Here is a 56,736-nt window from a genome sequence, read left to right as displayed (position 1 = left end):
CTCCGTGCGCACGCGCGCCATGACGGCGCGGCCATCGATGCGCGTTTCACCTGCATGAACGCCAAAGCCGCTCGCCAGCGCCAGCATGTGGGCCGCCTCGCCGGCTGCGATCAGCAGCTTGCTCGGCATGCAGCCGACGCGCGCGCAGGTGGTGCCGTAGGGGCCGCTCTCGATGACGACCGCGGTTTTCCCCTGCGCGCGCGCGGCGCGGTACGCGGCCAGGCCGGCGGTGCCGGTCCCGATTACCGCGACATCGACTGTAAGCTTGTTCATTAAATAATCCCCGTTGGTTGTTCCGTGCGTCGATTCTATATGGGTATCCAGATAGCCGCTGGCAAGCCGACCCAGGGTCAAAATACTTCAGATGTCGAGGGGGTCGACTTCGAGGGACCACTTGACGCGGCTTTTGATGTCGCGCAGCGTGCTCAGCCATTCTTTGAGGAAGGCTTGCAGCGCGGGCCGCGATGCGCTCTCGACCAGCAACTGCGCGCGGTCGACATTGTGCACGCGCGTCATCGTCATCGGAATCGGGTCGTTGATGGTGATGACGTCGTTGGCGATGCAGTCGCGCGCCGCTTCCAGAAAGGCGATTGCGGTGGCAAGCTCGGGGGCTTCGGCGCGCAGCAATGCCTGGTACATATACGGCGGCAGCGCGGCCTGGCGCCGCTCTTCGAGCAAGCTGCTGGCGAAACGGTCGTAGTCGTGGTTGACCACCGCCGAATATAAGGGGTGCGCCACGTAGCGGCTCTGGATCAGCACTTCGCTCACGCTGCCGCCTTCGGCCCGCGCGGCCCGCCCGGCGCGCCCGGCCACCTGCATCAGCTGCGCGAACAGCCGCTCGCTGGCGCGGTAGTCCTGCGAGAACAGCGCGGTGTCGGGATTTAAAATCCCCACCAGCGTGAGCTTCTTGAAGTCGTGCCCCTTGGCGACCATCTGTGTGCCGATCAGGATATCGACTTCGCCCCGGTGCACGGTGTCGAACGCGGCTTGCGCACTGCCTTTCTTGCGCGTGGAGTCGGCATCGATGCGCAGGATGCGCGCCTCGGGGAACATGGCCTGCAACCCTTCTTCCACGCGCTGGGTGCCGCGCCCGAGCGGCTGCAAGTCGACATTGCCGCAGGTGGGGCAGTGGCGCGGGATGCGCAGCTCCAGGCTGCAGTGGTGGCAGCGCAGCCGGTGCTCGGGTTTGTGCAGCACCATGAACGAGGTGCAGCGCGTGCAGTTGCTGATCCAGCCGCACGATTCGCACGTGATCACGGGCGCATACCCGCGCCGGTTCAAAAACAGCAGCGACTGTTCGCCGCGCTCAAGCCTCTGGCGCAGCGCGGCCACCAGGTGCGAGGTCAGCCCGTCCTTGGGCTTGTCGCGCTCCATGTCGAGCAGTTTCACGCGCGGCAGCACGGCGTCCTTGACGGCGCGCTCGCGCAGCTCGAGCTTGCGGTAGCGCCCCGATCCCGCGTGGTGCCAGCTCTCGAGCGAGGGCGTGGCCGAACCCAATACGATGGGAATGGCAAGCTGGCGCGCGCGCCACACCGCCAGGTCGCGCGCCGAGTAGCGCAGCCCCTCCTGCTGCTTGTATGAGGGGTCGTGCTCCTCGTCGATGACGATCAGCTTCAGGTGCGGCAGCGAAGCGAGGATCGCCAGGCGGGTGCCGAGCACGATGCGCGCCTGGCCCTGGTGCGCCGCCAGCCAGTGCAGCATGCGCTCGCCCTCGGACAGGCTGCTGTGCAGCGTGGCCAGCATCACGCCGGGAAAGCGCGCGCGGATGTTCCCTTCAAGCTGCGGCGTGAGGTTGATCTCGGGGACCAGGATCAGGATCTGGCCATCCGCTTCGCGCGCGAGCACCTGGGCGCAAGCCTGCAAATAGACTTCGGTCTTGCCGCTGCCGGTTACGCCGTACAGCAAAATCGGCGTGAACCCTTGCGCGCCCCCGATCGCGTCGGCCGCTTCCTGCTGCGGGCCGTTCAAAACGGGCATGTCGAACGGAGTATGGTCGTGCGCGTCCGTATGCTTGGCCAGTTTTTTCAGGGCGCGGTCGAGGTTGACGGTGGTCAGCACGCGCAGGTTCCTGGGCACGCCGGGTAGCGCTACCTCGCCCAGCGGACGCTGGTAATAGTCGGCGGCAAAGGCGGCCAGCGCCAGCCAGGCCGCAGACAGGGGCGCGAGCTGGCTGCGCACGGCCAGGGCATCCTTGAGCTTGTCGGCAGGAACCTCGGTGTCGTGCTTGACCTCGACAATGAGTCCGACTACCTCGCGGCGCCCGAAACTGACCATTGCCAGCTGCCCGGCCTGCGGCTCCTCGCCCGGCGCGCATGGCCAGCGGTAGTCGAAGCAGCTGTTAAGCGGCGTATCGAGCGCAAGACTGAGGATGCAATACGACATCAGGGGCCGGTTCGCTTCAAGATTAGTGGCGCAAGGGGCGCCGTCGGGTGCCATTTTGTTGCCTGGCGTTTAGGGCAGGCCAGGGTGTGGACAACTTTGTGGACAAACAAATTCTTTCGGATCAAAACGTTTGTCACAAAACAATACGGGTCGCGGATTACCGAAAACGCGAAAAAAATAATCGTTTAAAATCATGTACTTGAAAATTTTATGCCCGTGGGGAGTCAAAAATTGTTTGACTTGCTCGGCTGTGCATAAGTGCCGCTTCGCTTGTGCAGTTTGTAGTCGATTTAGCCTGCCCGATGACGGGTTTTCCAGCCCGCCAGTGCGCTCCAGGGATGCCGCCGAGATATTTGCGGCCAAGGCTGACAAAACAATGCTGCCGTGATATCAAAATATCATGCAATGCAGCATAAACTTAAAGTGAAACCTTCGCTAATCGCCTAACTCACGGTAAACGAAGCACTTTTCGATTTTATCCACAGAGGCTGTTGATAACTTTGTGGACAAGCTGGGAAAAACCTGCTTTTCCCTCTGTCAACCGGCACGATCGACATCGTCAAAACAGCTGAGCGAAAAATATTTACTCTATTAGAATCAATAACTTACAAAAGTTCAATTTTGTTTTTCAAAATTTTGGAAACCCGGCAGGCAGTTTCCAAAAATTGTGAATAAGTGTGATTTTGAAGCATCGCGCGCAAGGTGGAAAGCGGCCCTGAAGCCGCGTGAAGGATCACGCGGCTGTACCCAGACTACACGGATGCGCGCTGCTTGCGGCTGAAGCTATGCACAGCCTCGACCATGGCAGTGACGGACTCGGGCGGCGTGAATTGTGAAATCCCGTGACCCAGATTGAATACATGCCCGGAACCGGCGGCCGGCTCGCCGTAGGCGGTAAGCGTGCGCTCGACTTCGGCGCGGATCTGTTCCGGGCTGGCGAACAGGATCGCCGGGTCCAGGTTGCCCTGCAGCGCAACCTTGTGGCCGACCAGGGCGCGCGCGCGCGCCAGGTCCACGGTCCAGTCCAGGCCCACCGCGTCGGCACCGATGTCGGCGATCTGGTCCAGCCACTGCCCGCCGCCCTTGGTAAACACCACGGCCGGAATGCGCACGCCGTCCTTCTCGCGCTTGAGCTGGCCGAGCACCTGCTGCATGTACTGCAGCGAGAACGTCTGGTAGGCGCCGTCGGCCAGCGCGCCGCCCCAGGAGTCGAAGATCATGACGGCCTGGGCGCCAGCGTCGATCTGGGCGTTCAGGTAATGGGCAACGGCGCTGGCATTGGTGGCCAGGATGTGGTGCATCAGGTCCGGGCGGCTGTACAGCATCTTTTTGATGGTGTGGAACTCCTTGGAGCCGCCGCCTTCGACCATGTAGCAGGCCAGCGTCCACGGACTGCCCGAAAAACCGATCAGCGGCACGCGGCCATTCAACTCGGTGCGGATCTGGGTCACGGCATTGAATACGTAGTCGAGCGATCCCAGGTCGGGCGCGCGCAGGGCCATGACGTCAGCTTCGGTGCGCAGCGGACGCTCGAACTTGGGACCTTCGCCGTCGACGAAATACAGGCCCAGGCCCATCGCGTCGGGCACGGTCAGGATGTCCGAGAACAGGATGGCGGCGTCAAGCGGAAAACGCTCCAGCGGCTGCAGCGTGACTTCGGTGGCGTAGTCCGGATTTTTGGCCAGGCCCAGGAACGAGCCCGCGCGTTCGCGCGTGGCGCGGTATTCAGGCAGGTAGCGGCCAGCCTGGCGCATCAGCCACACGGGGGTGTAATCGGTACTCTCGCGCAGCAGGGCGCGCAGGAAGGTGTCGTTCTGAAGGGGGGCGAATTGTGGCATGGTCGACAATCGAGGGCTAAAATAGAGGCACTATTATCGCATCCCCGGCCGGGCCGGCGCGCATGGTGCGCACGCGGCCCGATTGCACGGGCGGGCGCTATTAACTATCATGCACTACCTCCCTCGTTCTGATCGGCGTTTCCCATGACAGCTATAAGCACTGAAACAGCTTCAAGCAGCGCAGCTTCAAGCAGCGCAGCTTCGTACGGCATCTGGCCTTCCCCGATCAGTGCATCCGTGGTCGCCGCCGGCGCCTCGCCCCTGTCCCAGCCGCAGGTCGATGGCGATGATATCTACTGGCTGGCCGGGCGCGCCAGCGAAGGTGGACGCAATACGCTGCTGCGCCAGCGCGCCGGCCACATCACCGAAATGACGCCGGCGCCCTTCAACGTGCGCACCCGCGTGCATGAATACGGGGGCGGGGCCTGCCTGGTGGCAGGCGGCACGGTATGGTTTTCCAACTTCGCCGACAACCGCATCTATGTCTTGCAAGGCGGCGCCGCCCCGGCAGCCCTCACCGGCGAGGGCGCGCAGCGGCATGCCGACTTTGTTCTCGACAGCTCCCGCCGGCGCCTGGTCTCGGTGCGCGAAGACCATGCGGCGGGCAGCGCGCAGCCTGTCAATACGATTTGCGCCATTGACGCTGACGGCACCGAAACGGTGCTGGTCTCGGGCAGCGACTTTTACGCCGCCCCGCGCGTTTCGCCGGACGGGCGCGCGCTGGCCTGGCTGTGCTGGGACCACCCGCGCATGCCGTGGCAGGGCACCGAACTGTGGCTGGCCGAACTGCGCGCCGACGGCACCCTGGGCGAAGCGCGCCTGGTCGCAGGCGGAGTCGACGAAGCCATCTGCCAGCCCGAATGGTCGCCCGCAAGCGTGCTGCACTTCGTCTCCGACCGCAGCGGCTGGTGGAACCTGTACCGGCTGAACGGCGACAAGGTCGATAAGCTGTGCCCGCGCGCGGCAGAATTTGGCGCGCCGCACTGGTCGTTCGGCGGGTCGATGTACGGCTTTCGCGCCGATGAGGAAATCGTCTGCACCTATATCGAGAATGGCGTGAGCCGTCTGGCCCAGCTGTCCACCGCCAGCGGCGAGATGCGCGCGATTCCCAACGATTACGAAGAAATCCGCGAACTGCGCGTGACCGAAGGCAGCGTGGTGCTGCTGGGCGGCGCCCCGACCGTCGCGCTGGAACTGGCGCGCATCGACCTGGCCACGGGTGCGCGCGCGGCGCTGGCGCATTCGATTGCCGAGCTGCCCGCCAAGGGCTACCTGTCCGTCCCCGAGAGCATCAGCTACCCCACCACGGGCAACCGCATCGCCCACGCTTTCCACTACCCGCCCGTCAACGCCGACATGGCGCCGAAAGCCGGCAGCAAGCCGCCGCTAATGGTGATCAGCCATGGCGGGCCGACCGGCATGGCCACCAATACGCTCAAGCTGGCCACCCAGTTCTGGACCAGCCGCGGTTTTGCGGTGCTGGACGTGAACTACGGCGGCAGCAGCGGCTTTGGGCGCGCCTACCGCGACGCCCTCAAGGGCCAGTGGGGCGTGATCGACGTTGACGACTGCGTGGCCGGCGCGCGCTACCTGGCCAAGATGGGCGCGGTCGACCCGGAACGGCTGTTGATCCGGGGCGGCAGCGCGGGCGGGCTGACCACGCTGTGCGCGCTGACCTTCCATGATGTCTTCAAGGCGGGCGCGAGCTACTACGGCGTGTCCGACCTGGCCGGCCTGGACGCCGACTCGCACAAGTTCGAGTCGCACTACAATGAATATCTGATCGCGCCCAAGAGCGAATCGGCCCCGCTGTACCTGGAACGCTCGCCGATCAACCATGCCGACAAACTCAAGCGCCCAATGATCTTTTTCCAGGGGCTGGACGACAAGGTGGTGCCGCCGCCCCAGTCCGAAGTGATGGTCGAAGCGCTGCGCAAGAGCGGCGTGCCGGTCGCCTACATGACCCTCGAAGGTGAAGGGCACGGCTTCCGCAAGGCCGACAGCATCGTGCGCACGCTCGAAGCAGAGCTGTATTTTTACCTGCGCATCTTCGGCCTGACCGCGCCCGATGCGGTGGCGCCGGTGGCCATCGACAATTTACCTGGAACCGCATGACCGCAATCGATTTGGCAACCCAGTTCGAGTCCCTGAATTTTCATGAAAAGATGACCGTCGCGCTGCTCGCGATCGCGGGCGAGCCGATGGGACGCACCCGCATCAACGAGCACCTGGCGGCAGCCGACATTCGCGACGACGACGACCTGCTGGCGCACGACCTGGCCAAGCTGCAGACCATCGGCATGGTCGGGCAAACCGTCGGGCGCGGCTGGAACGTCACGCCGGACCTCAGCTGGCCGGCGCTCAAGGCGGCGCTGGACGCCGGTGCCTTCGACGATCTGGCGGCGGCCTACGTCAACCTGACGCCAATGCGCCGCAACTGGGAAGGCCACGCCATTTTGCGCAGCTACCGCCAGGGCATTGCGCTGTTGCGCATCGCGCTGATCGGCGGGGGTGGCCCGACCGACGCCAGTCCGCTGCTGGCGGCCTGCATGAACTGCCACGAGGCCGCTTACCTGCACCCGCTGGTGGACATTTGCGCGCGCCCGTTCGAGCCGCAGCTGTTTGCCCGCATCCACCCGCAGATGCGCGACGAAGTGCTCACGGTGCTGATCGAGAACGTGCAGCGCGAGCCGGCCAGCGCCCCGCTGCTGCGCACCTACGCCGAGAAGCACCTGGCGCAGGCTGCGTCGTCGATGGCGCTGCGCACCGTCATGACCGAGCACATGATCCTGTGCGGCCGGCTGGACGACGCCGCCACCTTGACGACCGCGCTGGACGACTCGCTGGCACTGTTCTACAGCAGCGTCATCAAGCTGCTGCGCGACGACTTGGGCGAAGCACTGGCAGGCTTCGAGCTGGCGCTCAAAACGCTGCGCCGCGAGACCGGCAAGCGCAAAATGTGCTTTCCCGGCATTGGCGGCCACCTGTACGTGCTGGCGCTGTTGCGTAGCACCGACCCCAAACACCACAAGGCGGCCGAGGCTTACCTGGACATTGCCACGCGCGCGGTGCAAAACCACGATACCGCCGTCTACCAGCAATTGTCGATGCTGCGCCAGATCCGCGGCGGCACCGTGGACGCGGCCGTGCTGCCGACGCGTAACTGGGAAACCGCCACGCAGCCATTCATGTTCCGCGCGCTGTTGCACTACTGGCTCGCGCAGCCGCAGCTGGGCGACAAGCGCAAGGCGCTCGAAGAGATGCTGGCGCTGTCCGAGCAAGCCGGCTTTGACTTGATCAGCGCACAGCTGGCGTCCCTATTGGGGCGTTTGAACTATGTCAGCTTCGACCAGCGCGCCATCGCGCTGCGCCAACAGCACCGCTTCACCGATTTTTCCGGCTGGTTCGAGCGCGAAGAACCTTGGCAGCGCCAGCTCAATGCGCTGATCAACCTGCAGCCGGCCGTGAACGTGGAAACAGTGCGCGAAACGCGGCTGGTATGGGGCATCCGGTTCGATCCGAACTACGGCGTGCAGGAACTGGAACCGCGCGAACAAAAGCGCGACGCGCAGGGCGGCTGGAGCCGCGGGCGCGCCGTTGGCCTCAAGCGCTTGTCGGACGAGGCGGCCGGCCTGGACTACCTGACGGCGCAAGACCTGAACGTGATCGCCACCATGAAGGCCTTCAAGTACTACAGCAGCAGCGGCGCGCGCTATGAGTTCGATGTTGAAAAATCGGTCGCGGCGCTGATCGGCCACCCTTTGCTGTTCTGGATCGATTCGCCCGGCACCCGGGTGGAGCTGCTGCCGGGCGAGCCGGAGCTATCGATCAAGGCCGACGCGATAAACGTCACCATTACCATGCGCCCGCCGGTGCTGGACGACACCGACGACGTGTGCGTGGCGCGCGAAACGCCAACCCGCCTGCGCGTGGTGCGCATCAGCGACGAGCATCGGCGCATCGGCGCCATCATCGGGACCGGCCTGGTGGTGCCGCTGCACGCTGAAAAGCAGGTACTCAAAGCGATCGGCGCGATTTCATCGATCGTCACGGTGCAGTCGGACATTGGCGGCAGCGCCGCCGACATCGCCCAGGTGGCGGCTGACAGCCGCCTGCACGTGCACCTGCTGCCCTACCAGCAGGGCTTGAAGATGCAGATCCTGGTGCGCCCGCTGCCGGATGCGGGCGCCTATTACGCACCCGGTTCGGGCCACGAAAGCGTGATCGCCGACGTCAACGGCGCGCGGGTGGAAGCGCGGCGCGACCTGAACGCGGAACGTGAGGCCGAGCGCCAGCTGATCGCCGCCTGCCACGCGCTGGAAGAAGCCGAGCCCGATCATGGCGAATGGCTGCTCGGCCAGCCGATCGCCTGCCTTGAACTACTGGCCGAACTGCAGGAACTGGACCCGGCCAAGGTGCTGATGGCGTGGCCCGAGGGCGAGTCCTTCCGCGTTACCAAAAAGGCGGACTCCAAGTCCGTGCGCCTGACCATCAAGCGCGACAAGGACTGGTTTGCCGCGAATGGCGAAGTGCAGATCGACGAGACTCGCGTGATGGACCTGCGCACGCTGTTAGAGTCGCTGCGCGAGGGCAAAGGGCGCTTCGTGGCGCTGGGCGACAACCAGTTTTTGGCATTGACGTCCGAACTGCACCGGCGCTTGATGGAGTTGTCTGCCTTTGGCACCGACCATGGCGACGGCGTGCGCGTGCACCCGCTGGCCAGCTTTGCGCTGGAAGAACTGGCCGGCAGCGCCGGCAGCGTCACGGCCGACAAGGCCTGGGGCGAGCATCTGGCGCGCATGGCAAGCAGCGCAGCCTTTACGCCGCAGCTGCCCAGCACCTTGCAGGCGGAGCTGCGCGACTACCAGGTTGACGGTTTTGAATGGCTGGCGCGCCTGGCCCACTGGGGCGTGGGCGCCTGCCTGGCCGACGACATGGGCCTTGGCAAAACGCTGCAGGCGCTGGCGCTGCTGCTCTCGCGCGCCTCGCAGGGCCCGGCGCTGGTGGTCGCGCCCACGTCGGTGTGCATGAACTGGATCAGCGAGACGGCGCGCTTTGCGCCTACGCTGAACATCAAGCTGTTTGGCCCGGGCGACCGGGCCGCCATGCTGCGTGACGCCGGCCCGTTCGACCTGGTTGTGGCCAGCTACGGGCTGCTGCAACTGGAGGCGCCGCTGTTTGCCAAACCGCGCTGGAGCAGCATCGTGCTCGACGAAGCGCAGGCAATCAAGAACACGGCGACCAAGCGTTCGCAGGCAGTGATGGCGTTGCAGGGCGACTTTCGCATGGTGGCCACCGGCACGCCGCTGGAAAACCACTTGGGCGAACTGTGGAATCTGTTCCGCTTTATAAATCCCGGCCTGCTGGGCACCAGCGACCAGTTCAACCTGCGCTTTGCGGGGCCGATTGAAAAAGCCCAGGACAAGCGCGCCGAGGCGGGAGCGCGGATACGCCTGCGGCGCCTGATCCAGCCGTTCATTTTGCGCCGCACCAAGGCGCAGGTGCTATCCGAACTGCCGCCGCGCACCGAGATCTTGCTGCCAGTCGAACTGACGCAGGAAGAAACGGCGCTCTACGAATCGCTGCGCCGCGATGCGCTCGACAAGCTGGCCGCGCTGGAGGCGCCGGAGAGCCAGAAGTCGATCCAGATCCTGGCCGAGATGATGCGCTTGCGGCGCGCCTGCTGCAATCCGAACCTGGTGGCGCCGGAGCTCAAGCTACAAAGCAGCAAGCTGACCGTGTTCGCGCGGCTGCTTGACGACCTGCTTGAGAACAAGCACAAGGTGCTGGTGTTCAGCCAGTTTGTCGACCACCTGACTTTGATTCGCGAGCACCTTGATGCGCGTGGGATCGGGTACCAGTACCTGGATGGCTCGACGCCGATGCAGGAGCGCAAAAAACGGGTGGATGCGTTCCAGGGCGGGACCGGCGACGTGTTTCTGATCAGCCTCAAGGCAGGCGGCGTGGGCATCAACCTGACGGCGGCCGATTATGTGATTCATATGGATCCGTGGTGGAATCCGGCGGTTGAGGACCAGGCCTCGGACCGCGCGCACCGCATGGGGCAGCTGCGGCCGGTGACCATTTACCGGCTGGTGGCGCGGCATACCATTGAAGAAGGCATCGTCGACCTGCACAAGCACAAGCGCGACCTGGCGGACAGCTTGCTGGAGGGGAGCGACATGTCGGCGCGGATGTCGCCGGGGGATATGCTCAGGATGCTGCAGGAGGGGTTTGATACGACGGCGCTGCCGCTGGTGTGAACGTGCTGCAGAGCGTAGGCCTGACGCTTATCCGACCTACCGTGTACGCCGTCCCGACGGCATCCCGCAACCGCCCCCACGCCCGCAACCCCGGTTACAATCTCGAACACCTAACCACCCAAGGCAGATCCGATGGACGAAGATAACGCATCAAGCAGCGGCCCCAACGCCCACGTCGTCGGCGTCAAGTCCTGGATCGCCTACCTCGGCGTGTTTGCCCTGGCCGCCGTGCTGTTCGGTGCAATCCTTCCGCTGACCTTTACCTATGCGAACGAGATCGCCGCCGCCATCGTGATGGCTGTTTCGGTCGGCATTGTGGGCTACCGCATCCTGGAGCTGCGCAGCGTGCAGCTGTATTACGACGACGTGGGCGTGTGGGTATTTTCCGGCGTGCTGCCCTGGAAAAAAGGCCTGGCCGGCGTCAAGTGGCGCGACATGGATGAAGCCACTTTCGAACAGGGTTTCTGGAGCTGGATCTCGCGCTCGTATACGATCCGCATCGGCCACCGGTTTACCAAGGCAAGTGAAATCCGCCTGACCAACATCGCAGGCGGCAAGGATGCCGTGGGCACGCTGAACGCCAAACAGCAGGCCATGATCAGGGCCGGCGACGGCGACTGACGCAATCGGCGCATTGCACAACGCGCCGCCATGCTGGTCCCTGTTACAAATGCGCTCAAACAGCCTGATTGATGCTACTCTGGCGCGCGCTACAACGCTGCGGCATCAGTATTTTTTGCCCATCTTTTAAGAGGCTTTCACACAATGATCAAAACCAAAATCGCCCTTGCTGTCCTGTTGACGACATTCGCGCTGGCGCCTGCGGGCGCCGCCAAGTCCAAGAAGGCAGGCAAGGCTACCATCAGCAAATCGGTCAAGCCGGGCAAGGCCGGCAAGGCGGTCAAAGCGCCCAGGGCCAAGCCGGGCAAGGGCAAAAGCCACGCAGCCGCTGCCCCGGTGCGCGAACGCGCGCAGAGCGTACCCGTCGCCGCGCCATACGAAGCGCCGGCCAGTTCGGAAGGCTCGGTCGACAAACGCTTCAATACCGTCAGCATGCAGTTCCTGACAGCGCTGTGGCGCATGGACCCGGAAAGCGCAATCTACGTGGGCAAGTACGACAGCGCCGCCAGCGTCACCATCCCAAGCCCTGAGACGCGGGCAAAGCAGCTTGCCTTCATCGACGAGTGGCTGCAAAAGTTTGCCAAGATTGATACGGCAAAGCTGTCCGACAAGCGCCGCACGGACCATGCGCTGGTGATCAACAAGCTTAATTCAGACCGCTGGTACCTGACCACGTTGCGCGAATTCGAATGGAATCCGGCGTCCCACAATATTGCCGCGCCGCTCGACCTGATTCTCGGTTCCGAATACGCGGCCAAGCCGCAGCGCTTGCGCACGCTGTCCAAGCGTCTTGAGGCGGCGCCGGCGTTTTACCGCGCGGCCCAGGCCAGCATCGTCAACCCGACCCACGAACACACCGAGCTCGCCATCGAGCAGGCGCCCGGCACCCTGGTGGTGCTGGCCGACCTGGGCAAGGCGGCGCAAGAGTCGATTCTCACGTCCGCTGAGAAAGCGCAGTTCGCGCAGCGCATCGCCGCTGCCGGCAGCGCGGTGCTGGGCTATGTCGACTTCTTGAGCGCGCTCGACAAAAAACAGCAGGCCGCGAATAACGCGCGCTCCTTCCGCATCGGAAAGGCGCTGTACGAACAAAAATTTGGCCATGATATCCAGGCCGGCGTGAGCGCCGAGCAAATGTACCAGAAGGCGCTTGCCGCGCGCGAGCAGCTGCTGCAGCGCATGGACACCCTGGCCGACGAATTGTGGACCAAGGTCATGGGCGCTACGGCCAAGCCGGCCGAGCGCACCAAAAAAATCGGCATGGTGATCGAGCGCCTGTCGGGCAACCACGTGGCGCCGAAAGACTTTGTCGCTGAAGTCAAGCGCCAGATTCCGGAACTGTCGGACTGGGTCGTGAAGAACAACCTGCTCACGCTGGACGCCAGCAAGCCGCTGGTGGTGCGCGAGACGCCGATGTACCAGCGCGGCGTGGCCATGGCCAGCATCGACGCGCCGGGACCGTACCGGCCGCAGGACCGCACCTATTACAACGTCTCGCCGCTGGACGGCATGACGCCGGCGCAGGCGGACAGCCAGCTGCGCGAGTACAACCAGTGGATCCTGCCGATCCTGAACATCCACGAAGCCATTCCCGGCCACTACGCGCAGCTGGTGTATGCGAACAAGTCGCCGTCGCTGATCAAGTCCTTGTTCGGCAACGGCGCCATGGTCGAGGGCTGGGCGGTGTACGGCGAGCGCATGATGCTCGAGTCGGGCTACGGCGGCAACACGCCCGAGATGTGGCTGATGTACTCCAAGTGGAACCTGCGCACCGTGTCCAACACCATCCTCGACTACAGCGTGCACGTGCTGGGCATGACCGAAGCGCAGGCCATGGACCTGCTCGAGCGCCAGGCCTTCCAGTCGCACACCGAAGCGGTCGGCAAATGGCGCCGGGTGCAACTGAGTTCGGTGCAGCTGACCAGCTACTTCAGCGGCTACAGCGAGATCATGGACCTGCGCGAGCAGCGCAAGCAGGCACTCGGAGCGCGCTTCGATCTGAAGCAGTTCCATGAGCAGTTCCTCGGCTACGGCAGCGCGCCGGTCAAGATGATCAAGGAACTGATGCAATGATGCGCACCGCGGCCGGGATCCTGATCACCGCCGCAGTGCTGTATGCGTTCGCCTGCCTGGTGCTGTTCCTCAGCCAGCGTTCGCTGATTTTCTTTCCCCAGCCGCGCCGCTCCGGCAGCGAGGCCGGGATCATGAAACTGCGGGTGGACGATGGTGAGCTCAATGTCACCACGCGCGCGCTCACGGTCCCGGACGCGGTGCTCTACTTTGGCGGCAATGCGGAGGACGTGTCGGGCAGCTTGCCGGACCTGGCTGCCGCGTTTTCGCAGCAGGCGCTGTACCTGATGCACTATCGCGGCTACGGCGGCAGCGCGGGCAAGCCAAGCCAGGCAGCGCTGTTTGCCGACGCGCTGGCGTTGTTCGATCAGGTTCAGGCGCGGCATCCCCACGTCACCGTGATCGGTCGCAGCCTCGGCTCCGGCGTGGCGCTGTACCTGGCCAGCGCGCGGCCGGTGGCGCGCCTGGTGCTGGTCACGCCCTACGACAGCATGGTGGAATTGGCCGCCGGGCAGTTCCCGCTCATGCCGGTGCGCTATCTGATGACCGACAAGTTCGAATCCTGGCGCTACGCGCCGCTGGTGAAGGTGCCCACCACGCTGGTGACGGCCGAAAACGACGCCGTCATCCCGCGCGCGAGCACCGACTTGCTGCTCACGCGCTTCCAGCCGGGCATCGCGCGCCAGGTCGTCATTGCAGGGACCGGCCACAATACCGTGTCGGGCAGCCCGCTATACGCGCTGGCGCTGGCCGCTACTGCTCGTTAGGAATCCAGGCCAGCAAGTCCGTCATGCCCAGATCGATGCCCGCCTGCGAGAGCAAGGTGCTGGCCTGGCCGCGGTGATGGGTCTGGTGATTGAAAAAGTGCAGCACCAGGCTTGAAAAGCGCTTTTGCGCCGGCACGCCTTTGGTGTTTTTATACTGCAGCACATGCTGCAGGTCGGCGTCGGCCAGCCCGGCCACCCATTGCCTGATGATCGCGTCGAGCTTGCCGCGCTGCACGGACAAGGTCGCCAGGTCGCGACTGTAAATGGCCGTCAAGCCGGCCGGCGCCGCCATTGCCAGCACTGGCTGCAGCGCCGCAAAGCGGGCCGGGTGGCCGGCAAAACGCTGCAGCCAGATGGTGTCGCCGGCTACGATATGGTTCATGGTGCCGCTCAGCGAGCCGAAAAAAGCCCCCCTGTCCTCATTCAATTGCTCGGCTGACAGCTGCCCCGCAGCCTGGTAGAGCTTGGTGTTCATCGCCTCGTTGTATTCGGCTAACAAGCCAAATAGTGCGCGTTCTGACATCTGATTTCCTTCCGGTGAGAGAGCAGTCTTGCCCGTTCCCGTGCAATTTCGCACACAGGGCGTGCCGATACCCCCCGTCAATCTTAGCATCCAGAAATTATTAACTGCGTAGAATAATTTCGATCGGTTGACGCTGCGGGCACCAATGCGCGCCGCGACGGTCGTACCACAAGAGCGAAAAGCCACCTCACAATCAGAAAATAATGGAGACTATCAATGGTAAATACAACACACGCCGTTCTGCGGCGGGCCGCTGCATCGCTGCTTATCCTGTTGCCCCTGCTTCCCCAGTCCGCCCAGGCGCAAGTGGCAGCGGGCCCCGGTACGTGGAGCGCCAACCAGACCTGGGCGGCGGACAGCATCAACGGCGGCAACCTGACCGGCTACTTCTACTGGCCCGCAAGCGCACCTACCCTGGGCGGCAAGCGTGCACTGGTACTGGTACTGCATGGCTGCGCGCAAACGGCGGCCGGCGATATTATTGACTCGACAGCGGACAAAGGGTTCAACTGGAAGGCGGCGGCGGACCAGTACGGCGCCGTGGTGCTGGCACCAAATGCGACCGGCAATGTGTACGGCAGCCACTGCTGGGATTACACCAGCACCAACCACAATCGCACATCGGGGCACGACGCCGTCCTGCTCAATCTGATCAACCGTTTCGTCACCAATCCCCAATACGCGATCGATCCCAAGCAAGTCTACGTCACCGGCCTGTCGTCGGGCGGTGGCCAGACGATGGCGCTGGCCTGCATGGCGCCGGACATTTTTGCCGGCGCCGGCATCAACGCCGGGCCGCCGCCGGGCACCACCACCGGCCAGATCGGCTTCGTGCCATCCGGCTACACGGCAGCGACGGCAACCACCAATTGCAGGAACCTGGGGGGCGCCAACGCAACGAATTTTTCAACGCAAATAGCCAGCGTGGTCTGGGGCACGGGCGACTACACCGTGGCCCAGGCCTACGGCCCTATGGATGCGGCGGCCATGCGCGGCGTGTACGGGGGCGCTTTCACCAAGGCAGCGGCGGTGACGGTGCCGACCGGCGGCAGCAATATCGCCTATACCGACAGCAACGGCAAATTGCGCACGTCTGAAATCACCGTGACCGGCATGGCACACGCGTGGCCCGCCGGCCCTGGCGGACAGAACGCCAACTATGTGGATGCAACCAAAGTCAACTATCCCGGCTTCGTGATGGATTTCTGGTTCAAGAACAACTTGCGCGTGAGCGCCGTCGCGGCGCCTGTGATGACGGCATGTAATGCCGCGGTCTCGGGCAATGCCGCCACGGTGACCGGGTCGGCCAGCGGCACCATCGGCAGCTATCGCGTGGTGCTGAACGGTACGACCGGCGTGCATGACCCGGCTGCCGGCAGCGGCGCCAGCTTCAGTATCGGCTACGCGCTTGCCAACGGCTACTACAGCGGCAGCGTGACGGCAACCGACAGCGTCACCGGACAGACCTCGGCGCCATGTGCCATCGGCCAGTTCCTGGTCGGTCCCGTGCCGGCGGTTCAGCCACCTGCCGGTTTGGCCGTCACTGGCAACAGCGCCAGCTCGATCGCCCTGGCGTGGAGTGCCGCCAGCGGCGCCACCGGCTACAACGTCTACCGCAATGGCGCCAAAGTCACACCGGCCCCGCTGACGGGCACCACGTTCAACAACACGGGTCTGGCGGCCAGCACCAGCTACAACTTCCAGGCGTCGTCGGTCAACGGCAGCGGCACGGAAAGCGCATTGTCGGGCGTGGTGACGGGAACGACGACGTCGGGCTTTGTCTGCACGGCGACGAGCGCGACCAACTATGCGCATGTGCAGGCCGGGCGCGCGCATGACAGCGGCGGCTATGCACTGGCGAACGGCTCGAACCAGAACATGGGGCTGGACAATACGTTCTACACCAAGACGCTGGCGCAGACGTCCGCCGGGTTCTACATCATCGGAAATTGTCCCTAGCATGAAGGACTAGGCTGACGAGCGCCTGCGACGAACGCTTACTGACGTCGCAGGCTGCACTGGCTATGATGACTGTTGACCCTACAAGGAGAAACAGCTATGTTTTCTTTGAGTAAACTCAGTCCGTCGATTACCGACATGATCCGCTTCGACCATTCGCATGTGCTGGTCACGTTTCACCAATACACCGGCACGGCAAAAACCAGCGTCAAGAAGGCACTTGCAGAGACTATTTGCGATGCACTGGAGATACATGCCACGCTGGAGGAAGAAATTTTTTATCCCGTCATGCGCCGCCTTGACGACAGCCCCGTGTTGCAAAAAAGCGAGCCGGAGCATATGGAGATGCGCCGCTTTATCGACGAATTGCGTCAGACCAAGGCGAGTGACGCCCGCCATGACGAGCTGATGCATGAATTGATGCGCGACGTGATGCACCACGTCGCCGATGAGGAAACGGTGCTGCTGCCGCAGGCGGAGCGCTTGCTGGGAAAGGACCGGCTGAGCGAACTGGGCGCGCAGATGACGAGCCGCCGCATTGAGCTGCTCAAGCCCAAGGCGGGCAAGATCGCCAGGAACACGGCGGTGGGTTTTTCAGGCAGTACGACGGCGATTGTGGTTGGCTTGGCCGGCGCCTTGATGGCGGCGCGTTTTGTGTCCAGGCATACGCCTGAGCTTAGCAGCCGGCACTGAGGGGCGCGTGCGCTTGTTGCTTACGCTGGCGCCGTGATCGGCGCGGAAAACGTCAGCAGGTTGCCATCCACATCGAGAATTGAAAATTCCCGCAATCCCCATGGCTTGTCGCTGAGGGGATCGTCGGGATGAATAATGTCGAGCAGCTGGAATTCGGCGTACAGCTTGTCGATGCCGTCCACGTTGACGCGGCAACCCGTCAATTTGGGGATCGCGGGATCGGTCGTCAGCCAGAAATGGATGTCGACGCTGTCGCGCGTGACCATGGCGGCCGTGGGATAGACGGCGGTGCGGGTAAAGCCGAGCTGCTCGAAGAACCTCACGCTGCGCTCGATGTCGAGCGACGCCAGTTTGGGAATGGCGATTTTCAACCACGCATGCATAAACGGCTCCTCAGCTTGGATCTTCAGGGGCTTGGGTCGCTTTTACGAAAACGGGCGCCAGCAGCAGGCCCAGTTCATACAGCAGGCACATCGGGATAGCGAGCGCCAGCTGGCTGACGATATCGGGCGGCGTCACGATCGCGGCGATCACGAACGATCCCACGATAGCGTAACGGCGCACTTCCTTGAGCTTGGCCACGGTGACAATACCCATGCGCACCAGAATCACCACCACCACCGGCACTTCGAAAGTGGCGCCAAAGGCCAGGCACATGGACATGACGAAATCGAGATAATTTTCGATGTCCGGCATCATGTGAATGGAGTCGGGCGAGAATGACGAAATAAATTTGAAAACGCGTCCGAACACGAAAAAGTAGCAGAAAGCGACGCCGCCGATGAACAGCAGCGAGGACGACAGCACCAGCGGCAGCACCAGGCGCTTTTCATGCTGGTACAGCCCGGGCGCGACGAAGGCCCACATCTGATAAAACACCCACGGCAGCGAGATGATAAACGCGAGCACCAGCGTGACCTTCATCGGCACCAGGAAAGGCGAAATGACGCCGGTGGCAATCATCATCGACTTGGGGCCGAGCGAGGCGACCATTGGACTGGCGATGAAGTCATAAATTTCGCGCGCGCCGGGCCAGGCAAACAGAGCGGCGCACACGACAGCAACGCCGATCAGCGCCTTGACGATACGGTTGCGCAGTTCAATCAGGTGCGATACGAAAGTCTCTTCGACGGGGGCGTGGTCTGTCATTTAAAAGAACGAAGAGGTGGAGGAAGCGCGCGGACGGAACTTCTTGACGCGGGCCGCGCCGGACATGATGTGCGACTTGCCACCGTGACGCTGTTTGTACCAGCCAGGAACGGCCGAGTTGCGCACCAGTTTCTTGCGCCGGAAGTCGCGCGCCTTGCGCTCGAGGTCCGACATGCTCGCGGTCGCCACGGTCGGGGCCGTGGACGAGGGCAGGTCGCGCCAGGCGGACTCGACGTCGTCAATACTTTCCTTGATCGACGATTCGACATCGGAGCGGATGGTGTTGGCCGACTCCTCGAATTCTTTTTTGAGGTTACGCAGCTCGTCGAGTTCGATCTCGCGGCTGACTTCGGATTTAACTTCGTGCAGGTAGCGTTGCATGCGGCCATACAAACTGCCGGCCATGCGCGCTACTTTCGGCAGCTTTTCAGGGCCGATGACAACCAGCGCGACAACGCCGATGATGGCGAGTTTCGAGAGTCCAAGATCGATCATGCGTGTTCAAGTCAGCGAGGCGCGTGGCGGACACGCGCGCTCATCAAAACTTGTTTTTCTCTTTCGCTTCAACGTCGATCGTCGTCTTGTCCGCAACTTGCGACGGAGGGACAACGACGGTTGGCTTTTCCTCTTCGCCCTTGACGCCATCCTTGAAGCCTTTGACAGCCTTGCCGATGTCGCCACCCATATTGCCCAGCTTTTTGGTGCCGAACACCAGTACCACGACCAGCAGCACGATTACCCAGTGCCAAATACTCAATCCACCCATCATTTTCTCCTTGCCAGGCGAACACGCCTGAAATCGTCAAGCCTAAGCGGGTATTTTACGCGATGCATGCCCTGCGTGCCCTAACGCCCACCCGCGCGAACAAATATTGTTCCGTGAAAATAATATCCGCGATCTCCACCGGGGTCTGAAGTGCGCTGTGAAGGGATTAGCGCTGGCCTTTCCACGGGTGGGCGCCGCCAATCAGGTGCACGTGCAGATGGTACACCTCTTGCCCGCCGTCAGGACCACTGTTGATCAATGTCTTGTAGCCACCGCCCGGCGTGCCGTCGGCGTCGAAGGTGACGGCGCAGCCGTGCTCGGCGGCCAGCCTGGGCGCCAGCGACAGCATCTTGCCCAACAGTGGGGTATGGGTGCCGTTGCAGTCGGACAGGGTGGCTATGTGCTGCTTGGGAATGATGAGCAGGTGCACCGGCGCCGCAGGGTGAATATCCTTGAATGCCAGCAACTCGTCATCTTCAAAGACGATGGTCGAGGGAATCTGTTTTGAGGCGATTTTGCAAAAGAGGCAGTTGTCCACGAATGCTCCGGATTAGTGTTTGTCAGTCTCGAGGGCGTCGCGCAATTCGTCCTTGCGGGCAGCTTTTTCTTCGATGCCGGACACGCCTTCGCGCCGCGCCAGTTCATCCAATACTTGCTGGGGCGTCAGGTTGAAGTTGGCCAGCATCACCAGCGAGTGGAACCACAGGTCGGCGCATTCGTAGAGCACCTTGCTGGTGTCACCGTCCACCCGCGCATCCTTGGCGGCCATGACCAGCTCGGTCGCTTCTTCGCCAATCTTTTTCAGGATGGCGTCGTCGCCCTTGGCAAACAGGCGCGACACGTACGATGCGGCCGGGTCGCCGCCGTTTTCAATTTTGCGCGACTCGATGACCGCGGCCAGCCGGGAAAGTGTAATGCTCATGGTTATTTCTTCGGTGTGGTGTAAATGGTCGCGGGGTCTTGCAGCACCGGGTCGGTCACTTGCCAGTCGCCGCTCTTGGCGTCGCCATCGAATTTTTGATAGAAGCACGAGTGGCGCCCCGTGTGGCAAGCAATGCCGCCCTTTTGCTCGATTTTCAGCAGCACCACGTCTTCGTCGCAATCGAGCCTAATTTCCAGCACTTTTTGCGTGTGGCCCGACTCTTCACCCTTGTGCCAGAGTTTCTTGCGCGAACGGCTCCAGTACACCGCTTCACCCAACTCGACTGTTTTTGACAAGGCGTCGCGGTTCATCCAGGCAAACATCAGCACGTCGTTCGATCCTGCTTCCTGCGCGATCACCGGCACCAGGCCGTTCTCATCCCACTTGACCTTCTTGAGCCACTTCGCATTCGCGGCACTTGCAATCGTTCCATTAGGCATAATTGCTCCTCGCATCGCCCTCGCGCACGCGGGGGGCCATATTAATCTAGCCTCATGGGAATACCTTGCGCGGCCATGAAGCGCTTCGCTTCCTGGACCGTATGCTTCCCGAAGTGGAAAATGCTCGCCGCCAGCACCGCATCGGCACGGCCAATCTTGATGCCGTCGGCCAAATCCTGCAGGCCGCCCACGCCGCCCGAGGCGATCACGGGAATCCCCACCGCGTTCGACACGCCGCTCGTCAAACCAAGGTCGAAGCCGATCTTGGTGCCGTCGCGGTCCATGCTGGTGAGCAGGATTTCGCCGGCGCCCAGGCTTTCCATCTTCATGGCCCAGGCGATCGCGTCCAGCCCCGTGGCTTTGCGCCCGCCGTGGGTGAAGACTTCCCACTTGCCGGGCGCTACCTGCTTGGCATCAATGGCCACGACGATGCATTGCGAGCCATGCTTTTGGGAGGCGTCAAACACCAGTTCGGGATTGGTCACCGCCGACGTATTCATGCTGACCTTGTCGGCGCCGGCATTTAACAGCCGGCGCACGTCTTCCACCTTGCGCACGCCGCCGCCGACGGTCAGCGGGATGAACACTTTCGAGGCCACCGCTTCAATGATGTGCAAAATCAGGTCGCGGTTGTCGGAGGTGGCCGTGATGTCGAGGAAGGTGATTTCGTCGGCGCCCTGCTCGTCGTAGCCGCGCGCGATTTCCACCGGGTCGCCCGCATCGCGCAACTCGGTGAAATTGACGCCCTTGACGACGCGGCCATCGGTCACGTCCAGGCACGGAATGATTCGTTTTGCAAGCATAAGATTTTCTTAGCCTTTAGGCCAAATCGCCTTCACTCAGTTCGTCGGCGCGCGCTTGCGCTTGGGCCAGGTTGATGGTGCCTTCGTAGATCGAACGCCCGCAGATCACCCCTTCGATGCCTTCTTCCTGCACCGCGCACAGCGCTTCGACGTCGCCGATATTGTGCAGCCCGCCCGAGGCGATGATGGGAATGCGCACGGCCTGCGCCAGCTTGACGGTCGCCTCGATATTAATGCCGCCCATCATGCCGTCGCGGCCGATGTCGGTATAGATGATCGATTCCACGCCATAGGCTTCAAACTTCTTGGCCAGATCGATCACTTCGTGGCCGGACATCTTGCTCCAGCCATCGGTGGCAACCTTGCCGTCCTTGGCGTCCAGACCGACAATGATGCTGCCCGGGAAGGCGCCGCAGGCGTCGTGCAAGAACCCGGGATTTTTCACCGCCGCCGTGCCCACGATGATGTAGGTGATGCCGTCGTCCAGATAGCGCTCGATGGTGTCGAGGTCGCGGATGCCGCCGCCCAACTGCACGGGAATTTCATCGATGTCGTTCTCGAGCGCGAACGCCTGCACCACTTGCAAGATGGATTTGACGGCCGGCTCGTTCTTCGGCTTGCCGGCAAAGGCGCCGTTCAGGTCCACCAGATGCAGGCGGCGCGCGCCTTGCTTGAGCCAGTGCAGCGCCATCTCGGCAGGGTCTTCGGAAAAGACGGTGGCAAGTTCCATGTCGCCCTGTTTGAGGCGCACGCAGTGACCGTCTTTGAGGTCGATGGCAGGAATAAGCAGCATGATCGTTTGTCTTAAAGGTTAGGTTGGAAATCAAGGATTCCAGTGAACGAAGTTCTTGTACATCTGTAGTCCCGCCGCGGCGCTTTTCTCCGGGTGAAACTGGGTCGCAAAAATATTGTCGCGCGCCACGGCGCAGCAAAACGGCTGCCCGTAGTCGGTTTCGCCGGCAACCAGTGCTGCATCGGCCGGCTGCACATAGTAGCTGTGCACAAAATAGAAATACGCGTCGTCGGCAACGCCTTCCCACATCGGGTGTGACCGCACTTGCTTGACGCGGTTCCAGCCCATCTGCGGAACCTTGAAGCGCGAACCATCGGCCTGCAGCTTGCCGTCCAGCTGAAAACGCACGACCTTGCCAGGCATCAGGCCCAGGCCCGGCTCATCGCCTTCGTCGCTGATGTCAAACAGCATTTGCTCGCCCACACACACGCCCATCAAGGGCCGGGTGGCGGCGGCGCGCCGCAGCGCCGGTTCCAGGCCCGCCGCGCGCAGCGTGGCCATGCAGTCGCGCATGGCGCCCTGGCCCGGCAGCACCACGCGGTCGGCGCTGTCGATATCGGCCGGGTTGCTCGATACAATCACATTCGCTTCCGGTGCGACGGCGCGCAGCGCTTGCGCCACCGAGCGCAAATTGCCCATGCCGTCGACCACAACAATTTTATTCATAGATTTTCAATCCGGCGCGACGACGCTCAGAGGCTGCCCTTGGTGGAAGGAATCGTGCCGGCCGAGCGTGCATCGAGTTCGGCCGCCATGCGCAGCGCGCGCCCAAAGGCCTTGAACACGGTTTCGCACTGGTGGTGGGCATTCTCGCCGCGCAAGTTGTCGATGTGCAGGGACACCAGCGCGTGGTTGACGAAGCCCTGGAAAAACTCATGCGCCAGGTCGACGTCGAAGGCGCCGATCATCGAGCGCTTCCAGGGCACGTGCATTTCAAGGCCGGGACGGCCGGAAAAGTCGATCACCACGCGCGAGAGCGCTTCGTCCAGCGGCACATAGGCGTGGCCATAGCGGCGGATGCCTTTCTTGTCGCCGATCGCCTTGGCGACCGCCATGCCGAGCGTGATGCCGGTGTCTTCGACGGTATGGTGGGCGTCGATGTGCAGGTCGCCCACGCATTCGATGTCCAGGTCGATCAGGCCGTGGCGCGCGATCTGGTCGAGCATATGGTCAAGAAAGGGCACGCCCGTATTGAGCTTTTGAATGCCGGTGCCGTCAAGGTTGATGGCGACGCGGATTTGCGTCTCGTTGGTATTGCGCGTAATTTCTGCGGTGCGGGTCATGGACGTTTGCTCGATTGTTGGTAAGCTGAAGATTGGTAAGCTTAAGATTGGGGCATCAGCGATGCCTTGAAGGCATCCAGGAAGGCGGCATTTTCTTCGGGCGTACTCACGGTCACACGGATGCAGTTGGCAAGCGTCTCGTGCATTTTACTCACATTTTTGACAAGGACCTTGTCCGCATTGAGTTGCGTGATCGTCGCCCCCGCGTCGGGCACGCGCACCAGGAGAAAATTGGCCGAGGACGGGTACACCGTCACGCCGGGAAGTGCACTCAGCTCGGCGGCCAGCGCGCCGCGCGCCGCCACGATCAGGGCGGCCTGCTCGTTGAGCAGGTCGATATGGTCGAGCGCAAACTCCGCCGCCAGCTGGGTCAGCACATTGATGTTGTAGGGCGGGCGCACTTTTTCAAACTGCGCCAGCAGCGCGGGCGCCGCCGACATGTAGCCGAGCCGGATGCCGGCCAGGCCCAGCTTGGACACGGTGCGCATGACAATCATGTTCTCGAACTCGGGCAGGCGCGCCATGAAGCTCGAGCGCGCAAACGGCGCGTACGCTTCGTCGAGGATGGCAATGCCCCGCTCGCCCAGCTCTTGGATGATCTCGACGATGTCGTTTTCATCGAACAGGTTGCCGGTCGGGTTGTTCGGGTAGGCGAGAAACACGGCGGCCGGGCGGTGCTCCCGGATGGCGGCCAGCATGGCGTCCTTGTCAAGCGTGAAGTCTTCGCGCAAGGGGACGCCGACAAATTCGCAACCGGCCAGCATGGCGGTGCGCGCGAACATCACGAACGCCGGCACCGGCGCCATGATCACGGGCCGGCGCTGGCCGCCGGTAATCGCGGTGGCGATCATGGAAATCAATTCGTCCGACCCATTGCCCAAGATCACGTCGTACCCGTGCGGCACGCCCATGCGGGCGCACAGCTTGTGCTTGAGGCTTGCATAGCTTGGCACCGGATAGCGGTTCAGCACCGCGTCGGCCAGGCGCCGGCCCAGTTCGGCACGCATGTGCAGCGGCAGCGCGTACGGGTTTTCCATCGCGTCGAGCTTGATGAAGCCGGTGGAATCGGGCACGTGGTACGACTCGTCGTTGCGCACGACGTCGCGGATGGTATTGGCAATCAGTTTGTCGAGAAAAGGCATGTCAGCTCTCCATCAGCGGCAGTTCGAGGTTCAGGTTTTCCGGGTCCGGCTTGGAGGCTGGTTTGCGGGCTGGCTTGGTTTTCGCCGGCTTGGGCGCCTGGTCTTGCGGCGCGGCCAGGCGGTTGCGGATCACCTCGCAGTAATCGGGGTTCAGTTCAAAGCCGACAAAATCGCGCCCGCAGTTCTTGGCCGCCATCGCCGTGGTGCCGCTGCCCAGGAACAGGTCGAGCACCACGCCGCCCTGCGGACACGATGCCTTGACCATGCGCTCGATGATTTCCAGCGGCTTTTGGGTCGGATGGTCTTCGCGCTCGGGATGCTCCTTGTGCAGACGCGAGACGCTCCACAAATCCTTCGGGTTGTAGCCCTGCTCGAGCCACTTGGCGCCGACGAAAATGGAGCGCGAGCGCGCCTTTTTTGTCTCGGCGTCGTATGGAATGCGCACCGCGTCCAGGTCGAAATAATAGTCCTTGCGCTTGACGAAAAAGCCGATCGTGTCGTGCACCGACGTAAAGCTGCGCACGCTGCCGCCCATCGAGGGTACGCGCCGGTCCCAGATGATCTCGTTCATCATCGTCATGCGCTGCTTGAGCATCACGAAAATCTCGGGCGAAAAGCGCCACGTCAAAAAGATATACAGGCTGCCGTTCGGTTTGAGCTTGGGCAGCGCCTTGGTGATCCAGTCCTCGGTCCAGGCCAGGTAGGCGGCCACGCTTTGCTGGTCCGAGTCGTTGCCGTAGTCCTTGCCCAGGTTGTAGGGCGGATCGGTCAGGATCAGATCGATGGCGCCGTCGGGAATGCGCGCCAGGCCTTCCAGCGCATCCTCGCAAAACACCTGGTTGATCCAGGGCGCGCTCATGGCAGGCGCGTCAGACGCAGTTCGGCGCTGCGGGCGTGCGCCTGCAAGCCTTCGCCGTAGGCCAGTTCGGCGGCAACTTTGCCCAAGGTTTGCGCCCCCGCTTCGCTGACAAAAATGATCGATGAACGCTTCTGGAAGTCGTACACGCCCAGCGGCGACGAAAAGCGCGCCGTGCGCGACGTGGGCAGCACGTGGTTCGGGCCGCAGCAATAGTCGCCCAGCGATTCGGACGAAAAACGGCCCAGGAATATGGCGCCCGCGTGGCGGATCTGGTCGGCCCACTGCTGCGGATTGTCGGCCGAAATTTCCAGGTGTTCGGCGGCGATCGCGTTGGCGATCTCGCACGCTTCAGTCATGTCGCGCACCTTGATCAGCGCGCCGCGGTCGGTCAGGGAGGTGCGGATGGTGTCACTGCGCGGCATGCTCGGCAGCAGCTTGTGGATGCTCGCTTCGACCCTGGCAATGTAGGCTTCGTCGGGGCACAGCATGATCGCCTGCGCCAGCTCATCGTGCTCGGCCTGCGAAAACAGGTCCATGGCCACCCAGTCCGGGTCGGTGGTGCCGTCGCACAGCACCAGGATTTCGGACGGACCGGCAATCATGTCGATGCCCACGGTGCCAAACACGCGCCGCTTGGCCGCGGCCACATAGGCGTTGCCGGGGCCGACGATCTTGTCGACCGGGGCGATGCTGGCCGTGCCGTAGGCGAGAGCGGCCACCGCTTGCGCGCCGCCGATGGTGATCACGCGCGTCACGCCCGCAATAGCGGCCGCGGCGAGCACCATCTGGTTCTTGATGCCGTCGGGCGTAGGCACCACCATGATGATTTCCTGCACGCCCGCCACGTGCGCGGGAATGGCGTTCATCAGCACCGACGACGGGTAGGCCGCCTTGCCGCCCGGGACGTAAATGCCGACCCGGTCGAGCGGGGTGATTTTCTGGCCCAGCACGGTGCCGTCAGGCTCGGTATAGGTAAAACCGCCGAGCTCCTGCTTCTGGCGCTCGTGGAACACGCGGATACGTTCGGCCGCCGTCTGCAGGGCGGCGCGCTGGGCCAGCGGCAGCGACGCGAGCGCGGCGTCGAGTTCAGCCTGGCCAACGTCGAAGTGGGCCATGCTTTGGGCGCCGCCAGGGATGCGGTCGAAGCGGTTGGTGTACTCGAGGACAGCGGCGTCGCCGCGGGTTTTCACATCATGCAAAATGGCCGCTACGGCTTGTTCGAGCGCTTCATCGGCGTGCGCTTCAAAAGCGAGCAGCGTCGCCAAGCGTTGTTTGAAGTCCGGCTGGGCCGAATCGAGTTTGCGGATCTGTAGCGACATAAGCTTGACTTGAGTTCTTCAGTTTAGTTTTTCAACTTCGCGGCGCGTTCGAACGCCTCGAGGATGGGTTGCAAACGCTCGCGCTTGAGCTTGAGCGCGGCCTGGTTGACGACCAGGCGCGACGAGATGTCCATGATTTCTTCGACTTCCACCAAATTGTTGGCGCGCAGCGTGCTGCCGGTCGAGACCACGTCGACGATGGCGTCCGACAGGCCGACAATGGGCGCGAGCTCCATCGAGCCATACAGCTTGATCAAGTCCACGTGCACGCCCTTGGAGGCAAAATGCTGGCGCGCCGTTTCGACGAACTTGGTGGCCACGCGCAAGCGCGCGCCGGTGCGCACGGCCTTTTCGTAGTCAAAGCCCGCGTTCACCGCGACCGACATGCGGCACTTGGCGATATTTAAGTCAATCGGCTGGTACAGGCCTTCGCCGCCGTGTTCGAGCAGCACGTCCTTGCCGGCCACGCCAAAGTCGGCCGCGCCGTGCTGCACGTAGGTGGGCACGTCGGAGGCGCGCACGATGATCACGCGCACGTTCGGGTCGTTGGTCGCCAAAATCAGTTTGCGCGACGTTTCCGGATTTTCCAGCACGGTGATGCCGGCCGAGGCCAGCAGCGGCAGCGTGTCCTCGAAAATGCGGCCCTTCGACAGCGCAAGAATGAGCTGCGAACTGGCCGGGATGGTGCTAAATGGGTTCATCGCTCTCGCTCTACGTAATATCGGTTATTTGACGCGCACGATATCGGCGCCCACCGCCGACAGCTTCACTTCCATGCGGTCGTAGCCGCGGTCGAGGTGATAGATGCGGTCGATGATGGTTTCGCCACGGGCGGCCATGGCGGCGATCACCAGCGAGGCCGAGGCGCGCAGGTCGGTCGCCATGACGGGCGCGCCGATCAGGTGGTCGACGCCCTTGATGAAGGCGGTGTTGCCTTCGGTCGAGATCGACGCGCCCAGGCGCACCATTTCCTGCACGTGCATGAAGCGGTTTTCGAAAATGGTCTCGGTCACGCGGCTGGTGCCGGCGGCGATCACGTTGACGGCCATGAACTGCGCCTGCATGTCGGTTGGGAAGCCCGGGTATTCAGTGGTGCGAAACGACACCGGCTTGGGACGGCCGCTCATTTGCGCGCGGATCCAGTCCGGGCCGGACGTCATTACCACGCCAATGTCGCGCAGCTTGTCGAGCGCCACGTCAAAAATGTCGGTGCGAGTGTTTTTGAGCAGGATGTCGCCGCCGGTGGCCGCCACGGCGCACAAAAACGTGCCCGCTTCAATCCGGTCCGAGATCACGGCGTGGCTGGCGCCATGCAGTTCGGGCACGCCCTGGATCACCAGGCGGTCGGTGCCGATGCCTTCGATTTTGGCGCCCATTTTCACCAGCAGGTTGGCCAGGTCCGTCACTTCCGGCTCGCGCGCGGCGTTTTCCAGAATCGTCTCGCCTTCGGCCAGGGTGGCGGCCATCAGCAGGTTCTCGGTGCCGGTCACGGTGATCATGTCGGTGTGGATGCGCGCGCCCTTGAGCTTTTTGCACTTGGCGTAGATGTAGCCGCCTTCGATGGTGATCTCGGCGCCCAGCGCCTGCAAGCCCTTGATGTGCTGGTCCACGGGGCGCGAGCCGATCGCGCAGCCGCCCGGCAGCGACACCTTCGCTTCGCCAAAGCGCGCCAGCAGGGGGCCGAGCACCAGGATCGAGGCGCGCATGGTTTTCACCAGTTCGTAGGGCGCTTCGAGCGTGTCGATGGCGCTGCCGTTCAAGGTCACCTGTTCGTCGGCGACCTGGTCCACCTTCAGGCCGGTCTTGGCCAGCAGTTTCAACATGGTCTTGACGTCGTGCAGGCGCGGCACGTTGGTCAGCACCAGGTCGCCGGCCGTCAACAGGCCCGCGCACAGGATAGGCAGCGCCGCGTTCTTCGCGCCCGAAATGCTGATTTCCCCATCAAGGCGCTTGCCGCCGACGATCTTGAGCTGGTCCATGTCTTATCCTTGGTATTCGTCGGGGGTGAGTGTCTTCATCGACAGGGCGTGGATCTCTTCGCGCATGCGCTCGCCCAGCGCGGCGTAGACCAGCTGGTGGCGCTGGATCGGGCGCTTGCCGGCAAATGCGGGCGAGACGATCAGGGCGTTGAAGTGCTGGCCGTCGCCGTCCACTTCAAGGTGGGTGCATTCGAGGCCGGCCTGGATGTAGCCGTGAATCAGTTCGGGAGTGGTGGTCACGAGGTTTCCTTGTCTTGGCTGATGTTAGTGGCGCAGATTGTAGCCGCGCTTGAGCAGATTGATGGCGATCCCCGCGAGTAGCGCGAAGAACACCGACACGATGGCCAGGCTGGTCCACGGCGAAATGTCGGACTGGCCGAAGAACCCGTGGCGAAAACCGTCGATCATGTAGAAGAAGGGATTGAAGTGCGACACCGCCTGCCAGAACGGCGGCAGCGACTTGATCGAATAGAACACGCCCGACAAAAACGTCGCCGGCATGATCAGGAAGTTCTGAAAAGCGGCCAGCTGGTCGAATTTTTCGGCCCAGATGCCGGCGATCAGGCCCATGGTGCCCAGGATGGCCGCGCCCAGCAGCGCGAACACGATGATCCACACCGGCGCCGCAAAGCTCATGCTGGTGAACCAGATGGTGACGATGAACACGCCCAGCCCCACCGCCAGGCCGCGCACGACGGAGGCGAGCACGTAGGCGGAAATGATCTCCCAGTGCGACAGCGGCGGCAGCAAAATGAACACCAGGTTGCCGGTGATCTTGGACTGGATCAGCGAGGACGAGGAGTTGGCGAACGCATTTTGCAGCACGCTCATCATCACCAGGCCGGGAATCAGGAAGGCGGTGTAGCTCACCCCGGGCAGCATGTTGACGCGCCCCTCGAGCACATGGCCGAAGATCAGCAGGTAGAGCATGGCGGTGAGGACCGGCGCGGCCACGGTTTGCGTGGCCACCTTCCAAAAGCGCAGCGTCTCTTTGTACAGCAAGGTCTGGAAACCGACGGAGAACACACTCATACCGCCCCCTTGTCCATGATCTGCAAGAAGATGTCTTCCAGGTCCGCTTGCTGCAATTGCATTTCATCGATCACGGCGCCGCTTTGGCGCAGGCGCGCAAGAATCGGCTCGACTTCCGCGTATTCATTCACGCGCAAGCTGTATTTGTTCGCCTGCCCACTATCTTGCTCGTCGTGCGCGACCAGATGGCGCAGGTCGTCGGGCAGTTGGCCGCCCGCCAGGTGCACGATCAGCTGCGAACCGGAGATGCGGCGAATCAGCGCGCTCATGGTGTCGAGTGCCACCACGGTGCCGTTCTTGAGCATGGCCACGCGCTGGCACATGGCTTGCGCCTCTTCCAGGTAATGGGTGGTCAGGACCACGGTGTGGCCTTCGCGGTTCAGGCGCGAGATGAACTTCCACAGCGTCTGGCGCAGCTCCACGTCGACCCCGGCGGTCGGCTCGTCGAGCACGATCACGGGCGGTTTGTGCACCAGTGCCTGGGCCACCAGCACGCGCCGCTTCATGCCGCCGGACAGGGCGCGCATATTCACGTCGGCCTTGTTGGTCAGGTCCAGGTTGTCCATGACCTCGTCGATCCACTTGTCGTTGTTCTTCAGACCGAAATAGCCCGACTGCAGGCGCAGCGTTTCGCGCACCGTGAAGAAGGGATCGAACACCAGTTCCTGCGGCACCACGCCAAGCTTGCCGCGCGCGGCGCGAAAGTCGGTGATGACGTCGTGGCCATGGATCTTGACGCTGCCCGCGTCGGGCCGGATCAGGCCTGCGATAGTCGAGATGAGCGTGGTCTTGCCGGCGCCGTTGGGCCCGAGCAGTCCGAAGAATTCGCCTTCTTCAATCGTCAGGGTAACGCCGGCCAAGGCCTTGAGGGACTTGTAGCTTTTTTCGACGCTGTTAATCTGAATCGCTGTCATGCTTTAAGTAGTAGTTGTTGTATATACAGCATGCCACTGTATAAGGAGGTGCGCGACGAGGTGAGCCGTCAATTATAGGTGATATCGGGGGGTAATGAAGTGAGCCAGCAATAACAGCTCGTATAGACATGTCCCGAACCAGGCACCGTTGCGGCACATGGTTCGGTACATAAAAGGCAGGATCAATGGTGCTGCAAATTGGCGGGCGTATCCACCAGCAAGGCATCGACACCGTACAGCGCCGACAGGCTGATCAAGCTGGCCGGCAAATTAACATACGACAGCGCAACGCCCGACTTGCGGGCAGCGCGTTTCCACGCCAACAGCACCGCGACTGCGGACGAGTCGGCCGTTTTCACGGAACCGAAGTCGAACACGGTCTGGCCGCCCTTGATGGCAGCGAGACCCTGGCCCAGCGCCGCGGTGGCGTTTATGACGGTCAGGGTTTCGATGCTTTCCAGCTTGTTGGTCTGAGACATGGCTTGCCGACTTTACTTTGGCGACTTCAGCGGCTTGTCGGCCAGCTTCTTGTTACGCTCGGCCAGGGCCTTGATCAAGCCATCGATACCGGACTTGCCAATTTCAGTGGCGAACGTACCCTTGTAGGTCTCGACCAGCCATGCGCCAAGCACATTGATGTCAAAGATTTTCCAGCCTTGCGGACCCTTGGCCAGGCGATAGTTCAGCGTCACAGGCTCGCCACGGGCAACATTGACCGACGAACGCACTTCCACTTCCTGGTCGGCCGGGTCGGCGCGCAGCGGCTTGAACTCGACGGTTTCATTCTTGATCTGCGACAGCGCGCCCGAGTACGTAAAGATCAGCAGGGTGCGGAACTCGTTGGACAGCTGCTTTTGCTGCTCAGGCGTAGCGGTGCGCCAGTGGCGGCCGGCTGCCAGCGAAGTCATGCGCTGGAAATCGACGTGCGGCAAGATCTTGCTCTCGACCAGGTCCATGACTTTCTTTTGATTGCCGGCCTGGATATCCTTGTCGTTCTTGGCCGTGTCGATGACGTCGGCGCTGATGCGCTTGACGAGCGCGTCCGGTGCTTCGGCAGGAGCGGCAATGGCGTTGGTGGCTAGCGCGACAGTGGCGACGGCGATAAGTTGTTTGATCAGTTTCATAAGCTCTTTTCTGAATAGTTGCAATTTAGGAAGGCCGCAACCCGATGAGGCGGGTTCAGTTCCCCTGTTAACTACTTGGTGACAGTTTCGGATGACACAGGCTTGCCGTTTTCCTTCGCAGCATTCTTGTCAACGCCTTTCGGTGCAACCTTGACGCCATCCTTGGGCGCTGGTTGCGGGTCTTCGTCGTCGGCGTAGGCCGCGGCGATCGCCTTGGCATCAGGCACGGCATCCGAATCTTCCTTGCGCGCTTCTTTCGCTTCGGCGCGCGAGCCTTCGCCATCGAATGCCTTACTCTTACGCTGCTGCAGATAGCCGTCACGGATAAATTCGTAGCGGTCCAAGGCAGCGCCTTCCAGAATATTACTCGCGTCCAGTAACACGGCACGCTGATCAACTACCCTGACCAGCGTACCGATGTTGCGTGCGCGAGAGGATATACCATAACCCCAGGGATCCCCCGCAATGTCGAGCGGCAACGCGGCGGTATCGCGCAGCGTGGACGGCCCGAGCAGCGGCAGCATCACGTAAGGACCGGGCGGTACGCCCCAATAACCGAGGGTCTGGCCGAAGTCTTCCGTATGGCGCTGCAGGCCTGCGTCAGACGCGATATCGATCAGGCCACCCAGGCCGAAAGTGGAATTGATGATCACCCGGGTGAAGTCGGACAGGCCGCGTTCGCCCTTGCCCTGCATCAGGTTATTGGCGCTGCTCCAGACGTCGGACAGGTTGAAAAAAAAGTTGTTGACGCCCGTTTGCACGAACGACGGCAACACCTTTTTGTAAGCAGTTGCGGCCGGCTTGAGCGCGTTACGGTCGATCGCATCGTTGAACGTAAATACCGAACGATTAAACTTTTCGTACGGGTCTTTTTCGCCCATTGATGCACAACCCGTCAGGGACAGGGCCAGCGCCGCCAGGGCGCCCAGTTTAGCTAAAGTCATTTTGCGCTCTTTTCTTCTTTGCCGTCGGCGGCCTTGCTGTAGATGAACTGATTGATCAGGTCTTCCAGTACCGTGGCCGACTGGGTGCGGGAAATCTTGTCACCATTGGCCAGGTTGACCGTGTCGCCGCCCGCTTCAATACCGATGTACTGCTCGCCCAACAGGCCGGCAGTGAGAATTTTCAAGGAGCTATCTTTTGGAAATTTATAGCCCGCTTCCAGTTCCAAGGTTACCAGCGCCTGGAAAGTCTTGTCATCAAACTTGATGTCGCCGACGCGCCCCACAACAACACCTGCGCTCTTGACGGGCGCCTGCGGCTTGAGGCCGCCGATGTTGTCGAACTTGCCGGTGATGGCGTAGGTATTGGCAAAGGATAGGGTGCTCATATTGCCCGCCTTGAGTGCGAGAAACAACAGTGCGGCCAGTCCCAGCAGGACAAACATTCCAACCCAGACGTCGACAGATTTACGATGCATTTTTATTTCCTAACACTTGTTATTCGGTGCGGCAGCCGCGCCGGATTCAGGTTTGTTTGATTATGTGCTTATTTGTTAAACATGATTGCGGTCATCACGAAGTCCAAACCCCAGACCATCAGCGACGCAATCACCACGGTACGCGTGGTGGCGCGCGAAACGTCTTCCGGTGTCGGCTGGGCGTGGTAACCCTGGAACAGTGCGGTAAACGTCACCGCAATGCCGAACACAAAACTCTTGACTACGCCGTTCATCACATCGGCCTGGACATCCACATTGGCTTGCATCTGCGACCAGAAGGCGCCTTCGTCCACGCCGATCAGTTGCACGCCGACCAGATAGCCGCCGAGCACGCCAACCGCGCTGAAAATCGTTGCCAGGATCGGCATGGCGATCACGCCGGCCCAGAAACGGGGCGCCAGCACGCGCTGCACAGGATTAATGGCCATCATTTCCATCGCTGACAATTGCTCGCCGGCTTTCATCAAGCCGATCTGCGCGGTCAGCGAGGTACCGGCGCGGCCGGCAAACAGCAGTGCCGTGACGACCGGACCCAATTCGCGCACCAATGCCAATGCGACCACCTGGCCAAGCTTTTGTTCCGCCCCGTAGGGCGTGAGCGTGATGTAACCCTGCAGGCCCAGCACCATGCCGACGAACAAGCCGGAGACAATGATGATAACGAGCGAGTAGTTGCCGATGAAGTGAGTCTGCTCGGAAATCAGGCCCGGACGGCGGAACGCGCCGGGCGACACGCCCAGCAGGTTCAGGAAGAAGCGGGTGGCAAAGCCCACGCTTTCCACGCCCTCGCGCAGGTAGCGGCCGATGGCGGCAATCCAGTCGAGAACGATCATGCCGGCGCTCCCAAACCCAGGTCGTCGGCCAGCGACTTGCCGGGATAGTGGAAGGGCACGGGTCCGTCGGGCTGGGCATTGACGAATTGCTTCACGTACGGGTCGTCGGAGACGCGCAGGTCAGCTGGCGTACCTTGGGCAACAATTTTTCCAGCAGACATAAAGTAGACATAATCAGCGATCGCAAAGCACTCATGCACGTCGTGCGAGACCAGGATCGAGGTGGAACCGAGCGCTTCGTTGAGGCGCTTGATCAGGTTGGCGGTGACGCCCATCGAGATCGGGTCGAGGCCGGCGAACGGTTCGTCATACATCACCAATTCCGGGTCGAGCGCGACGGCGCGGGCCACGGCCACGCGGCGCGCCATGCCGCCCGAAATCTCGGCCGGTTTGAGCATCGCGGCATTGCGCAGGCCCACGGCGTTGAGCTTCATCAGCACCAGGTCGCGAATCAGTTCGTCAGGCAGGTTGGTATGCTCGCGCAGCGGGAAGGCGACGTTTTCAAACACCGACAGGTCGGTAAACAGCGCGCCGAACTGGAACAGCATGCCCATCTTGCGGCGCAGCCGGTACAGGCCGTCGGTATCGAGTTCGTGCACGACTTCGCCGGCGACCTTGACCTCGCCTTTTTGCGGGCGGATCTGGCCGCCGATCAGGCGCAGCACCGTGGTCTTGCCGCAGCCGGAACCGCCCATCACGGCGATCACTTTCCCGCGCGGGAAGTCCATGTTCAGGTTCGACAGGATCGAACGGTCACCATAGGCAAAGTGGAGATTGCGGATTTCGACAAGATTAGGCACGGCACTGTTCATTTTTCGAGAATGCCGTATTGTAGTGCAGAAAGGTCAATCTCTGCTTGTGAGGGGGCCGTTTGTCCGGGCCGAAAAGGGTAAGAATACAACACTAATGAACAGCGGGTCAGATATTTCCGCGCGCAAGTGCTTGTTTCATTTGGGGAAATTTTAGCCATTCTCACGGAGCGCCGTGATTTTGTTGTCACCCGGGAATCTTGTGCATATAAAAACATCTGACAAAAAGTGTCGTCTGATGAGCCCTGCGGTATCGCCTCAAGGTACCTGACATAAGTTGTTACAAAGCCGCTGACCCCTTCCGTGCGCGCCCTGCGTTTCACAGGTATTGGCCCCGCATGTGCGCTGCCACCTCACGGAGAAGAAAATGAACCCCTTGCGCCACCCCGCCTTGATCGCTGCCATGATGCTGGCCGGCTTTGCCGGCATGCCCGCCCAGGCTGCCCAGCCCCATTTGTCGCAAAACGCGCCCAACGGGCAACAAGCGGCACGGCGCGCGACCATCGAACTGCTGTTTGTGCTGGACACGACCGGCTCGATGGGCGGCATGCTGGAAGGCGCGAAGGCCAGGATCTGGTGCATTGTCAACGATGTTCTGCAACAGCAAGGCAATGGCGGCGCCACCATCCGGGTGGGACTGGTGGCCTACCGCGACCGGGGCGACGCCTACGTGACGCGCATCACCCCGCTGACCGACAATCTTGACGCGGTGTATGCACAGTTGATGCGCTTTCGCGCGCAGGGCGGCGGCGACGGGCCGGAAGATGTGCGCAGCGCCATGGCCGAGGCGGTACGGGTCGGTGGCTGGTCGGCCCCGGGGCCGCGCACATCGCAGGTCCTGTTTTTGGTGGGCGATGCGCCGCCGCACAACGATTATCGGAATCTGCCGCCCACCGATACCAGTGCGCGCAATGCGGCCACCCGGGGCATCATCGTCAATACCATCCAGTGCGGGGATGACGCCGACACGACCCGGGCCTGGCGCACTATTGCCCAGTATGGCGGCGGGGAATACTTCGCCATCGCGCAGGACGGCGGAGTCGATGTGGTGGTCACGCCTTATGACGAGCCGTTGGCCCGGCTGGGCGAGCAGATCGGCGGCACCTACCTGGCGTACGGCGCCAGCGACAAGCGGGTGGCGCGCCAGTCGGCGCAGGTGGCGATGGAGACGAGCGTGGTGGCGGCCGCCCCGCCGGCGGCCAAGGCCGAGCGCGCACTGAACAAGGCGCTCAACGACAAGGCGTATGACGACAGCGACCTGGTGCAACAGGCCGAGTCGGGCAAGCTGGCGTTGCCGCAGATCGCCGAAGCCGAGTTGCCCGATTCCCTGCGCAAGCTGGCGCCGGCGCAGCGCCAGGCCGCGCTCGACAAAGCCGTGGCGCAGCGCAAAGCGTTGCGCGAGCAAATCGTGGCGCTGTCGAAGCAGCGCGAAAAGTATCTGGCCGAACAGCGCGGGAAAGGTGGCAGCAAAGGTGGTTTCGACGCGGCGGTGTCGCATGCGCTGGCGCGCCAGATCAAATAGGCCAGCGCCGCCTGCCAGAGCCGCGGGGTCTGGCCCCGGCCGCTGATCGCCGACGTTGTGGCCCGCCCCAGGATAATGCCGAGCGGCCAATAGGGCGGCGCCTCGCGCAGTCAACGGGCGTGGCGCAAGTTGTGCCATTTGGGTTGCGAGGGCAACTGCTGCCGCAGACGTGCCGATCGGGACAATTGCGTATCGTTGGTACGGCTGGCCTCATGAGCGTTCAACTAGTTTTGTATTTCACGTTACGTGAACGACGAATTAAGTTGAACGCCCGCGTGTTTTCGGTCACTATAGAAAAGTGTTCACGTTTCGTGAAAAGGAAATAGATATGAACAAGCGAACAAATGCCGGGTTGATGCTCGAAGCGCAGCTAATCGGCGAGGCCTTGAATAGCTTGAAAGAAACGACAGGAATTTCGAGCGAGCTGCTGGCTGGCGATGAAGACCAAGCAGGCAGCGTATCCCTGCTAGTGGCTGGAACACGACTGGACTATGTTTGCGAAGTAAGGCGCAATGTCGACAGAATCGCCATCCTGAACGATATGAAAGCGCGCTGCGCCGCCGGAAAAAAACGGCTCCTTGTCTCCAGTCTATTGACGAACGCGATGGCAACGCGATGCCGGGAACTGGACATTGAATTCATAGACACGGCTGGGAACGCCTTGATCACCAACGGCGACGGGATCCTGATCAGTATTACAGGATACAAGATCGAAAAAGGATCAACACTCACTTCCGACAAAACCATCACGCCGGCCGCCCTGCGCCTGATGTTCGCCGCCCTCGCTCAGCCATCGATATTAAACGCATCTTATCGAGAAATATCTTCGTCAGTGCGGGTTGCAACCGGTGCAATCGGAACCGCCCTGCAAACCTTGGAGGCACGCGGATTTATCGGCACCACGCCAACCGGGCGCCGCATCATCAATGCACCCGAACTGATGTTGAGCGAATGGGCGACCGGTTACATCAGCCGACTGCGTCCCAAACTGAAAAAATTCCGATTTGCGACCGCCAACCCAACTGAGGTAATGCAACAGTGGAGTCCCGAAATGCGGGTTTCGGCGTTGGGAGGCGAGCGGGCCAATATGGCGTGGGGAGGCGAGGTCGCTGCGGAAAAAATAACACAGCATCTGAACCCGTCCACGTTCACCATCTATATGGAATTTAACGATACCCGAGATCTGACAGAACTGGTCAAACGTTTCAAACTGCGCGCGGACCCGCAGGGCACAATCGAAGTCATCCAAGCTTTCTGGAATATGGACTATTTTTTCGAGAGCTTTCCCACGGTTCCGCTTCACCTGATTTATGCCGACCTTCTGGCAACGAACGATTCACGCAATCTGCTTATTGCCAGGAAAATTTATCAAGAGGTGATCAACTATGTACATGGTACAGAAGACTAGGCCCCTCAATTCTGTTATCCACATTATCCTCAAGGCACTGCACGACATTGCTGCAACGCATCAAGCCAGTTACTTCCTCATCGGTGCGATGGCAAGGGATATCGTGATGACCCATGTTTTCGGCATCGAGGCCGACCGGGCCACGCGCGACGTCGACTTCGCCATTGCCCTCGAGGACTGGTCGCAATTCGACATAATCCGACAGGCATTCATTCACAGCGGCGACTTTCAATCGCTGACCGCCACAACCCACCGCCTGTATTACCGACCAGGCGCGCATCAAACTGCCTATCCGCTCGACCTTATTCCGTTCGGGAAAATAGCCAGCGCCAACACGATAGCTTGGCCGCCGGATATGGCAGTCGTCATGAACGTTACCGGCTATGCTGATGCGCTGGAGCACGCAATTAAGGTGGATGTGGGGACAGGACTGATCGTCAATGTCGTGTCGATACCTGCCTTGGCTATCCTAAAAATACTTGCATGGAATGATCGGGGCCGGGGGGACAACAAAGACGCGCAGGACCTCCTTTACTTGCTAAGGAACTACCACGCTGCCGGAAACTCCAACCGCTTATTTGACGACGCGTCGTCAATTTTGGAAAGTTGCGACTTTGCGATCGACCTCGCTGGAGCAGCGTTGCTAGGTCACGATGCGCGCTTGTTCATGGAGGAATCTACACGCCGTAGCGTTCTGGCTGTGTTGAATGATCCCGTCAAACTAGACCGTCTGACGGTCCAGATGAGCAGATCGCTGAAAATTGATATCGCTATCCCCGCCAGCTTTATTCATCAATTCCAGCGCGGAGTCAATTTGGCCCAGCCTTGATGCACCAAGCCGACGTTCTCCGCACTGTCAATCCAATCAGCGCGGCAGCACCGATGAGCCCATCAGGAATTCATCGACTGCACGGGCCGCCTGGCGGCCTTCACGAATCGCCCACACCACCAGCGATTGTCCGCGCCGCATGTCGCCCGCCACGAACACTTTCGGCACGCTGGTCTGGTAGCAGCCTACGCCATCGGTGGTCGCCTTGGCATTGCCGCGTCCATCTTTTTCCACACCGAACGCTTCGAGCACTTGCTGCACCGGCGACACAAAACCCATCGCCAGCAACACCAGGTCAGCCTTCATCTCGAATTCGGAATTCGGCACTTCGGTCATCTTGCCGTCTTTCCACTCCACGCGGCAGGCGATCAGCTTGTCGACCTTGCCGCCCTTGCCTTCGAAACGTTTGGTCGCCACGGCCCAGTCGCGCTCGCAGCCTTCTTCGTGCGACGAGGACGTGCGCAGCTTGGTCGGCCAGTAAGGCCACACCAGCGGCTTGTTTTCTTGCTCCGGGGGCATAGGCATCAGTTCGAACTGGGCCACGGAGGCGGCGCCATGGCGGTTCGAGGTGCCCACGCAGTCCGATCCGGTATCGCCGCCGCCGATCACGACCACATGCTTGCCGCTGGCCTTCATCTGGTCCTTGACCTTGTCGCCGGCATTGACCTTGTTTTGCAGCGGCAGGAAGTCCATCGCGAAATGCACGCCCTTGAGCTCGCGTCCAGGCACGGGCAAGTCGCGCGGCTGCTCGGCGCCGCCGGCCATGATGACGGCGTCAAATTCCTTTTCCAGGTCTTCCGGGAAAATCGTTTCCTTCGCCCAGTTGTTGACGCTGGCAGGGAAATCCTTGCCGACCAAGACGCTGGTGCGGAACACGACGCCTTCGGCTTGCATCTGTTCCACGCGGCGGTCAATGTGCAACTTTTCCATTTTAAAGTCGGGAATGCCGTAACGCAGCAGGCCGCCGATGCGGTCGCTCTTTTCAAACACCGTCACCGCGTGGCCGACGCGGGCCAATTGCTGGGCCGCTGCCATGCCGGCCGGACCGGAACCGATGATGGCCACTTTTTTGCCGGTCAGGACGGACGGCGGCTGCGGCACCACCCAGCCATGTTCCCAGCCGGTATCGATGATCTTGTGCTCGATCGACTTGATGCCGACCGGATCGTCATTGATGCCCAGCGTACAGGCCGATTCGCACGGCGCCGGGCAGATGCGGCCCGTGAACTCAGGGAAATTGTTGGTCGAGTGCAGGTTCTCCAGGGCAGCGCGGTAATTGCCGTGATAAACCAGGTCATTCCAGTCCGGGATGATGTTGTTGACCGGGCAGCCGCTGTTGCAAAACGGGATGCCGCAATCCATGCAGCGCGCCGCCTGCACCTTCGCTTGCGGGTCCGACAGGTGCAGGACAAATTCCTTGTAGTTCTTGAGGCGCGCGGCAGGCTCGAGATAGCTTTCGTCCTGACGCTTGAATTCCATGAAGCCGGTGATTTTACCCACGATGTTTTCCTTTTATTCTTTAACTTGCGCTTACGCGGCGATCTTTTCGGCAGCTTCTTCCATGCTGCTGTTGTGCATTTCTTCCAGCGCGCGCTTGTAGTCGGTCGGGAAGACTTTGACAAACTTGCCGCGGCTCGCTGCCCAGTCGTCGAGCAGGTTGCGGGCGCGGGTGCTGCCGGTGTGCTTGAAATGGCGTTCGATCAGGCGTTTCAGGATTGTTTCGTCCGCTTCGCGCGCGCTCTCGCGGCTCTGGCTGTGCCATGCCGCCACGTCGCTCTGGTCCTTGCTGCTCATGACGCGCTCGAGGTTGACCATCGTGGTGTTGCATTTCTTTTCAAAGTCGCCGCTTGGATCGTAGACATACGCCACGCCGCCCGACATGCCTGCGGCAAAGTTGCGGCCCGTTGCGCCCAGCACCACGACGGTGCCGCCGGTCATGTATTCGCAACCGTGGTCGCCGCAGCCTTCGACAATGGCCGTGGCGCCCGAGTTACGCACCGCAAAACGCTCGCCGGCCACGCCGTTGAAGAAGGCTTCGCCGGAAATCGCGCCGTACAGCACGGTGTTGCCGACAATGATGTTGTCCACTGCCCAGCCCCGGAATTCCGTATTCGGACGCACGATGATGCGGCCACCCGACAAGCCCTTGCCCACGTAATCGTTGCCTTCGCCTACCAGGTCGATCGTGATGCCGGCGGCCAGGAAGGCGGCAGCCGACTGGCCTGCCGTGCCTTGCAGCTGGATGTGGATGGTGTCGTCCGGCAAACCGGCATGACCGTAACGCTTGGCCACTTCGCCCGACAGCATGGTGCCGACGGTGCGGTGAACGTTGCGCACTGGCGAGATGAACGAGACGCGCTCGCCTTTTTCCAGCGCTGCCTTGGCTTGCGCGATCAGCTTGTGATCGAGCGCCTTTTCCAGCCCGTGTTCCTGGAACTCGGTATGGAAAATCGACATGCCCGGCTGCGACTTTGGCTGGTAGAAAATGTTCGAGAAATCCAGCCCGCGTGCTTTCCAGTGCTCGATGGCTTGCGACTTGTCGAGCAGGTCGGAACGGCCGATCAGCTCGTCAAAGGTGCGGATGCCCAGTTGCGCCATCAGCTGGCGTGCTTCTTCCGCGACGAAGAAGAAATAGTTGACGACATATTCAGGCTTGCCGGCGAACTTGGCGCGCAGGATCGGGTCCTGGGTTGCCACGCCGACGGGGCAAGTGTTCAGGTGGCACTTGCGCATCATGATGCAACCTTCCACCACCAGCGGCGCGGTGGCGAAACCGATCTCGTCAGCGCCCAGCATGGCGGCGATGACCACGTCGCGCCCGGTTTTCATCTGGCCATCGGCCTGCACGCGGATACGGCTGCGCAAACCATTGAGCACCAGCGTCTGCTGCGTTTCGGCCAGGCCCAGTTCCCACGGCGTACCGGCATGCTTGACCGACGACAGCGGCGAAGCGCCCGTACCGCCATCATGGCCGGCCACGACCACGTGGTCCGCTTTCGCCTTGGTCACGCCGGCAGCGACGGTACCGATGCCCACTTCCGAGACCAGCTTGACCGAGATCGAGGCGCGCGGATTGGCGTTTTTCAGGTCGTGGATCAGCTGCGCCAGATCTTCGATCGAATAGATGTCATGGTGCGGCGGCGGCGAAATGAGTCCCACGCCCGGCACCGAAAAGCGCAGGCTGGCAATGTATTCCGACACCTTATGGCCTGGCAACTGACCGCCTTCGCCAGGCTTTGCGCCCTGCGCCATCTTGATCTGGATCTGGTCGGCCGAGTTCAAGTACTCGGCCGTGACGCCGAAGCGTCCTGACGCGACTTGCTTGATGCGCGAACGCAGCGAGTCGCCGTCTTTTAACGGGATGTCGACCACGACGTTCTGCGCGCCGATAACGGACGACATTGTCTCCCCCTGCTTGATCGGAATGCCCTTCAGTTCCATCGCGTAGCGTGCCGGGTCTTCGCCGCCTTCACCGGTGTTCGACTTGCCGCCGATGCGGTTCATGGCAATGGCCAGCGTGGCGTGCGCTTCGGTCGAGATCGAGCCGAGCGACATGGCGCCGGTGGCGAAACGCTTGACAATGTCCTTGGCCGATTCCACTTCATCGAGCGGGATCGCCTTGGCCGGGTCGAGCTTGAATTCGAACAGGCCGCGCAGCGTCAGGTGACGGCGGCTTTGGTCGTTGATGATTTGCGCGTATTCCTTGTAGCTGGAAAAATTGTTGCTGCGGGTCGAATGCTGCAGCTTTGCAATCGCGTCCGGCGTCCACATGTGTTCTTCGCCGCGCACGCGGAAGGCGTACTCGCCGCCCGCGTCGAGCGCGTCGAGCAGGACCGGATCGTTGCCAAAGGCCAGCGTGTGCAGGCGCAAGGCTTCCTCAGCCACTTCAAACACGCCAATGCCTTCGACATTCGACGCCGTGCCCTTGAAGTACTTGTCGACCAGCGACTTGTTCAAGCCGATGACTTCAAAAATCTGCGCGCCGCAATACGACATGTAGGTCGAAATGCCCATCTTGGACATGACCTTCATCAAGCCCTTGCCGACCGCCTTGGTGTAGTTGTAGATCGCCGTTTCCGGCGACAGGTCGCCATGCATGCCTTGCGCCATTTCGGCCAGCGTTTCCATGGCCAGGTAGGGGTGCACGGCTTCCGCGCCATACCCTGCCAGCAAGGCAAAATGGTGGGTTTCACGGGCCGAACCGGTCTCCACGACCAGGCCGGTGGAGGCGCGCAAGCCGCGCGCGACCAGGTGCTGGTGAATGGTCGAGGTTGCCAGCAGCGCGGGAATGGCGACCTGGTCGGCAGCCACATTGCGGTCCGACACGATCAGGATGTTATGGCCGGAACGCACCGCATCGACCGCTTCGGCGCACAGCGACGCGAGCGAGGCTTCAATGCCTTCCTTGCCCCAGGCGACCGGATAGCAGATGTTCAACTCATATGACTTGAACTTGCTGCCGGTATGCGCGCTGATGTTGCGCAGGCGCGCCATGTCGTCAAAGCCGAGCACCGGCTGCGACACTTCCAGGCGCATCGGTGGATTGACGTTGTTGGTGTCGAGCAGGTTCGGCTTCGGTCCAATGAACGAGACGAGCGACATGACCATCGCTTCGCGGATCGGGTCGATCGGCGGGTTGGTCACTTGCGCGAACAATTGCTTGAAGTAGTTGTAGAGCGGCTTGAGCTTGTTGGACATGACGGCCAGCGGCGAGTCGTTGCCCATCGAGCCGGTGGCTTCTTCGCCCAGCAATGCCATGGGCGCCATCAGGAACTTCAAGTCTTCCTGGGTATAGCCGAACGCTTGCTGGCGGTCGAGCACCGAGGTCAGCGGCTTTTCGCCCTGTGCCGGCGCCGCATCCTTGGCGCGGTTGTGGCCCAGCTGGCTTTCGCTCAGCTTGATTTCATTGAGCTTGATGCGTACCGAGTTGATCCATGCCTTGTAGGGCTTGGCGTTCGAATAGGTGTCTTTGAGCTCTTTATCGTCGATGATGCGGCCAGCTTCCAGGTCGATCAAGAACATCTTACCCGGCTGCAAACGCCACTTCTGGATGATTTTCGATTCGGGAATCGGCAGCACGCCCGACTCCGACGCCATCACGACCAGATCGTCGTCCGTGACGATGTAACGCGCCGGACGCAGGCCATTGCGGTCCAGCGTGCCGCCGATGTGGCGCCCGTCGGTGAAGGCCATCGCGGCCGGGCCGTCCCATGGTTCCATCATCGCGGCGTGGTATTCATAGAAAGCGCGGCGGTTATCGTCCATCATCGTGTGGTTTTCCCACGCTTCCGGAATCATCATCATCATCGCCTGGGCGATCGGGTAGCCGGCCATGATCAGCAGTTCGAGCGCGTTGTCGAAGCAGGCGGTGTCGGACTGGCCTTCGTAGATCAGCGGGAACAGCTTTTGCAGGTCTTCGCCCAGCACGGCCGACTTCATCACGCCTTCGCGCGCGCGCATCCAGTTGAAGTTGCCCTTGACGGTGTTGATTTCGCCGTTATGGGCGATCAGGCGGTACGGGTGGGCCAGCGGCCATTCCGGGAACGTATTGGTCGAGAAACGCTGGTGCACCAGCGCCAGCGCCGAGATGCAGCGTGGATCTTGCAGGTCCTTGTAATAGACGCCCACCTGGTCGGCGAGCAGCAAGCCCTTGTAGACAATGGTGCGGGCCGACATTGATGGCACGAAGAATTCTTTGCCGTGCAGCAGTTTGAGTGCCTGGATGGCGTGGCCGGACGACTTGCGGATCACATACAGTTTGCGCTCGAGCGCGTCGGTGACCATGATGTCCGGGCCGCGACCGATGAAGATCTGGCGAATCACCGGTTCCTTGGCGCGCACGGTGGGCGACATCGGCATGGCGTCGTCGATCGGCACGTTGCGCCAGCCGAGAACGACCTGGCCTTCGATGCGCACGGCGCGTTCAATTTCCTGCTCGCAAGCGATGCGGGACGCGTTTTCCTTCGGCAGAAAGACCATGCCGACGCCATATTCGCCCGGGGGCGGCAATTCCACGCCCTGCTTGGCCATTTCGTCGCGGTAGTACTGGTCGGGGATTTGGATCAGGATGCCGGCGCCATCGCCCATCAGCTTGTCTGCGCCGACGGCACCCCGGTGATCCAGGTTTTTCAGGATCAGCAAGCCTTGTTCGATGATGGAGTGGCTCTTGTTGCCCTTGATATGGGCGATGAAACCGACGCCGCAGGCATCGTGTTCATTGGACGGGTCGTACAAACCTTGAGCAATCATGCGTTTTCTCCACAGCTTTTTAAGTCGAAGACCAAGGTTAGTGCAATGCAGCAGAAATCTCAAGTGAATTAATTAGGGTCGGAGTCGAATAAAACTTATTTTGCGTTCCTTGAATTTTAATTAGGGACATAGTCGACCGGACCGTTTATCCGGCGCTGTGATGCCTAATTCTTGCCCTTACGTGCTTCAGAGGTGATGATTTTTGGTAACGGCATATGCGGGACGGGAGTTTCCGCATGGCATTTTGTTCCATGCTACAGCGCAAACACCGACTGGCGCGGCCTTCAACATGGACGTTCTTGGCCCCGCACTGGCCAAGAACGTCCAATTCAACTGGAGTGGGATGACAGGGAAGTGTTTTACACCGCGCGCGCGACCGAGGACGAAATTCGCGAGCTCCTGCGCTTTTCTGATGAATTGAGGAAAAGAAGAACGGAAAATACCAACAACCGGGGCCGCCTGTCAGCGATGGCTGTTCATGTTCCAGCCCGACAGCAGTATCGTAAAGAGGCTCAAAGCGATTAGCGCGGCTGTGGCGCCCAGGAGCAGGATGCCGACAACGAGATAAGCTATCGATGCCGGATTGCGTAGTTCCGCATCCCGCAAAGCGGGAATCGCCACAGCAACAATAGCCAACGAACTGCCCAGTATCAGTACGTGCAAAGGCCGCTCCAGATCAATCGACGTGAACCAGCCATTGCCCAGCACAAAGGCTAGCAACGCTCCCCAAATGGCTGCCATCACGGCGTTAATTTTCATGCAGTAGGAAGGGGAAGCTTGCTGAGTCGTCATATTAGCCGCGTGTGAGGGACGCGAGGGCGACGTCCGGAGCGCACAGTGCCTTACAAGATTACCTAAACGGCAAGATTATTCTTTCATTCCCCGGCTGCGTATTACGGCGCGGCCGGTTTGACTTTGAACGGCCTGCCGCGCTTCGCCGGCAACACCTGGCGCTTGGCACGCTGTTGCAATTCTGTCTTGAAGGCATCCGACCCCAAGGGCCATCCCTTCAGGACAGCGGCATCCACAATGGCCATTTCCTTTTCACTGAGCAGAGGCCGGCTCAACTCCCGATACGCCGCTTCCCTCTGGAAAGGCGTATTCCCCAGCGCCCAATACAGCGCATGATCAGTAATCACCGGATCCGGCTGCACTCCCGCGTGATGGGGATAGCTCGACCACTGATACTCGAGTGGATCCGATACCACCTGCGAGCGCAGCGGATTGGACTCGATATACCTGCTGCACACCATAAAATACTTCTCCGAATCGATCAGCGAGGTTTTGAACCTGCCTTTGAACAGCCCACCGCTGCGGCCATATTTGGAGTTGTACCAAGGAACGTAGTACCGACCAAGCCGCTGCATCATCTGCGCAAGGCCTTCCACCGTTCCCGGCGAGGCCAGCAGGTGCAGGTGGTCCGGCATCAGCACATAAGCGTGGATGGCTACCTTGAATTCCTTTGCGCTCTCGCGCAGCCATCGGAGGAAGCGCTGGAAATCCTCGGCCTCGCGAAAAATCAGCTGGCCGTCATTTGCCGACTGAATGATGTGATGGGGATGGTTTGGCAAAACAAGGCGGGGCAGGCGGGCCATGGCGAAATAAAAAGGGTCAGAGAAGAAGGATTCTAACCAACCCTTCATGTCCTGTCCCTAATTAATTCCCTGAAGCGTCAGATCCGGGCTGAACCTGTCCCTGCTTACGCCAATGTGAACCCTGCAGACAGGCTATAGCCCTCGCCGTACGCGCTGCGCAGCGGCAAATCCTGGCCCAGTCCACTGCGCGCCTTCTTGCGCAGCCTGTAGACCAGCATGTCAACCCGGCGGCTGGCATCCGGATCTTCCCCACCCATGCCGGCCACGATCACCTGGCGCGGCACTGGCCGGGTGTTGATGGTGAGCAGATGCAGGAAGTTGCACTCTTTTTCCGTCAGATCAATCACCGAATCCATCAGTTGCAGTTGGCGCGCGCTGATTTTCAGCGTCCACTTGGATGGTTGCGGCGTGCTCGGCTCAGGCGGCCGCACGCGGCGGTCGAGCGCCTCGATGTGGGCGGCCAGCTCCGGGAACTTGATCGGCTTGGTCAGGTAATGGTCGGCGCCCAGGCGCAAACCCAGGATACGGTTATCGAACGCAACCCGCCCGGTCAGCACCAGCAGCCCGATTTCGGGATACAGCTGGCGCATGCGGGGGATGACGTTGAAGCCATCCTCGTCCGGCAAGCCCAGGTCCAGCACGACCACGGCAGCGGGCGTTTTGGTCAGCGCGGCCCACATTTCGCCGGCGGTAGTGGCAATCGATACATCATGGTGAAGTTCAGTGAGAAACTCCGCCATATCTCCGGCGTAGTCGCCGTTGTCTTCAACAATCAGGATTTGCGTCATGGGTTGGCCAATTTTTTTTCATTTCGTGAACCCCGAGGTGATTTTCGAGAAAATCCCGGCGCCAACCTTTGTACTTTATTCATCGGAATTATCACTGTTGATCACTTTCTGCGCAACACTTTTCCCCGGGATAGCCCGTGCCGGGAGCCAAATGCGAAATTCAGCGCCGCTCGGCGCAACATTTCTTGCGGAAATATGCCCACCGCATACTTCGACCACGGAACGGGCCATATACAGGCCTAATCCCGACCCGAAACCCGTAGCTTTGCTGCCCCGGTAGCGTTTGTCGAAGATGCGCGGCAGATCGGCAGCGGGAATACCGGCGCCGCCATCGCGCACCAGCAGTTCAACGCCGCCTTCGGCGCGCTGCCCGGACACGGTGATCGGCAGCCCGGCAGGCCCGTATTGCAGGGCATTGTCGACCATGACCTTCATGGCCACGCGCAAGCCGCCGGGCTGGCAGCGCAACTGGGCCGGCAAGTCGCCGATTTGTAAAATTGCCTGGCGTCCTGCGGCGCGCACCATCTGCGCCGCTTCTTCGAGCAGCAGTGCGGGCGAGACGGATTCGGCCGGACGAGTGGCGCTGGCCTCGTCCATGCGTTCCGGCGACAAGTGTTCGTCCAGCAAGCCGATCAAGCGATCGACGGCCGCCTGAATCTTGCGATAACGCAGCCGCGTTGGCTCGTCGGCGTTCGCCCCGGTCACTTCCAGCCGCTGGATCGCACCGTCGATGGTGGACAGGGGCGTGCGAAATTCGTGGTTCAGCATGCTGGTAAAACGCCGCTGCTCGGCCGCTTTTTCGCGCAGTTCATGGCGCAGTTCACTCACGTCGCGCGCCGTTCCCACCACGGCCACGGCTTCGCCGGCGGCATCGACAACAATACTGGAAGTTACTTCCAGAGGAATGACGCGCCCGTCGGCGAGCGCTTGCTCAAAACTGCGCACCAGCCGCTTGCGCGACAAGTCGCCGGCGGCAAAGCGGCGCAGGCGTTCGGCCAGCCCGGCGCCCAGATCGGCCAGGGGGCCGCCGATCCAGTCTACTTCGACGTGGCTGTGAAATTGCTCCAGCCCATAACCGGACAGGGCGATCGCGGCCGGACTGACATAAGTGAGCAAGCCTGACGCGCAATCAACCGTCCAGGCAATGTCGCCGTGCAATTCGGCGATGGCGCGGAATTGCTCATCCTTATTGCTGCGCGCCAGGCTTTGCTGGCCCGTGAGGCCGGCGCTACGATTCATTGGGCAGGCCTTTCATACCGTTCGCAAAAATTGCTTACTAGTATACCCTCAATGTTGACATTATGTTTACATTGTTACAATTACTCTTCCAGGGGCGCAAAGATCGCCTGCAAATCTTCTTGCGTCAGCGCCATCTTGTGCGCCTCGCCGTCGGCCAGGATCGACTGCGCCAGATCAGACTTCTTCTGTTGCAGCAACTGAATCTTTTCTTCCAGCGTCCCCTTGGCGATCAGCTTGTAGACGAAGACGGGCTTGTCCTGGCCGATGCGCCAGGCGCGGTCGGTGGCCTGGTTTTCCGCGGCCGGGTTCCACCATGGATCGTAGTGGATGACGGTGTCGGCGGCGGTCAGGTTCAAGCCCACGCCGCCCGCTTTCAGGCTGATCAGGAAAATCGGCACGGCACCCTGCTGGAAGGCGGCCACTTGCGCGGCGCGGTCCTTGGTGTCGCCGGTGAGCAAGGCAAACGGGATGCGGCGCGCGTCCAGTTCTTCCTGGATCAGCGCCAGCATGCTGGTAAATTGCGAGAACACGAGGATCTTGCGGCCTTCTTCGAGCAAATCATCCACCATTTGCATCAGGTCGATCAGCTTGGCCGAGCCACTGTCCTTCTTTTTGGCCGGCAAGGCTTTCACCAGGCGCGGGTCGCAGCACACCTGGCGCAGCTTGAGCAGCGCCTCGAGGATGACGATCTGGCTGCGCGCAACGCCTTTTTTGTCGATCTCGTCGCGCACTTTCTTGTCCATCGCCAGGCGCACCGTCTCGTACAGGTCGCGCTGGGCGCCCGACAGCTCGACCTTGCGCACCATCTCGGTCTTGGGTGGCAATTCCTTGGCCACATTGTCTTTGGTACGGCGCAGCAGGAACGGCCGGATACGCCGGTTCAGCATGCCACGCCGCAGCGGGTCGTCCTGGCGTTCGATGGGGTGGCGGAACTGGCTGTTGAAGGTCTTCTCGTCGCCCAGCAAGCCCGGCAGCAAAAAGTGGAATTGCGACCACAGCTCGCCCAGATGGTTCTCGAGCGGGGTGCCGGTCAGGCACAGGCGATGGCGCGACTTTAACAGGCCGGCACTTTGCGCCGCTTTCGAGCGATTATTCTTGATGTAATGGGATTCGTCGAGGATCACGAGGTGATATTCGTGCTCGCGCAGCTTTTCCTCGTCGCGCGGCAACAGCGCATAGGTCGTCAAGATGATGTCGCACTCGTCGATCTTGTCGAACTGTTCCAGCCGCTCCTTGCCTTGCAGCAGGAGCACGCGCAGGTCCGGCGTGAAGCGGGCCGCTTCGTCTTGCCAGTTGGCCATCAGGCTGGTGGGGGCGATCACCAATGCCGGACGGGTCAGGCGCCCTGCTTCTTTTTCCAGCAGGATGTGGGCCAGCGTCTGGACGGTTTTTCCCAGGCCCATGTCATCGGCCAGGATGCCGGCCAGGTCGTACTCGCGCAAAAATTGCATCCACGCCAAGCCATCGGCCTGGTAGTCGCGCAGGGTCGCTTGCAGCCCAAGCGGCGGCGCCACCTTCTGGACCGAGCCGAACAGGCTGAGCTTGCGGCCCGTTTCGCGCAACTGTTCGCCGCCGAACCAGCGCAGCTCAGTGCCGCGCGCCAGCTCTTCAAGGCGGGCCGCGTCCAGCGTCGACAGGCGGACCTTGTTCTTGATCTTGTCGCTGAAATACAGTTCGCCAAGCGTATTGAGGATGGGTTTCAGGCGGCCCCATGGCAGCGCCACGCGCACGCCGTCGGGCAAGGTCGCCAGCATCTGGTCGGTATCGGGGTGGGCGGCCAGCACTTCCGGGTTGAAGTCCAGCGGGGCGCTGCGGATCAGCTGTACCAGCACCGGCAGCAGCGGCACGCGTTTTTGCGCGACCACGATGCCCAGTTCCAGCTCGAACCAGGCATTGCCGGCGTCGACCGGTTCGTCGATCTCGGCATACCAATCCTCGACCGCCACCACGTCATAGCGGTATTTGGCCGACTTGTGCAGGTGCCAGCCGGCCTCGCCCAGGCCATCCAGTTCGCCTTTGGCAAAGCGGATCCAGTGGGCCTGGCTTTCTAGCTGCAGCGCCCCGGCCAGCCCGTTCAAGGGCGGCGTCAGCGGCTTGCGAAAACCAAGCAAGGTCAGCGCCTGCAGTGCCTGCGCCTCGGCCGTGCTGTCGCGCGCAATGACTTCGGTGACGTCGCCCACCTGGCGCACCACGCGCTGGGCCGGATCGAAGGAGACGCGCTCGCCATCGTAATCGAAGGAAATGACGGCGTAATCGTGCCAGCGCTGCAGCGGGCCGTCGGCCAGGTGCACGCTGTCGAGCAGCAAGTGGGCGCGCGGCTTGACGTCGTCGCGCAGGCGCTGGGTCAGCGGTTGCGGCAGCGGCATCAGTTGCTGCAGGCCATGGGCGAGCAGCAGTTGCGACACGCGTTTTTTATCGTTGCCGGTCAGGGGGGGCGCCTGGGCGACCAGCGCCTGCAGGTCGGCCAGCGAAATATCGACCCCGCCGCGGTTGAGCGCCAAGGCGCCGCACGACAGGTTGTCGATGTACCACGGCGGATCGGTCGGCAGCATGTAGTCGATCTGGTCGGCCGCGCTGTGCGTGGCCCCGCTGGGCGGCGCGACCTGCCAGCCCAGGCGGGCGGTACGGCCTTCGTCGCGCCAGACCAGGTTTGCTTCGCGCACCGGGCCGTGCTTGAGCGGGTAAATCAGCCCGCCGGACATATCCTGCCAAGAGTTTGCCCACAGCAGTTTGTCTTGTTTTAGCAACATTTCCAAAAGAATAGCGCCGACTTTACCCTTGGGTTCGGTGGCGCTGCCGCCTTGCGAGGAGGCGCCGCTGCGCATGGCAATGAAAAAACGCACCAGGTCTTCATCGTCGCCTTCCAGGTAAGCGGGCGGGGCCGACAGCAGTGAGAATACTTCGCTGACGGGGCTGGCCGCCGCCACTTCGCCGTTCGGCTTGAGCCGGGCCTTGCACAGGCACAGGGCCACATGCCGCCCGCCACTGGTGGGGGCCAGCACATAGACAAATTTGTACTGCGCAATCTTGGGATCCTTGAGTTCAAGGTCCAGCTTGGGCTGGGGGTGCGCGGCCGCCTCGACCCGTTGCAGCCAACTGGCAATTGGCGCCGGCAGGGCCGACGTAGAGGGGGCGTGCGGCGCAGCAGGCGTCGCGGGGGTTCCTACACGGGCGCCATCGCGCGTTAAATCCATCGTGTGCATTGGTTCTGTATGGGCAGTATCGAAAACGATAACACTCGATATTATCAGCCCGAGGACATTTTGTGTTCTGTTCTCTTCCGCACGCTGAGCCCGGTTATCAGCCTTGATTTGTATCAATACGGAAATATATAGTGCAGGGTAAATCGCGCGAGGATAGCCCCGCTACAGTCGGTACTCACCGGAAACAATTGTCCTGTCACACTGCGCGCTGGTCTTGCACACGACGCCGGCACTGTCAAGACTGGCGCATTCGCCGCGATTGCGTATGATTCCGCTCTTGCGTTTTGCGTTTTGCCTTTTGTTTTTGACTCACCAGGATGTCCCATGCTCCCTACCATTGAACAACGCCTCGCCATTGAACTTGCCGCCAAACCGGTGCAAGTTGCCGCCGCCATCGCCCTGCTCGACGAGGGCGCCACCGTCCCGTTTATTGCACGTTACCGCAAGGAAGCGACAGGCGGCCTGGACGACATCCAGCTGCGCCTGCTCGAAGAGCGCCTGCGCTACCTGCGCGAACTGGAAGACCGGCGCGCCGCGATCATCGCCTCGATCACCGAACAGAACAAGATGACGCCGGCGCTGCTTGACGCCGTCACCCATGCCCAAGACAAGACCCGCCTCGAAGACCTGTACCTGCCGTACAAGCAAAAACGCCGCACCAAGGCCCAGATCGCGATCGAAGCAGGCTTGATGCCGCTGGCCGAGGGCTTGCTGGGCGACCCGATGCTGGTGCCTGAAGAACAGGCGGCCAATTATCTGCGCGATGCGTTTACTACCGACGACGGCAACAACCCGGGCGTGGCCGACACCAAGGCGGCGCTGGACGGCGCGCGCCAGATCCTGATGGAGCGCTTCGCCGAAGACGCAACGCTGCTGCAGTCGCTGCGCGAATACGTGCAGGAACACGGCATCGTCGAATCCAAGGTGGTCGAAGGCAAGCAGGACGAAGGCGAAAAATTCGCCGACTACTTCGATTATTCGGAAACGATTTCCACCGTGCCGTCGCACCGCGCGCTGGCGCTGCTGCGCGGACGCCGCGAAGGCATGCTCGACGTCACGCTGCGCCTGGACACGGAAGCGGAAAAACCGAAGTGGGACGCGCCGCACAATCCGTGCGAAGGGCGCATCGCCGCGCGCTTTGGCATCAAGGGCCAGGGCCGCCCGGCCGACAAGTGGCTGCAAGACACGGCGCGCTGGACCTGGCGCGTAAAAAGCTTCATGCACCTCGAAACGGAGCTGATGGGCGCCTTGCGCGAGCGCGCCGAACTGGACGCCATCAATGTGTTTGCCCTCAACCTCAAGGCGCTGCTGCTGGCCGCGCCGGCCGGCCAGCGCGCCACCATGGGCCTGGACCCCGGCTTGCGCACGGGCGTGAAGGTGGCCGTGGTCGACGCCACCGGCAAGGTCATGGACACTGCCGTCATCTACCCGCACCAGCCGCGCAACGACTGGGATGGCTCGCTGCACGTGCTCGGCGCGCTGGCGGCCAAGCACAATGTGTCGCTCATCTCGATCGGCAACGGCACCGCCTCGCGCGAAACGGACAAGCTGGCGCAAGACCTGATCAAGCAGCGCGCCGAGCTGAAGATGACCAAGATCGTGGTGTCCGAAGCGGGAGCGTCGGTGTATTCGGCCTCTGAATTTGCCTCGCGCGAACTGCCCGACATGGATGTCTCGCTGCGCGGCGCGGTGTCGATCGCGCGCCGCCTGCAAGACCCGCTGGCCGAACTGGTAAAAATCGATCCCAAGTCGATCGGCGTGGGCCAGTACCAGCACGACGTGAGCCAGAGCCAGCTCGCGCGCTCGCTCGACGCGGTGGTGGAAGATTGCGTCAATGCGGTGGGGGTGGATGTGAATACCGCGTCGGCGCCGCTGCTGGCGCGCGTCTCGGGCCTGTCGTCGAGCGTGGCGCAGGCGATCGTCACCTACCGCGACCTGAAAGGCGCGTTTGTCTCGCGCGCGGCGCTCAAAGCCGTGCCGCGCCTGGGCGAGAAGACGTTCGAGCAGGCGGCCGGATTTCTGCGCGTGATGGGCGGCGACAATCCGCTCGACGCCTCGGCGGTGCACCCGGAATCGTATCCGCTGGTCGAAAAGATCCTGGCCGATATCAAGAAGGAGATGAAGGCGGTGATTGGCGACGCTGGCCTGCTCAAGACCTTGAATCCGGCGCGCTACGCCGATGAAAAATTCGGCGTGCCGACCATTACCGACATCTTGAAGGAGCTGGAAAAGCCGGGGCGCGACCCGCGTCCGGAGTTCACCACCGCCACCTTCAAGGAAGGCGTGGAAGAGATCCGCGACCTGCGTCCCGACATGATCCTCGAGGGCGTGGTGACCAACGTGGCCGCGTTCGGGGCGTTTGTCGACATCGGCGTGCACCAGGATGGCCTGGTGCATATTTCGGCGCTGTCGAACACCTTCGTGAAGGACCCGCATACCGTGGTCAAGGCTGGCCAGGTGGTGCGCGTGAAGGTGCTGGAAGTGGACGAGAGGCGCAAGCGCATCGCGCTGACCATGCGCCTGACCGACAGCGCGCCGCAGCCGGGCGCCAAGGTCGAGCAGCGCGGCGACCGCAACGACCGCAAGAGTCTGGCGCAGCACCAGCAAAAGCAGGACAAGGCGCCGGCACCGGCGGGCGGCTCGATGGCGGCGGCGTTCGCCAAGCTGCGCGGCTGATGATCGTCCAGGCGTGCGACCCCGGCAGCGCCGAGGCGCAGGTACTGGTCGCGGAACTGTCGGCGGCGCTGGCAGCGCTTACCGGATCGAGCGGACAAGCTTCGTTTTCGGTGGATGATGCGCGCGCGGCGCGCTCGCTGTTCGTGGTCGTCAAGGGGGACGATGGCGCCTTGTTGGGCTGCGGCGCGCTGCGTCCACTCGAGGGCGAGGTGGGCGAGGTGGGCGAAATCAAGCGCATGTATGCCAGGCCTGGCACGCGCGCCGTTGGCGCGGCACTGCTGGCGCACCTGGAACGCGAGGCGCAAGGCTTCGGGTACCGGGAGCTGTGGCTGGAGACGCGGCGGGTCAATGCGCGGGCAGTGGCGTTTTACGTGGGCCACGGTTACGCCGAGATTCCCAACTACGGCAAGTATGTGGGGCGCGCCGAGGCGGTTTGCTTTGGCAAGCAGCTTGCGTGAGCCGGGCAGACTGCCTTGCGGTATATTGTCAAGGCGCACACGGGGATCGATGAAACCGGACCGTAGGTAGCCAACTCTTTTGCGACATCCGCGTTCGCGATGATGTCGTTGCCCGAGGTTTTTTTCGATAATGACAGCTTCGTAAGCTGGAAAAGCGCGCAGCCCACCTTCCACCCTGCGCCGCCACCGCCGCCATTTACGCCCTCCACCCCGTTTTCTTATAAAATGACGCCGTACCCCCATTTCCCAACAGAGGCAAGCCATGAGCGACGTAAAAACCTGGATCCAAGAAACCGTGACCAGCACCCCGGTGGTGCTCTTCATGAAGGGCACCGCCCAATTCCCCCAATGCGGCTTTTCCGGCCGCGCCATCCAGATCCTGAAAGAATGCGGCGTCGAGAACATCGCCACCGTCAACGTGCTGGAAGACCCGGAAGTACGCCAGGGAATCAAGGATTTCTCGAACTGGCCAACCATCCCCCAGCTCTACGTCAAGGGTGAATTCATCGGCGGCTCGGACATCATGAACGAAATGTTCGCCTCGGGCGAACTCAAAGCCTTGATCGATGCCTGATGTAAAACTGCGGCGGCTGGTCGTTGCCATCACCGGCGCTACCGGCGCCGTGTATGGCGTGCGCCTGCTGCAGCAACTATCAAGCACGCCGGGCATCGAGACCCATCTGGTGGTCTCCGACGCCGCAGTCCTCACGCTGCACCAGGAAACCGGCCTGCAGCGGCGCGACGTCGAGGCCATGGCCCACGTGGTCCACAAGAACCGCGACATCGGCGCTGCCATCGCCAGCGGTTCCTTCCAGTCCGATGGCATGGTCATCGCCCCCTGCTCGATGAAAACCCTGGCTTCGGTGGCCCTGGGCATGTCCGACAACTTGATCGCGCGCGCGGCCGACGTGGTGCTCAAGGAGCGCCGTCGCCTGGTGCTGATGGTGCGCGAAACGCCGTTCAACCTGGCGCACCTGCGCAATATGACGCTGGTGACCGAAATGGGTGGGATTGTGTTTCCGCCGCTGCCAAGCTTCTATCACAAGCCGGCGAGCATCGAAGAAATGGTGGACCACACCGTGGGCCGGGTGATCGATCTGTTTGGCGTCGAGCATGCGCTGGCGCCGCGCTGGGCCGGCATGAAACCCGATCCGCTTGCCTGAATCAGGCTGACACTGACGGCGCAGGCCTGGCGCCGGCGTTGCTGGTCAGCCTGTGCAAGGTCACTGCTTGTCGAACTGCCAGGATTCAGCCTTCTTTAATTCTTTCGCTTCTTCCACCATCCTGCGGTGCGCAATTCGTTTGCGCATGACTTCGGCGTGCTGGGCAGCCGTCATGGGCGGAACGGTCATCAGGTCTTTGAGTTGCGCGGTGTTGCTGTAGTTGCTTTTCATAAGACGGCTAGATCCTCGCTCTTCGTTGCGTAACAAATTGCCAATGTGCTATTGCTGCTTTGATTATGAGCCACTATCGCCGTTTTGTGCTGCGGAATATACAAAATTGCCCGGCAGAACAATTTTGACCGCCTTGCATTGTGCTTCACATTTCTGCGCGTACGTTGATTCTGATTAAGCAAATGCTCATCTTCACGTACGCGACACTGTATCTACACAAAATTGTAGCTGAAATAGCAAAAACTTGATGCCCCGGGAGCGTGAGACGGTCTTGCGACCGGTGATGGTAGCGCAACAAGACCACTACTTTTGGTAGTTTATTCGTACAAGCATCCGAATAAATTCACGTGCAATTTGACGATGATGTTCATCTAATCGCTGCAAATCGGCAATTAATTTAACATCGGCGGACTCAAACCGTGACAAGGCGCTGCCCGCGTCGCTGCCGGGCGCGGCACTTTCTGCGCCGCCAAAGCGCAGCCACTCGGCGGGTACGCCGAGCCATTGGGCGATCATGCGCAGTTTCTCCTGCGTGGGAATAGCCTCTCCTACCAGCCATTTGCGGGCTGCATGTACTGTGATGGGACGTCCATCGAAGCGAATGTTAAATTCCCGCGCCAGGCGGGTTGGACTGTCAGGTGAGTAATGGGCGTT

52 protein-coding genes (2 of these 52 only partly in view) are annotated in these 56,736 nt (G+C 61.7%); 14 read left to right on the top strand and 38 right to left on the bottom strand.

Annotated features, from left to right (window positions below; genetic code table 11):
* The 3 genes from ACP7D4_RS13705 to hemE all read right to left on the bottom strand — a co-directional run.
* Window positions 1-273, bottom strand: the 5' portion of a protein-coding gene (locus tag ACP7D4_RS13705) for a dihydrolipoyl dehydrogenase (protein WP_426103678.1). It extends 1,170 nt beyond the left edge of the window; the window shows 273 of its 1,443 coding nt (coding positions 1-273); the start codon lies at window positions 271-273; its stop codon lies off the left edge, out of view.
* Between the two features lie 87 nt (window positions 274-360).
* Window positions 361-2,382 carry a primosomal protein N' gene (locus tag ACP7D4_RS13700; RefSeq protein ID WP_426209613.1) on the bottom strand — a complete coding sequence of 674 codons (2,022 nt, stop codon included), beginning with the start codon at window positions 2,380-2,382 and terminating at the stop codon, window positions 361-363.
* Between the two features lie 752 nt (window positions 2,383-3,134).
* Window positions 3,135-4,220, bottom strand: a complete 1,086-nt coding sequence (gene hemE, locus ACP7D4_RS13695; protein WP_426209571.1) for a uroporphyrinogen decarboxylase — start codon at window positions 4,218-4,220, stop codon at window positions 3,135-3,137.
* 144 nt (window positions 4,221-4,364) lie between these two features.
* On the opposite strand from hemE, the gene ACP7D4_RS13690 reads away from it, so the two are divergent.
* From ACP7D4_RS13690 to ACP7D4_RS13670, 5 genes are all read left to right on the top strand, one after another.
* On the top strand, window positions 4,365-6,335 hold the full coding sequence (locus tag ACP7D4_RS13690) for a prolyl oligopeptidase family serine peptidase (protein WP_426103680.1): 1,971 nt from the start codon (window positions 4,365-4,367) through the stop codon (window positions 6,333-6,335).
* Window positions 6,332-10,483: a DEAD/DEAH box helicase gene (locus ACP7D4_RS13685; protein ID WP_426209569.1), complete on the top strand. Its 4,152-nt coding sequence runs from the start codon at window positions 6,332-6,334 to the stop codon at window positions 10,481-10,483. Before ACP7D4_RS13690 ends, ACP7D4_RS13685 begins: the two co-directional genes overlap by 4 nt.
* Window positions 10,484-10,615: 132 nt before the next feature.
* On the top strand, window positions 10,616-11,104 hold the full coding sequence (locus ACP7D4_RS13680) for a hypothetical protein (protein ID WP_426103682.1): 489 nt from the start codon (window positions 10,616-10,618) through the stop codon (window positions 11,102-11,104).
* A gap of 144 nt (window positions 11,105-11,248) precedes the next feature.
* Window positions 11,249-13,174, top strand: coding sequence for a DUF885 domain-containing protein (locus ACP7D4_RS13675; RefSeq protein WP_426103683.1), 1,926 nt, complete (start codon window positions 11,249-11,251; stop codon window positions 13,172-13,174).
* Window positions 13,171-13,938 (top strand): alpha/beta hydrolase, encoded by a 768-nt coding sequence (locus ACP7D4_RS13670; protein WP_426209567.1) that lies wholly within the window; start codon window positions 13,171-13,173, stop codon window positions 13,936-13,938. Before ACP7D4_RS13675 ends, ACP7D4_RS13670 begins: the two co-directional genes overlap by 4 nt.
* Here ACP7D4_RS13670 and ACP7D4_RS13665 read toward each other — a convergent pair.
* The gene (locus tag ACP7D4_RS13665; protein WP_426209565.1) at window positions 13,925-14,461 is read right to left on the bottom strand and encodes a DinB family protein; all 537 of its coding nucleotides are present in this window, start codon (window positions 14,459-14,461) and stop codon (window positions 13,925-13,927) included. The two genes, ACP7D4_RS13670 and ACP7D4_RS13665, sit on opposite strands and share 14 nt — an antisense overlap.
* A gap of 216 nt (window positions 14,462-14,677) precedes the next feature.
* Between ACP7D4_RS13665 and ACP7D4_RS13660 the strand changes: the two genes are divergently transcribed.
* Window positions 14,678-16,420, top strand: coding sequence for an extracellular catalytic domain type 1 short-chain-length polyhydroxyalkanoate depolymerase (locus ACP7D4_RS13660; RefSeq protein WP_426209563.1), 1,743 nt, complete (start codon window positions 14,678-14,680; stop codon window positions 16,418-16,420).
* 99 nt (window positions 16,421-16,519) lie between these two features.
* On the top strand, window positions 16,520-17,113 hold the full coding sequence (locus ACP7D4_RS13655; RefSeq protein WP_426209562.1) for a hemerythrin domain-containing protein: 594 nt from the start codon (window positions 16,520-16,522) through the stop codon (window positions 17,111-17,113).
* Window positions 17,114-17,133: 20 nt separating this feature from the next.
* On the opposite strand, the gene ACP7D4_RS13650 is transcribed toward ACP7D4_RS13655, so the two are convergent.
* From ACP7D4_RS13650 to ACP7D4_RS13530, 25 genes are all read right to left on the bottom strand, one after another.
* On the bottom strand, window positions 17,134-17,496 hold the full coding sequence (locus ACP7D4_RS13650) for a VOC family protein (protein WP_426209560.1): 363 nt from the start codon (window positions 17,494-17,496) through the stop codon (window positions 17,134-17,136).
* Window positions 17,497-17,506: 10 nt separating this feature from the next.
* Window positions 17,507-18,262, bottom strand: coding sequence for a twin-arginine translocase subunit TatC (gene tatC, locus ACP7D4_RS13645; RefSeq protein WP_426103689.1), 756 nt, complete (start codon window positions 18,260-18,262; stop codon window positions 17,507-17,509).
* Window positions 18,263-18,757 (bottom strand): Sec-independent protein translocase protein TatB, encoded by a 495-nt coding sequence (gene tatB / locus ACP7D4_RS13640; RefSeq protein WP_426103690.1) that lies wholly within the window; start codon window positions 18,755-18,757, stop codon window positions 18,263-18,265.
* 43 nt (window positions 18,758-18,800) lie between these two features.
* On the bottom strand, window positions 18,801-19,028 hold the full coding sequence (gene tatA / locus ACP7D4_RS13635; protein ID WP_426103764.1) for a Sec-independent protein translocase subunit TatA: 228 nt from the start codon (window positions 19,026-19,028) through the stop codon (window positions 18,801-18,803).
* Between the two features lie 166 nt (window positions 19,029-19,194).
* Window positions 19,195-19,566, bottom strand: coding sequence for a histidine triad nucleotide-binding protein (locus tag ACP7D4_RS13630; protein ID WP_426103691.1), 372 nt, complete (start codon window positions 19,564-19,566; stop codon window positions 19,195-19,197).
* Window positions 19,567-19,578: 12 nt separating this feature from the next.
* A complete protein-coding gene (locus ACP7D4_RS13625; protein ID WP_426103692.1) occupies window positions 19,579-19,950 on the bottom strand; it encodes a phosphoribosyl-ATP diphosphatase in 372 nt (123 codons plus the stop codon).
* A gap of 2 nt (window positions 19,951-19,952) precedes the next feature.
* On the bottom strand, window positions 19,953-20,390 hold the full coding sequence (hisI, locus tag ACP7D4_RS13620; RefSeq protein WP_426103693.1) for a phosphoribosyl-AMP cyclohydrolase: 438 nt from the start codon (window positions 20,388-20,390) through the stop codon (window positions 19,953-19,955).
* Between the two features lie 41 nt (window positions 20,391-20,431).
* On the bottom strand, window positions 20,432-21,193 hold the full coding sequence (gene hisF / locus ACP7D4_RS13615; protein ID WP_426103694.1) for an imidazole glycerol phosphate synthase subunit HisF: 762 nt from the start codon (window positions 21,191-21,193) through the stop codon (window positions 20,432-20,434).
* 16 nt (window positions 21,194-21,209) lie between these two features.
* The gene (gene hisA / locus ACP7D4_RS13610; RefSeq protein WP_426103695.1) at window positions 21,210-21,986 is read right to left on the bottom strand and encodes a 1-(5-phosphoribosyl)-5-[(5-phosphoribosylamino)methylideneamino]imidazole-4-carboxamide isomerase; all 777 of its coding nucleotides are present in this window, start codon (window positions 21,984-21,986) and stop codon (window positions 21,210-21,212) included.
* A gap of 30 nt (window positions 21,987-22,016) precedes the next feature.
* Window positions 22,017-22,652: an imidazole glycerol phosphate synthase subunit HisH gene (gene hisH / locus ACP7D4_RS13605; protein WP_426103696.1), complete on the bottom strand. Its 636-nt coding sequence runs from the start codon at window positions 22,650-22,652 to the stop codon at window positions 22,017-22,019.
* Window positions 22,653-22,678: 26 nt separating this feature from the next.
* Complete coding sequence (gene hisB / locus ACP7D4_RS13600; protein ID WP_426103697.1) at window positions 22,679-23,269, bottom strand: imidazoleglycerol-phosphate dehydratase HisB; 591 nt, start codon at window positions 23,267-23,269, stop codon at window positions 22,679-22,681.
* Window positions 23,270-23,310: 41 nt separating this feature from the next.
* Window positions 23,311-24,411, bottom strand: coding sequence for a histidinol-phosphate transaminase (hisC, locus tag ACP7D4_RS13595; RefSeq protein WP_426103698.1), 1,101 nt, complete (start codon window positions 24,409-24,411; stop codon window positions 23,311-23,313).
* A 1-nt stretch (window position 24,412) separates the two neighbouring features.
* Complete coding sequence (locus tag ACP7D4_RS13590; RefSeq protein ID WP_426103699.1) at window positions 24,413-25,270, bottom strand: DNA-methyltransferase; 858 nt, start codon at window positions 25,268-25,270, stop codon at window positions 24,413-24,415.
* Entirely contained in the window at window positions 25,267-26,589 is a 1,323-nt protein-coding gene (gene hisD / locus ACP7D4_RS13585; RefSeq protein ID WP_426209558.1) for a histidinol dehydrogenase, read from the bottom strand. The genes ACP7D4_RS13590 and hisD overlap by 4 nt, the downstream gene beginning before the upstream one ends.
* 23 nt (window positions 26,590-26,612) lie before the next feature.
* Window positions 26,613-27,290, bottom strand: coding sequence for an ATP phosphoribosyltransferase (hisG, locus tag ACP7D4_RS13580; protein WP_426103701.1), 678 nt, complete (start codon window positions 27,288-27,290; stop codon window positions 26,613-26,615).
* 24 nt (window positions 27,291-27,314) lie between these two features.
* Window positions 27,315-28,568 carry a UDP-N-acetylglucosamine 1-carboxyvinyltransferase gene (gene murA / locus ACP7D4_RS13575; RefSeq protein ID WP_426103702.1) on the bottom strand — a complete coding sequence of 418 codons (1,254 nt, stop codon included), beginning with the start codon at window positions 28,566-28,568 and terminating at the stop codon, window positions 27,315-27,317.
* 3 nt (window positions 28,569-28,571) lie between these two features.
* Complete coding sequence (locus ACP7D4_RS13570; RefSeq protein WP_426103703.1) at window positions 28,572-28,808, bottom strand: BolA family protein; 237 nt, start codon at window positions 28,806-28,808, stop codon at window positions 28,572-28,574.
* A gap of 24 nt (window positions 28,809-28,832) precedes the next feature.
* Entirely contained in the window at window positions 28,833-29,600 is a 768-nt protein-coding gene (locus ACP7D4_RS13565) for an ABC transporter permease (RefSeq protein WP_426103704.1), read from the bottom strand.
* Window positions 29,597-30,514 (bottom strand): ABC transporter ATP-binding protein, encoded by a 918-nt coding sequence (locus ACP7D4_RS13560; protein ID WP_426103705.1) that lies wholly within the window; start codon window positions 30,512-30,514, stop codon window positions 29,597-29,599. The genes ACP7D4_RS13565 and ACP7D4_RS13560 overlap by 4 nt, the downstream gene beginning before the upstream one ends.
* A 182-nt stretch (window positions 30,515-30,696) precedes the next feature.
* Window positions 30,697-30,993 carry an STAS domain-containing protein gene (locus ACP7D4_RS13555; RefSeq protein WP_426103706.1) on the bottom strand — a complete coding sequence of 99 codons (297 nt, stop codon included), beginning with the start codon at window positions 30,991-30,993 and terminating at the stop codon, window positions 30,697-30,699.
* A gap of 12 nt (window positions 30,994-31,005) precedes the next feature.
* Entirely contained in the window at window positions 31,006-31,638 is a 633-nt protein-coding gene (locus ACP7D4_RS13550) for an MlaC/ttg2D family ABC transporter substrate-binding protein (RefSeq protein WP_426103707.1), read from the bottom strand.
* 71 nt (window positions 31,639-31,709) lie between these two features.
* Entirely contained in the window at window positions 31,710-32,582 is an 873-nt protein-coding gene (locus tag ACP7D4_RS13545) for an MlaA family lipoprotein (protein ID WP_426103708.1), read from the bottom strand.
* A complete protein-coding gene (gene mlaD / locus ACP7D4_RS13540) occupies window positions 32,579-33,058 on the bottom strand; it encodes an outer membrane lipid asymmetry maintenance protein MlaD (RefSeq protein ID WP_426103709.1) in 480 nt (159 codons plus the stop codon). The genes ACP7D4_RS13545 and mlaD overlap by 4 nt, the downstream gene beginning before the upstream one ends.
* A 68-nt stretch (window positions 33,059-33,126) precedes the next feature.
* On the bottom strand, window positions 33,127-33,912 hold the full coding sequence (gene mlaE, locus ACP7D4_RS13535; protein ID WP_426103710.1) for a lipid asymmetry maintenance ABC transporter permease subunit MlaE: 786 nt from the start codon (window positions 33,910-33,912) through the stop codon (window positions 33,127-33,129).
* Entirely contained in the window at window positions 33,909-34,712 is an 804-nt protein-coding gene (locus tag ACP7D4_RS13530; RefSeq protein ID WP_426103711.1) for an ABC transporter ATP-binding protein, read from the bottom strand. The genes mlaE and ACP7D4_RS13530 overlap by 4 nt, the downstream gene beginning before the upstream one ends.
* A 376-nt stretch (window positions 34,713-35,088) precedes the next feature.
* On the opposite strand from ACP7D4_RS13530, the gene ACP7D4_RS13525 reads away from it, so the two are divergent.
* The 3 genes from ACP7D4_RS13525 to ACP7D4_RS13515 all read left to right on the top strand — a co-directional run bounded on the left by ACP7D4_RS13525 (window position 35,089) and on the right by ACP7D4_RS13515 (window position 38,480).
* Window positions 35,089-36,243 carry a vWA domain-containing protein gene (locus tag ACP7D4_RS13525; RefSeq protein WP_426209556.1) on the top strand — a complete coding sequence of 385 codons (1,155 nt, stop codon included), beginning with the start codon at window positions 35,089-35,091 and terminating at the stop codon, window positions 36,241-36,243.
* Between the two features lie 328 nt (window positions 36,244-36,571).
* Window positions 36,572-37,651 (top strand): type IV toxin-antitoxin system AbiEi family antitoxin, encoded by a 1,080-nt coding sequence (locus ACP7D4_RS13520; protein WP_426209555.1) that lies wholly within the window; start codon window positions 36,572-36,574, stop codon window positions 37,649-37,651.
* Window positions 37,629-38,480: a nucleotidyl transferase AbiEii/AbiGii toxin family protein gene (locus ACP7D4_RS13515; RefSeq protein ID WP_426209553.1), complete on the top strand. Its 852-nt coding sequence runs from the start codon at window positions 37,629-37,631 to the stop codon at window positions 38,478-38,480. Before ACP7D4_RS13520 ends, ACP7D4_RS13515 begins: the two co-directional genes overlap by 23 nt.
* 36 nt (window positions 38,481-38,516) lie before the next feature.
* Here the strand turns inward: ACP7D4_RS13515 and ACP7D4_RS13510 are convergent, their stop codons facing one another.
* The 7 genes from ACP7D4_RS13510 to ACP7D4_RS13480 all read right to left on the bottom strand — a co-directional run bounded on the left by ACP7D4_RS13510 (window position 38,517) and on the right by ACP7D4_RS13480 (window position 51,545).
* Window positions 38,517-39,980, bottom strand: a complete 1,464-nt coding sequence (locus ACP7D4_RS13510; protein WP_426209551.1) for a glutamate synthase subunit beta — start codon at window positions 39,978-39,980, stop codon at window positions 38,517-38,519.
* A gap of 30 nt (window positions 39,981-40,010) precedes the next feature.
* Window positions 40,011-44,729, bottom strand: coding sequence for a glutamate synthase-related protein (locus ACP7D4_RS13505; protein WP_426103716.1), 4,719 nt, complete (start codon window positions 44,727-44,729; stop codon window positions 40,011-40,013).
* Window positions 44,730-45,191: 462 nt separating this feature from the next.
* Window positions 45,192-45,521, bottom strand: a complete 330-nt coding sequence (locus tag ACP7D4_RS13500; protein WP_426103717.1) for a hypothetical protein — start codon at window positions 45,519-45,521, stop codon at window positions 45,192-45,194.
* A 101-nt stretch (window positions 45,522-45,622) separates the two neighbouring features.
* On the bottom strand, window positions 45,623-46,324 hold the full coding sequence (locus ACP7D4_RS13495) for a transposase (RefSeq protein ID WP_426209611.1): 702 nt from the start codon (window positions 46,322-46,324) through the stop codon (window positions 45,623-45,625).
* 104 nt (window positions 46,325-46,428) lie between these two features.
* Window positions 46,429-47,112 (bottom strand): response regulator transcription factor, encoded by a 684-nt coding sequence (locus tag ACP7D4_RS13490; protein WP_426103718.1) that lies wholly within the window; start codon window positions 47,110-47,112, stop codon window positions 46,429-46,431.
* 75 nt (window positions 47,113-47,187) lie between these two features.
* Complete coding sequence (locus ACP7D4_RS13485; RefSeq protein ID WP_426103719.1) at window positions 47,188-48,351, bottom strand: ATP-binding protein; 1,164 nt, start codon at window positions 48,349-48,351, stop codon at window positions 47,188-47,190.
* A gap of 80 nt (window positions 48,352-48,431) precedes the next feature.
* Window positions 48,432-51,545 (bottom strand): DEAD/DEAH box helicase, encoded by a 3,114-nt coding sequence (locus tag ACP7D4_RS13480; RefSeq protein WP_426209549.1) that lies wholly within the window; start codon window positions 51,543-51,545, stop codon window positions 48,432-48,434.
* A gap of 333 nt (window positions 51,546-51,878) precedes the next feature.
* Here ACP7D4_RS13480 and ACP7D4_RS13475 point away from each other — a divergent pair, with 333 nt between their 5' ends.
* From ACP7D4_RS13475 to ACP7D4_RS13460, 4 genes are all read left to right on the top strand, one after another.
* Window positions 51,879-54,230 (top strand): Tex family protein, encoded by a 2,352-nt coding sequence (locus tag ACP7D4_RS13475; protein WP_426209547.1) that lies wholly within the window; start codon window positions 51,879-51,881, stop codon window positions 54,228-54,230.
* A complete protein-coding gene (locus tag ACP7D4_RS13470) occupies window positions 54,230-54,688 on the top strand; it encodes a GNAT family N-acetyltransferase (protein ID WP_426209545.1) in 459 nt (152 codons plus the stop codon). Before ACP7D4_RS13475 ends, ACP7D4_RS13470 begins: the two co-directional genes overlap by 1 nt.
* A 262-nt stretch (window positions 54,689-54,950) precedes the next feature.
* Window positions 54,951-55,262, top strand: coding sequence for a Grx4 family monothiol glutaredoxin (gene grxD / locus ACP7D4_RS13465; protein WP_426103723.1), 312 nt, complete (start codon window positions 54,951-54,953; stop codon window positions 55,260-55,262).
* Window positions 55,255-55,851, top strand: a complete 597-nt coding sequence (locus tag ACP7D4_RS13460) for a UbiX family flavin prenyltransferase (protein ID WP_426103724.1) — start codon at window positions 55,255-55,257, stop codon at window positions 55,849-55,851. The genes grxD and ACP7D4_RS13460 overlap by 8 nt, the downstream gene beginning before the upstream one ends.
* Before the next feature lie 60 nt (window positions 55,852-55,911).
* On the opposite strand, the gene ACP7D4_RS13455 is transcribed toward ACP7D4_RS13460, so the two are convergent.
* Both ACP7D4_RS13455 and ACP7D4_RS13450 read right to left on the bottom strand, forming a co-directional pair.
* The gene (locus tag ACP7D4_RS13455) at window positions 55,912-56,082 is read right to left on the bottom strand and encodes a hypothetical protein (protein WP_426103725.1); all 171 of its coding nucleotides are present in this window, start codon (window positions 56,080-56,082) and stop codon (window positions 55,912-55,914) included.
* Between the two features lie 303 nt (window positions 56,083-56,385).
* A protein-coding gene (locus tag ACP7D4_RS13450) for a hypothetical protein (RefSeq protein ID WP_426209544.1) crosses the window boundary here: on the bottom strand, window positions 56,386-56,736 show its 3' portion. Its footprint extends 57 nt past the window's final position; only the last 351 of its 408 coding nucleotides appear in the window; the start codon falls outside the window, past its right edge — the gene reads right to left on this strand; its stop codon occupies window positions 56,386-56,388.

It is taken from the genome of Massilia sp. TWP1-3-3, assembly GCF_049897805.1.
Lineage (GTDB): Bacteria > Pseudomonadota > Gammaproteobacteria > Burkholderiales > Burkholderiaceae_D > Telluria_A.
The sequence above is the reverse complement of the archived record's forward strand: the minus strand, read 5'-3'. Positions and strand labels throughout refer to the sequence as shown.

Excerpts from the sequence above, each read along its gene's own strand:
- ACP7D4_RS13655 (WP_426209562.1), top strand. The coding sequence starts at position 16,520 with ATGTTTTCTTTGAGTAAACTCAGTCCGTCGATTACCGACATGATCCGC.
- hemE (WP_426209571.1), bottom strand. The coding sequence starts at position 4,220 with ATGCCACAATTCGCCCCCCTTCAGAACGACACCTTCCTGCGCGCCCTG.
- hisA (WP_426103695.1), bottom strand. The coding sequence starts at position 21,986 with ATGCTGCTTATTCCTGCCATCGACCTCAAAGACGGTCACTGCGTGCGC.
- murA (WP_426103702.1), bottom strand. The coding sequence starts at position 28,568 with ATGGACCAGCTCAAGATCGTCGGCGGCAAGCGCCTTGATGGGGAAATC.
- ACP7D4_RS13565 (WP_426103704.1), bottom strand. The coding sequence starts at position 29,600 with ATGAGTGTGTTCTCCGTCGGTTTCCAGACCTTGCTGTACAAAGAGACG.
- ACP7D4_RS13500 (WP_426103717.1), bottom strand. The coding sequence starts at position 45,521 with ATGACGACTCAGCAAGCTTCCCCTTCCTACTGCATGAAAATTAACGCC.
- mlaE (WP_426103710.1), bottom strand. The coding sequence starts at position 33,912 with ATGATCGTTCTCGACTGGATTGCCGCCATCGGCCGCTACCTGCGCGAG.
- ACP7D4_RS13590 (WP_426103699.1), bottom strand. The coding sequence starts at position 25,270 with ATGAGCGCGCCCTGGATCAACCAGGTGTTTTGCGAGGATGCGCTGGAA.
- tatC (WP_426103689.1), bottom strand. The coding sequence starts at position 18,262 with ATGACAGACCACGCCCCCGTCGAAGAGACTTTCGTATCGCACCTGATT.
- tatB (WP_426103690.1), bottom strand. The coding sequence starts at position 18,757 with ATGATCGATCTTGGACTCTCGAAACTCGCCATCATCGGCGTTGTCGCG.
- ACP7D4_RS13625 (WP_426103692.1), bottom strand. The coding sequence starts at position 19,950 with ATGAGCATTACACTTTCCCGGCTGGCCGCGGTCATCGAGTCGCGCAAA.
- hisH (WP_426103696.1), bottom strand. The coding sequence starts at position 22,652 with ATGAATAAAATTGTTGTGGTCGACGGCATGGGCAATTTGCGCTCGGTG.
- hisF (WP_426103694.1), bottom strand. The coding sequence starts at position 21,193 with ATGCTTGCAAAACGAATCATTCCGTGCCTGGACGTGACCGATGGCCGC.
- ACP7D4_RS13700 (WP_426209613.1), bottom strand. The coding sequence starts at position 2,382 with ATGTCGTATTGCATCCTCAGTCTTGCGCTCGATACGCCGCTTAACAGC.
- ACP7D4_RS13545 (WP_426103708.1), bottom strand. The coding sequence starts at position 32,582 with ATGACTTTAGCTAAACTGGGCGCCCTGGCGGCGCTGGCCCTGTCCCTG.
- ACP7D4_RS13485 (WP_426103719.1), bottom strand. The coding sequence starts at position 48,351 with ATGAATCGTAGCGCCGGCCTCACGGGCCAGCAAAGCCTGGCGCGCAGC.
- ACP7D4_RS13555 (WP_426103706.1), bottom strand. The coding sequence starts at position 30,993 with ATGTCTCAGACCAACAAGCTGGAAAGCATCGAAACCCTGACCGTCATA.
- ACP7D4_RS13550 (WP_426103707.1), bottom strand. The coding sequence starts at position 31,638 with ATGAAACTGATCAAACAACTTATCGCCGTCGCCACTGTCGCGCTAGCC.
- ACP7D4_RS13670 (WP_426209567.1), top strand. The coding sequence starts at position 13,171 with ATGATGCGCACCGCGGCCGGGATCCTGATCACCGCCGCAGTGCTGTAT.
- hisB (WP_426103697.1), bottom strand. The coding sequence starts at position 23,269 with ATGACCCGCACCGCAGAAATTACGCGCAATACCAACGAGACGCAAATC.
- hisG (WP_426103701.1), bottom strand. The coding sequence starts at position 27,290 with ATGAACCCATTTAGCACCATCCCGGCCAGTTCGCAGCTCATTCTTGCG.
- ACP7D4_RS13520 (WP_426209555.1), top strand. The coding sequence starts at position 36,572 with ATGAACAAGCGAACAAATGCCGGGTTGATGCTCGAAGCGCAGCTAATC.
- ACP7D4_RS13525 (WP_426209556.1), top strand. The coding sequence starts at position 35,089 with ATGAACCCCTTGCGCCACCCCGCCTTGATCGCTGCCATGATGCTGGCC.
- hisI (WP_426103693.1), bottom strand. The coding sequence starts at position 20,390 with ATGCCTAATGGAACGATTGCAAGTGCCGCGAATGCGAAGTGGCTCAAG.
- ACP7D4_RS13665 (WP_426209565.1), bottom strand. The coding sequence starts at position 14,461 with ATGTCAGAACGCGCACTATTTGGCTTGTTAGCCGAATACAACGAGGCG.
- ACP7D4_RS13495 (WP_426209611.1), bottom strand. The coding sequence starts at position 46,324 with ATGGCCCGCCTGCCCCGCCTTGTTTTGCCAAACCATCCCCATCACATC.
- grxD (WP_426103723.1), top strand. The coding sequence starts at position 54,951 with ATGAGCGACGTAAAAACCTGGATCCAAGAAACCGTGACCAGCACCCCG.
- hisD (WP_426209558.1), bottom strand. The coding sequence starts at position 26,589 with ATGTCGCTACAGATCCGCAAACTCGATTCGGCCCAGCCGGACTTCAAA.
- ACP7D4_RS13690 (WP_426103680.1), top strand. The coding sequence starts at position 4,365 with ATGACAGCTATAAGCACTGAAACAGCTTCAAGCAGCGCAGCTTCAAGC.
- ACP7D4_RS13505 (WP_426103716.1), bottom strand. The coding sequence starts at position 44,729 with ATGATTGCTCAAGGTTTGTACGACCCGTCCAATGAACACGATGCCTGC.
- mlaD (WP_426103709.1), bottom strand. The coding sequence starts at position 33,058 with ATGCATCGTAAATCTGTCGACGTCTGGGTTGGAATGTTTGTCCTGCTG.
- ACP7D4_RS13660 (WP_426209563.1), top strand. The coding sequence starts at position 14,678 with ATGGTAAATACAACACACGCCGTTCTGCGGCGGGCCGCTGCATCGCTG.
- ACP7D4_RS13480 (WP_426209549.1), bottom strand. The coding sequence starts at position 51,545 with ATGGATTTAACGCGCGATGGCGCCCGTGTAGGAACCCCCGCGACGCCT.
- ACP7D4_RS13560 (WP_426103705.1), bottom strand. The coding sequence starts at position 30,514 with ATGACAGCGATTCAGATTAACAGCGTCGAAAAAAGCTACAAGTCCCTC.
- ACP7D4_RS13470 (WP_426209545.1), top strand. The coding sequence starts at position 54,230 with ATGATCGTCCAGGCGTGCGACCCCGGCAGCGCCGAGGCGCAGGTACTG.
- ACP7D4_RS13475 (WP_426209547.1), top strand. The coding sequence starts at position 51,879 with ATGCTCCCTACCATTGAACAACGCCTCGCCATTGAACTTGCCGCCAAA.
- tatA (WP_426103764.1), bottom strand. The coding sequence starts at position 19,028 with ATGGGTGGATTGAGTATTTGGCACTGGGTAATCGTGCTGCTGGTCGTG.
- ACP7D4_RS13490 (WP_426103718.1), bottom strand. The coding sequence starts at position 47,112 with ATGACGCAAATCCTGATTGTTGAAGACAACGGCGACTACGCCGGAGAT.
- ACP7D4_RS13685 (WP_426209569.1), top strand. The coding sequence starts at position 6,332 with ATGACCGCAATCGATTTGGCAACCCAGTTCGAGTCCCTGAATTTTCAT.
- ACP7D4_RS13680 (WP_426103682.1), top strand. The coding sequence starts at position 10,616 with ATGGACGAAGATAACGCATCAAGCAGCGGCCCCAACGCCCACGTCGTC.
- ACP7D4_RS13675 (WP_426103683.1), top strand. The coding sequence starts at position 11,249 with ATGATCAAAACCAAAATCGCCCTTGCTGTCCTGTTGACGACATTCGCG.
- ACP7D4_RS13455 (WP_426103725.1), bottom strand. The coding sequence starts at position 56,082 with ATGAAAAGCAACTACAGCAACACCGCGCAACTCAAAGACCTGATGACC.
- hisC (WP_426103698.1), bottom strand. The coding sequence starts at position 24,411 with ATGCCTTTTCTCGACAAACTGATTGCCAATACCATCCGCGACGTCGTG.
- ACP7D4_RS13460 (WP_426103724.1), top strand. The coding sequence starts at position 55,255 with ATGCCTGATGTAAAACTGCGGCGGCTGGTCGTTGCCATCACCGGCGCT.
- ACP7D4_RS13515 (WP_426209553.1), top strand. The coding sequence starts at position 37,629 with ATGTACATGGTACAGAAGACTAGGCCCCTCAATTCTGTTATCCACATT.
- ACP7D4_RS13650 (WP_426209560.1), bottom strand. The coding sequence starts at position 17,496 with ATGCATGCGTGGTTGAAAATCGCCATTCCCAAACTGGCGTCGCTCGAC.